This is a genomic window from Enterococcus florum, from assembly GCF_004309355.1.
Classification (GTDB): Bacteria; Bacillota; Bacilli; order Lactobacillales; family Enterococcaceae; genus Enterococcus_A; species Enterococcus_A florum.
Genome location: NZ_BJCC01000028.1, coordinates 1 through 57,671, shown reverse-complemented (window position 1 = coordinate 57,671; position 57,671 = coordinate 1). Strand labels below are relative to the sequence as shown.

At 44.6% G+C, this 57,671-nt stretch carries 58 protein-coding genes and 2 riboswitches (1 of these 60 running past the window's edge); of the genes, 14 read left to right on the top strand and 44 right to left on the bottom strand.

Features of this window, described 5'->3' with window-relative positions; translation table 11 throughout:
* From NRIC_RS15460 to nikB, 27 genes are all read right to left on the bottom strand, one after another.
* A protein-coding gene (locus tag NRIC_RS15460; protein WP_146623610.1) for a hypothetical protein crosses the window boundary here: on the bottom strand, positions 1-571 show its 5' portion. 167 nt of this gene lie to the left of the window's left edge; only the first 571 of its 738 coding nucleotides appear in the window; its start codon is at positions 569-571; its stop codon lies off the left edge, out of view.
* Positions 568-1,272 (bottom strand): uroporphyrinogen-III synthase, encoded by a 705-nt coding sequence (locus NRIC_RS15455; protein ID WP_146623609.1) that lies wholly within the window; start codon positions 1,270-1,272, stop codon positions 568-570. Before NRIC_RS15455 ends, NRIC_RS15460 begins: the two co-directional genes overlap by 4 nt.
* A 10-nt stretch (positions 1,273-1,282) precedes the next feature.
* The gene (hemC, locus tag NRIC_RS15450; protein WP_146623608.1) at positions 1,283-2,230 is read right to left on the bottom strand and encodes a hydroxymethylbilane synthase; all 948 of its coding nucleotides are present in this window, start codon (positions 2,228-2,230) and stop codon (positions 1,283-1,285) included.
* 39 nt (positions 2,231-2,269) lie between these two features.
* Positions 2,270-2,842, bottom strand: a complete 573-nt coding sequence (locus NRIC_RS15445; protein ID WP_146623607.1) for a cob(I)yrinic acid a,c-diamide adenosyltransferase — start codon at positions 2,840-2,842, stop codon at positions 2,270-2,272.
* On the bottom strand, positions 2,839-4,341 hold the full coding sequence (locus tag NRIC_RS15440; RefSeq protein WP_146623606.1) for a cobyric acid synthase: 1,503 nt from the start codon (positions 4,339-4,341) through the stop codon (positions 2,839-2,841). Before NRIC_RS15440 ends, NRIC_RS15445 begins: the two co-directional genes overlap by 4 nt.
* 52 nt (positions 4,342-4,393) lie before the next feature.
* Entirely contained in the window at positions 4,394-5,125 is a 732-nt protein-coding gene (locus NRIC_RS15435) for a cobalt-factor II C(20)-methyltransferase (RefSeq protein ID WP_146623605.1), read from the bottom strand.
* Between the two features lies 1 nt (position 5,126).
* Positions 5,127-5,900, bottom strand: a complete 774-nt coding sequence (locus NRIC_RS15430; protein ID WP_146623604.1) for a sirohydrochlorin cobaltochelatase — start codon at positions 5,898-5,900, stop codon at positions 5,127-5,129.
* Entirely contained in the window at positions 5,897-7,321 is a 1,425-nt protein-coding gene (gene cobA / locus NRIC_RS15425) for a uroporphyrinogen-III C-methyltransferase (RefSeq protein ID WP_146623603.1), read from the bottom strand. Before cobA ends, NRIC_RS15430 begins: the two co-directional genes overlap by 4 nt.
* Positions 7,318-8,076 carry a precorrin-6A reductase gene (cobK, locus tag NRIC_RS15420; RefSeq protein WP_146623602.1) on the bottom strand — a complete coding sequence of 253 codons (759 nt, stop codon included), beginning with the start codon at positions 8,074-8,076 and terminating at the stop codon, positions 7,318-7,320. The genes cobA and cobK overlap by 4 nt, the downstream gene beginning before the upstream one ends.
* Positions 8,073-8,798, bottom strand: coding sequence for a precorrin-3B C(17)-methyltransferase (gene cobJ / locus NRIC_RS15415; protein WP_146623601.1), 726 nt, complete (start codon positions 8,796-8,798; stop codon positions 8,073-8,075). Before cobJ ends, cobK begins: the two co-directional genes overlap by 4 nt.
* On the bottom strand, positions 8,783-9,829 hold the full coding sequence (locus NRIC_RS15410) for a cobalt-precorrin 5A hydrolase (protein ID WP_146623600.1): 1,047 nt from the start codon (positions 9,827-9,829) through the stop codon (positions 8,783-8,785). The genes cobJ and NRIC_RS15410 overlap by 16 nt, the downstream gene beginning before the upstream one ends.
* Positions 9,822-10,589: a cobalt-precorrin-4 methyltransferase gene (locus NRIC_RS15405; RefSeq protein ID WP_146623599.1), complete on the bottom strand. Its 768-nt coding sequence runs from the start codon at positions 10,587-10,589 to the stop codon at positions 9,822-9,824. The genes NRIC_RS15410 and NRIC_RS15405 overlap by 8 nt, the downstream gene beginning before the upstream one ends.
* 4 nt (positions 10,590-10,593) lie before the next feature.
* Positions 10,594-11,148: a decarboxylating cobalt-precorrin-6B (C(15))-methyltransferase gene (locus NRIC_RS15400; protein WP_146623598.1), complete on the bottom strand. Its 555-nt coding sequence runs from the start codon at positions 11,146-11,148 to the stop codon at positions 10,594-10,596.
* Positions 11,141-11,749: a cobalt-precorrin-7 (C(5))-methyltransferase gene (locus tag NRIC_RS15395; RefSeq protein ID WP_146623597.1), complete on the bottom strand. Its 609-nt coding sequence runs from the start codon at positions 11,747-11,749 to the stop codon at positions 11,141-11,143. The genes NRIC_RS15400 and NRIC_RS15395 overlap by 8 nt, the downstream gene beginning before the upstream one ends.
* Positions 11,746-12,870, bottom strand: coding sequence for a cobalt-precorrin-5B (C(1))-methyltransferase CbiD (cbiD, locus tag NRIC_RS15390; protein ID WP_227873826.1), 1,125 nt, complete (start codon positions 12,868-12,870; stop codon positions 11,746-11,748). The genes NRIC_RS15395 and cbiD overlap by 4 nt, the downstream gene beginning before the upstream one ends.
* Entirely contained in the window at positions 12,867-13,517 is a 651-nt protein-coding gene (locus tag NRIC_RS15385; protein WP_146623595.1) for a cobalt-precorrin-8 methylmutase, read from the bottom strand. Before NRIC_RS15385 ends, cbiD begins: the two co-directional genes overlap by 4 nt.
* Before the next feature lie 14 nt (positions 13,518-13,531).
* The gene (gene cbiB / locus NRIC_RS15380; RefSeq protein ID WP_146623594.1) at positions 13,532-14,488 is read right to left on the bottom strand and encodes an adenosylcobinamide-phosphate synthase CbiB; all 957 of its coding nucleotides are present in this window, start codon (positions 14,486-14,488) and stop codon (positions 13,532-13,534) included.
* Positions 14,485-15,840: a cobyrinic acid a,c-diamide synthase CobB gene (locus NRIC_RS15375; protein WP_146623593.1), complete on the bottom strand. Its 1,356-nt coding sequence runs from the start codon at positions 15,838-15,840 to the stop codon at positions 14,485-14,487. Before NRIC_RS15375 ends, cbiB begins: the two co-directional genes overlap by 4 nt.
* A gap of 15 nt (positions 15,841-15,855) precedes the next feature.
* Positions 15,856-16,725 (bottom strand): GHMP family kinase ATP-binding protein, encoded by an 870-nt coding sequence (locus NRIC_RS15370; RefSeq protein WP_227873825.1) that lies wholly within the window; start codon positions 16,723-16,725, stop codon positions 15,856-15,858.
* Positions 16,713-17,789 (bottom strand): threonine-phosphate decarboxylase CobD, encoded by a 1,077-nt coding sequence (gene cobD / locus NRIC_RS15365; RefSeq protein ID WP_146623592.1) that lies wholly within the window; start codon positions 17,787-17,789, stop codon positions 16,713-16,715. Before cobD ends, NRIC_RS15370 begins: the two co-directional genes overlap by 13 nt.
* The gene (locus NRIC_RS15360; RefSeq protein WP_146623591.1) at positions 17,734-18,318 is read right to left on the bottom strand and encodes an ECF transporter S component; all 585 of its coding nucleotides are present in this window, start codon (positions 18,316-18,318) and stop codon (positions 17,734-17,736) included. Before NRIC_RS15360 ends, cobD begins: the two co-directional genes overlap by 56 nt.
* 129 nt (positions 18,319-18,447) lie before the next feature.
* Positions 18,448-18,562: riboswitch (cobalamin riboswitch) on the bottom strand.
* Positions 18,563-18,705: 143 nt separating this feature from the next.
* Positions 18,706-19,641 carry a M14 family metallopeptidase gene (locus NRIC_RS15355; RefSeq protein ID WP_175580126.1) on the bottom strand — a complete coding sequence of 312 codons (936 nt, stop codon included), beginning with the start codon at positions 19,639-19,641 and terminating at the stop codon, positions 18,706-18,708.
* Positions 19,642-19,652: 11 nt separating this feature from the next.
* Positions 19,653-20,459: an ABC transporter ATP-binding protein gene (locus NRIC_RS15350; RefSeq protein ID WP_146623589.1), complete on the bottom strand. Its 807-nt coding sequence runs from the start codon at positions 20,457-20,459 to the stop codon at positions 19,653-19,655.
* Complete coding sequence (locus NRIC_RS15345) at positions 20,452-21,237, bottom strand: ABC transporter ATP-binding protein (RefSeq protein ID WP_146623588.1); 786 nt, start codon at positions 21,235-21,237, stop codon at positions 20,452-20,454. The genes NRIC_RS15350 and NRIC_RS15345 overlap by 8 nt, the downstream gene beginning before the upstream one ends.
* Positions 21,238-21,250: 13 nt before the next feature.
* Entirely contained in the window at positions 21,251-22,810 is a 1,560-nt protein-coding gene (locus NRIC_RS15340; RefSeq protein ID WP_175580125.1) for an ABC transporter substrate-binding protein, read from the bottom strand.
* 66 nt (positions 22,811-22,876) lie between these two features.
* Positions 22,877-23,701, bottom strand: coding sequence for a nickel transporter permease (gene nikC / locus NRIC_RS15335; protein WP_146623587.1), 825 nt, complete (start codon positions 23,699-23,701; stop codon positions 22,877-22,879).
* A 2-nt stretch (positions 23,702-23,703) separates the two neighbouring features.
* Positions 23,704-24,639, bottom strand: a complete 936-nt coding sequence (nikB, locus tag NRIC_RS15330) for a nickel ABC transporter permease (RefSeq protein ID WP_146623586.1) — start codon at positions 24,637-24,639, stop codon at positions 23,704-23,706.
* Between the two features lie 149 nt (positions 24,640-24,788).
* Positions 24,789-24,962, bottom strand: a riboswitch (cobalamin riboswitch).
* 235 nt (positions 24,963-25,197) lie between these two features.
* Between nikB and NRIC_RS15325 the strand changes: the two genes are divergently transcribed.
* A complete protein-coding gene (locus NRIC_RS15325; RefSeq protein WP_227873824.1) occupies positions 25,198-26,688 on the top strand; it encodes an amino acid permease in 1,491 nt (496 codons plus the stop codon).
* 31 nt (positions 26,689-26,719) lie between these two features.
* On the opposite strand, the gene NRIC_RS15320 is transcribed toward NRIC_RS15325, so the two are convergent.
* From NRIC_RS15320 to NRIC_RS15310, 3 genes are all read right to left on the bottom strand, one after another.
* Positions 26,720-27,169 (bottom strand): precorrin-2 dehydrogenase/sirohydrochlorin ferrochelatase family protein, encoded by a 450-nt coding sequence (locus NRIC_RS15320; RefSeq protein ID WP_146623585.1) that lies wholly within the window; start codon positions 27,167-27,169, stop codon positions 26,720-26,722.
* A 103-nt stretch (positions 27,170-27,272) separates the two neighbouring features.
* Entirely contained in the window at positions 27,273-29,705 is a 2,433-nt protein-coding gene (locus NRIC_RS15315; RefSeq protein ID WP_146623584.1) for a glycyl radical protein, read from the bottom strand.
* 131 nt (positions 29,706-29,836) lie between these two features.
* Complete coding sequence (locus tag NRIC_RS15310) at positions 29,837-30,580, bottom strand: DeoR/GlpR family DNA-binding transcription regulator (protein ID WP_146623583.1); 744 nt, start codon at positions 30,578-30,580, stop codon at positions 29,837-29,839.
* A gap of 145 nt (positions 30,581-30,725) precedes the next feature.
* Here NRIC_RS15310 and NRIC_RS15305 point away from each other — a divergent pair, with 145 nt between their 5' ends.
* Positions 30,726-31,502, top strand: coding sequence for a glycyl-radical enzyme activating protein (locus tag NRIC_RS15305; protein WP_146623582.1), 777 nt, complete (start codon positions 30,726-30,728; stop codon positions 31,500-31,502).
* A gap of 61 nt (positions 31,503-31,563) precedes the next feature.
* Here NRIC_RS15305 and NRIC_RS15300 read toward each other — a convergent pair whose 3' ends face one another.
* Positions 31,564-32,169 (bottom strand): ECF transporter S component, encoded by a 606-nt coding sequence (locus NRIC_RS15300; protein WP_146623581.1) that lies wholly within the window; start codon positions 32,167-32,169, stop codon positions 31,564-31,566.
* Positions 32,170-32,290: 121 nt separating this feature from the next.
* Between NRIC_RS15300 and NRIC_RS15295 the strand changes: the two genes are divergently transcribed.
* The 6 genes from NRIC_RS15295 (at position 32,291) to NRIC_RS15270 (ending at position 38,526) form a co-directional block, all read left to right on the top strand.
* Positions 32,291-32,890 (top strand): TetR/AcrR family transcriptional regulator, encoded by a 600-nt coding sequence (locus tag NRIC_RS15295; RefSeq protein ID WP_146623580.1) that lies wholly within the window; start codon positions 32,291-32,293, stop codon positions 32,888-32,890.
* 338 nt (positions 32,891-33,228) lie between these two features.
* A complete protein-coding gene (locus NRIC_RS15290) occupies positions 33,229-34,746 on the top strand; it encodes a 2-isopropylmalate synthase (protein ID WP_146623579.1) in 1,518 nt (505 codons plus the stop codon).
* Between the two features lie 3 nt (positions 34,747-34,749).
* Positions 34,750-35,802: a 3-isopropylmalate dehydrogenase gene (gene leuB / locus NRIC_RS15285; RefSeq protein ID WP_146623578.1), complete on the top strand. Its 1,053-nt coding sequence runs from the start codon at positions 34,750-34,752 to the stop codon at positions 35,800-35,802.
* Positions 35,803-37,176, top strand: coding sequence for a 3-isopropylmalate dehydratase large subunit (leuC, locus tag NRIC_RS15280; RefSeq protein ID WP_146623577.1), 1,374 nt, complete (start codon positions 35,803-35,805; stop codon positions 37,174-37,176).
* Positions 37,176-37,757 carry a 3-isopropylmalate dehydratase small subunit gene (leuD, locus tag NRIC_RS15275; RefSeq protein WP_146623576.1) on the top strand — a complete coding sequence of 194 codons (582 nt, stop codon included), beginning with the start codon at positions 37,176-37,178 and terminating at the stop codon, positions 37,755-37,757. The genes leuC and leuD overlap by 1 nt, the downstream gene beginning before the upstream one ends.
* Positions 37,758-37,761: 4 nt before the next feature.
* Positions 37,762-38,526 (top strand): class I SAM-dependent methyltransferase, encoded by a 765-nt coding sequence (locus NRIC_RS15270; protein ID WP_146623575.1) that lies wholly within the window; start codon positions 37,762-37,764, stop codon positions 38,524-38,526.
* 47 nt (positions 38,527-38,573) lie between these two features.
* Here the strand turns inward: NRIC_RS15270 and lepB are convergent, their stop codons facing one another.
* Positions 38,574-39,101 carry a signal peptidase I gene (lepB, locus tag NRIC_RS15265; protein ID WP_146623574.1) on the bottom strand — a complete coding sequence of 176 codons (528 nt, stop codon included), beginning with the start codon at positions 39,099-39,101 and terminating at the stop codon, positions 38,574-38,576.
* Positions 39,102-39,285: 184 nt separating this feature from the next.
* On the opposite strand from lepB, the gene NRIC_RS15260 reads away from it, so the two are divergent.
* Positions 39,286-40,068 (top strand): MerR family transcriptional regulator, encoded by a 783-nt coding sequence (locus NRIC_RS15260; RefSeq protein WP_146623573.1) that lies wholly within the window; start codon positions 39,286-39,288, stop codon positions 40,066-40,068.
* Positions 40,069-40,085: 17 nt separating this feature from the next.
* Positions 40,086-41,051, top strand: a complete 966-nt coding sequence (locus tag NRIC_RS15255; RefSeq protein WP_146623572.1) for a serine hydrolase domain-containing protein — start codon at positions 40,086-40,088, stop codon at positions 41,049-41,051.
* Between the two features lie 37 nt (positions 41,052-41,088).
* On the opposite strand, the gene NRIC_RS15250 is transcribed toward NRIC_RS15255, so the two are convergent.
* From NRIC_RS15250 to NRIC_RS15235, 4 genes are all read right to left on the bottom strand, one after another.
* Positions 41,089-41,337 carry a hypothetical protein gene (locus tag NRIC_RS15250; protein WP_146623571.1) on the bottom strand — a complete coding sequence of 83 codons (249 nt, stop codon included), beginning with the start codon at positions 41,335-41,337 and terminating at the stop codon, positions 41,089-41,091.
* Between the two features lie 73 nt (positions 41,338-41,410).
* Positions 41,411-41,542: a FeoB-associated Cys-rich membrane protein gene (locus tag NRIC_RS15245; protein ID WP_146623570.1), complete on the bottom strand. Its 132-nt coding sequence runs from the start codon at positions 41,540-41,542 to the stop codon at positions 41,411-41,413.
* The gene (gene feoB, locus NRIC_RS15240) at positions 41,530-43,689 is read right to left on the bottom strand and encodes a ferrous iron transport protein B (RefSeq protein ID WP_146623569.1); all 2,160 of its coding nucleotides are present in this window, start codon (positions 43,687-43,689) and stop codon (positions 41,530-41,532) included. The genes NRIC_RS15245 and feoB overlap by 13 nt, the downstream gene beginning before the upstream one ends.
* Complete coding sequence (locus NRIC_RS15235) at positions 43,690-44,160, bottom strand: FeoA family protein (RefSeq protein ID WP_146623568.1); 471 nt, start codon at positions 44,158-44,160, stop codon at positions 43,690-43,692.
* Positions 44,161-44,523: 363 nt separating this feature from the next.
* Between NRIC_RS15235 and nrdH the strand changes: the two genes are divergently transcribed.
* The 3 genes from nrdH (at position 44,524) to nrdF (ending at position 48,072) form a co-directional block, all read left to right on the top strand.
* Positions 44,524-44,742, top strand: a complete 219-nt coding sequence (gene nrdH, locus NRIC_RS15230; protein ID WP_146623567.1) for a glutaredoxin-like protein NrdH — start codon at positions 44,524-44,526, stop codon at positions 44,740-44,742.
* A gap of 81 nt (positions 44,743-44,823) precedes the next feature.
* Entirely contained in the window at positions 44,824-46,983 is a 2,160-nt protein-coding gene (gene nrdE / locus NRIC_RS15225; protein WP_146623566.1) for a class 1b ribonucleoside-diphosphate reductase subunit alpha, read from the top strand.
* 123 nt (positions 46,984-47,106) lie between these two features.
* Positions 47,107-48,072: a class 1b ribonucleoside-diphosphate reductase subunit beta gene (nrdF, locus tag NRIC_RS15220; protein ID WP_146623565.1), complete on the top strand. Its 966-nt coding sequence runs from the start codon at positions 47,107-47,109 to the stop codon at positions 48,070-48,072.
* 38 nt (positions 48,073-48,110) lie between these two features.
* Here nrdF and NRIC_RS15215 read toward each other — a convergent pair whose 3' ends face one another.
* Positions 48,111-49,004, bottom strand: a complete 894-nt coding sequence (locus tag NRIC_RS15215; protein WP_146623564.1) for an aldo/keto reductase — start codon at positions 49,002-49,004, stop codon at positions 48,111-48,113.
* Positions 49,005-49,158: 154 nt separating this feature from the next.
* Between NRIC_RS15215 and NRIC_RS15210 the strand changes: the two genes are divergently transcribed.
* A complete protein-coding gene (locus tag NRIC_RS15210; RefSeq protein ID WP_227873823.1) occupies positions 49,159-49,461 on the top strand; it encodes a winged helix-turn-helix transcriptional regulator in 303 nt (100 codons plus the stop codon).
* Positions 49,462-49,510: 49 nt separating this feature from the next.
* On the opposite strand, the gene NRIC_RS15205 is transcribed toward NRIC_RS15210, so the two are convergent.
* The 7 genes from NRIC_RS15205 to nagB all read right to left on the bottom strand — a co-directional run bounded on the left by NRIC_RS15205 (position 49,511) and on the right by nagB (position 57,481).
* Positions 49,511-50,218 carry an MgtC/SapB family protein gene (locus NRIC_RS15205; protein WP_175580130.1) on the bottom strand — a complete coding sequence of 236 codons (708 nt, stop codon included), beginning with the start codon at positions 50,216-50,218 and terminating at the stop codon, positions 49,511-49,513.
* A 49-nt stretch (positions 50,219-50,267) separates the two neighbouring features.
* Positions 50,268-50,975 (bottom strand): pseudouridine synthase, encoded by a 708-nt coding sequence (locus NRIC_RS15200; RefSeq protein ID WP_146623562.1) that lies wholly within the window; start codon positions 50,973-50,975, stop codon positions 50,268-50,270.
* A 73-nt stretch (positions 50,976-51,048) separates the two neighbouring features.
* Positions 51,049-53,526, bottom strand: coding sequence for an ABC transporter permease (locus NRIC_RS15195; protein WP_146623561.1), 2,478 nt, complete (start codon positions 53,524-53,526; stop codon positions 51,049-51,051).
* The gene (locus NRIC_RS15190; RefSeq protein ID WP_146623560.1) at positions 53,527-54,186 is read right to left on the bottom strand and encodes an ABC transporter ATP-binding protein; all 660 of its coding nucleotides are present in this window, start codon (positions 54,184-54,186) and stop codon (positions 53,527-53,529) included.
* A gap of 101 nt (positions 54,187-54,287) precedes the next feature.
* Positions 54,288-55,418 (bottom strand): sensor histidine kinase, encoded by a 1,131-nt coding sequence (locus NRIC_RS15185; protein WP_146623559.1) that lies wholly within the window; start codon positions 55,416-55,418, stop codon positions 54,288-54,290.
* The gene (locus tag NRIC_RS15180) at positions 55,391-56,065 is read right to left on the bottom strand and encodes a response regulator transcription factor (RefSeq protein WP_146623558.1); all 675 of its coding nucleotides are present in this window, start codon (positions 56,063-56,065) and stop codon (positions 55,391-55,393) included. Before NRIC_RS15180 ends, NRIC_RS15185 begins: the two co-directional genes overlap by 28 nt.
* Positions 56,066-56,773: 708 nt before the next feature.
* The gene (gene nagB / locus NRIC_RS15175) at positions 56,774-57,481 is read right to left on the bottom strand and encodes a glucosamine-6-phosphate deaminase (protein WP_146623557.1); all 708 of its coding nucleotides are present in this window, start codon (positions 57,479-57,481) and stop codon (positions 56,774-56,776) included.
* Positions 57,482-57,671: the final 190 nt, after the last annotated feature.

The window sequence follows — 57,671 nt, the reverse complement described above, 5'->3', positions numbered from 1 at the left end:
TTAAGTTTGCTTCATAGCGGATTCCTTTTGATCCTACGGGCAGCAGGTCAACTACCCCTTTTTCTTTTCTCAAACTCCTGATGATCGAATAAGAAAAAATCTGTTCCAATTTTTCTACAACAGCTTCTCCAACATAAGGTTTTCCTAATTGAAAAAGGATTGATTCCTCTTCAAGCTTGGCAATCCTTTGTGCGGCACCCTTTTGACCGATTACGGTTATGCCGATACTGGTCGTTTTAGTTGGCATATTTTCTTCCGTGCTTCCATTGATGGGAAGATGCTCCAACTCAGCTTTGATTAATTCTTTCTTGATTCCCTTCAGCATGTGGTCGCCTGTGGGCTGATATTCATTCCCAACCAAATCGATGACACAGATCGGTTCCGCCCCAAAGCAAAGCAACTCCATCAGAGGAACACGCAAGCAAAATGCAGCGGTGATCGCAGGATCGACTGCAACAAAATCCAATGGCTTCTCTCCGATTCCGGCACTGGAATCACAAGCGATGACTAGATTTTTTTCCATTGAAATAGGTAAAATACTCAAATCTCGATAAGTTTGCACAAGCTTCATTTCTCCTTCTGCTTGATCGGTTCCTTAATATGCTGCAATAAACATGCATAAAGATGAGGCATATCGTATATCTCAGGCTGGATAGCGACAAGATAGCCCGCTTGTCGAATCACATTAGCAGTCACAGGACCGATCGCGGCAATAGTCAAGTTTTCCCAAAAGTCATTCGGCAGTTGGCATTGCTTAGCTGTTTGATAAAAAGATTCCCATGCGGATGGGCTCGCAAAAAGAACGTAATCTAAATCACCTTGCCTAAACAGCTCGGTTAATTGGCTGCGATGTTCGTCCGAAAATTCATTTTTGTAAATAACCTGTTCCAACACCATGTGGCCGCGTTCGTTGAGTTGATCATAAATCACTCTGCGGGCATGCAGCGAGTGCGGCCACAGGATTCGCTGCGGGTCCGGATTGATCGCCAGCCATTCGTGAATCAGCCCCTCCGAATACCCCTCTTTTGGTTGAAAGGTCACTTGATAGCCCTTGTCGATCAATACCTTGGTCGTCTGATTCCCAATAGCGACAGTCTTCACCTCTTGATTAAATTGACTGAAATCAAAATAGTTCACTGCATTTACGCTGGTAAAAAAGATCCAATCGTAGTCAGCTTTTTGTGGTGGAGCTTGGAGTTTTACAGTTTGATTCATCGGAATCATGAGGATGTCCACAGTTTGTGACAACTCTTGAAAAATCGCCTCTGGCATCGGGACTTCTCTAGTGTATAATAATTTTTTCCTGGTCTCTCTTACATTTTTCAATCAGATCAAACGCTCCTTGATCAATCAATTTTCCTGCCACACCTCTGCCCAAAGCGACAGGATCATTTCCAGCAGCTTTTTCCTTTAGCAGGATTTGTCCATTTTCACAGCCAATCATTCCCTCCAGCTCATACGTTTCACCGACTTTTTGGGCGTAGGCGCCAACAGGAAATGTACAGCTTCCATCCATACTGTTCAGAAAAGCCCTTTCTGCTTTTACACAAAAAGCGGTCTCAGGATCTTCCAATCGTTTTAACCATTCTACCAAATCTGCGTTTTCTTTGCGGCATTCTAATGCCAATGCGCCTTGACCAATTGCTGGAAGCATGATCTCTGGTGTCAGTTCTTGGAAATTGATCGTGTCCGTCAATCCTAAACGCTCAACTCCTGCTAGAGCAAGGACGATCGCATCATATTGTCCTTCCTTCATTTTTCGGATTCGTGTGTCGATATTCCCCCGAATTGGTTGAATGTCAAAATCTGGACGAACATGCAATAGCTGTGCTTTTCTGCGCAAGCTGCTGGTTCCAACGATCGCACTTTTTGGCAAATTAGTTAAGGTGTCCGCTTGATTTTTTACGATCAGGCAATCAGTCGCTGATTTTCTTTTAACGATACTTGCCAAGGTCAATTCCTCATGTATGACTGTTGGAATGTCCTTCAGACTGTGGACTGCAAAATCGATTTTCCCTTCCCGCAGCTGCCACTCTAGTTCACGAACGAAGGCACCTTGTCCGCTAATCGCCTGCAAGTTATGGCTTGCTAAATGATCCCCTTTTGTTTTGATTTTAACGATTTCGAATTCGATCCCAGGACACATTTGCTTTAACGCTTCTACTGTTTGTTTCGTTTGAGTCATGGCTAGCTTGCTGCCCCTCGTTCCAACCTTTAATACGTTGTCCATCCCTATCCTTCTTTCATCCATCGCTGTTATGCATGGCATTTATTGATCGTTCTTTCGACTGAAGATTTTTCTGCTGTTCTCATACAGAATCTCTGCTTCTCCAGCTTGATGGTTGACCCAGCGGGCTAGAGCGAAGAAATAGTCTGATAAGCGGTTTAAGAATGTCAATGCTGCCAAGTTGATACTTTCTTCTTGCTCCATTAGATCAACAGCATTTCTTTCGGCTTCACGAGTCAAACAACGACACAGATGCAGGCTTGCTGCTGCAGGTGTCCCACCAGGCAGGATAAATTGCCGCAATTCCGGGATTGCCGCCCAATAGTCATCAATTTTTTGTTCCAGCCATTCAGTGTTTGACGATTCGATCTTGTAGGGTCGTTTTTCATCTGGTGTTGCAAAATCACCCCCACAATCAAAGACCCATTGTTGAACCTGAATCAACTCTTGCCTTAACGGATCTCCCTTTGCCACTTGTGAAATCGCAAAACCAATTTGAGAAGTTAGAGTATCGATCGATCCGTAGGTGCAGACTCTTGGAGCATTTTTTTTTGCCTGTCCACCACCCACTAAACGTGTAAAACCCTGATCGCCATAACGTGTATAAATGCTCATCTTTCACTCTCCTCTTGATTGATGATTCGATAGATTCGTTCGATGTCGAGGTTTTCTCGCAGCAGATCTGCTAGCTTGTCGTACTGTTGGCTCTTGTATTCATGATAGGGGATCGTGACCTCTTGAATTTCGGACAGTCCTCTAGCTGAGCGCGCCTGATTCAAGAGCTTGCGACGCCAATGGCTGTTGTCAAAAATTCCGTGAAGATAGGTACCAATCACCCGTCGATCCTGACTAATCGCCCCATCTAGTCTTTCCGTAGTAATTCCATTGGCTGCAGTGATCTTGGCAAAAGCTCGAGCTTCATGGTTGATCGTTTTGCCCATGTGAATCTCGTAGCCAGATACTTGATCATCGCCGATTTGTGCAGTCACTCGAGTTGTTACTTTTTCCGTTTCAAAAAACGTTTCTACATTAAGCAGCCCCAATCCCTCAAGGCTGCCGTGCACCGATTCGACCTGCGCTGGATCATGCAACATGTTTCCTAGTAATTGAAAGCCGCCGCAAATACCAAAAATCATTTTCCCCTCATGATGAACCCTCCGAATCTCATGATCCAGCCCCGCCTTCTTCAAATAAAGAATGTCCTCCAAGGTGTTCTTGCTGCCTGGTAAAATCAAAATATCCGGGCTGCCGAGCTGGTCCCCTGGAAAAACATAACGCACAGAGACGTCAGGTTCCATATGCAGACTGTTGAAATCAGTGAAATTGGAGATTTTCGATAGAGCAACTACCGCGATATCCAACGCTTTTTGAGGATTGTACAACCGATTGACCTTTGACAAGGCAACGCTGTCTTCATCTTCAATATTCAACTGTGCATAGGGGATTACGCCAACGACTGGAACACCAGTCAGATCCTCGATCATCTTCAAACCAGGATCAAGCAGTGCAATGTCGCCGCGAAACTTATTGATGATGATTCCTTTGATTCGTGCCCGTTCTTCCGGCTTCAGCAAATGGATCGTCCCATAAATTGAAGCAAAAACACCGCCTTTGTCAATATCCGCCACAAGCAAAACCGGGGCATCTGCAATTTTTGCCATTCCCATATTTGCAATATCGCGACTGTTCAAATTGATTTCAGCTGGACTTCCTGCTCCTTCAAGAATGATCACATCATTTTCCTGCAGCAGCTCCTGATACAGTTCCGAAATTTTTTCAACCAGTTGAGGCTTAAACTCATGGTATTCAACGGCATCCATGTCGCACAGCACTTTTCCGTTGAAAATGACTTGTGATTTTCGATCAGAGGTTGGCTTGAGCAAAACCGGATTCATCCGCACATCGGGTTCGATTCCCGCTGCTTCTGCCTGGAAAACTTGTGCTCGGCCCATCTCATCTCCCTTCAGCGTAATAAAGGAATTAAGGGCCATGTTCTGAGACTTAAAAGGCATGACCTTGAGTCCATCTTGATGAAGCACTCGGCATAAGCCTGCAACAAGAATACTTTTCCCCGAGTCTGACGCGGTTCCTTGAATCATTAAACTTTTGCCCATCGCTGTTTCCTCCTCGTTTCAAGCCTTGCTTTCTAAAAGACCATACATCTACCTATAGGCTGGTCTCGCTTTTTCTTGCTGTCAGGTTCCGATTTTTGTATACGATCATGGTCGTAAAATAAGAAAGCTTGGTATCCTCTTCAACTTCCAGGACATCCCACTGAATCCTTGAGCCTTCCATTGAGGCATCACTGACCATGACTGTTTTTTCCGTCAGGTCGTGTTCTCTAAGCAATCCTAAAATCTTCGGCAAAGCAATAGACACCTTCATCAAAACAACTGTCGAAAAGTGTGTCAGTGCTTGTCGAATAATTAGTTCATCAGCAGTTGCCGGCAATACCGCATAACTTTCCTCATCAATAACTAAAGGCACCTGTAGGCTGTTAGATATTTGACAAAACGACGAAATTCCAGGAACTGTTTCTGTTTCGATAGTTCCCATGATTCGTTCAAGCAAATAGCTGTACGTGCTGTAGACCATAGGATCCCCTAAAGTGATAAATGCAACATTCAGCCCCTCTTTTACGTCATTAATAATTTCTTCTGCAATTTGATCCCAGGCGATTCGTTTTTGCTTCCAGTCGTTGACCATCGGGAAATGCCGTTGCTTGATCACTAAGTCCGCTCGAAGATACGGACTGACGATTTGAAGTGCCAAACTTTTACCGCCCTTTTTTGGTTCAGGCGTATACAAACAATCCACTGTTTCCAGTACTCTCTTTCCACGGACCGTCAACAAATCAGAAGCTCCTGGTCCCGTTCCAATTCCGTAAAATTTTGCCATACTAGCTTTCCTCCAGCATCGTTGCTGCATGGTCGATGAATCGTTCCTGAATTTGCGGCACCTCACCCATTCCCTGCAAGAAGGCTTCAACACGAAATCCAGCATTTTCCAGCCGCGATTTCCAGGAATCTTCCTCATCAGAAGCCATGTCATTGGTTGCATGATCCCCCGCCACAAGCATTAAAGGATAAAGCTTGATTTTACGATAGTTTTCTTCTTTTAGGCGGTCGATGACCAAATCAATTTCTGGATAACTTTCAACGGCACAAATGAAAATTGGTTTTTGATAAACCATATGGTCTAAACAAGCATAGACAGGAAAGGCTGCATGCTGACTGCCATGTCCCATTAAAACAATGGCCTCATCTGCTTGTAGATGTGCAGCCAAGCTGTCCAGCCAAGCAACGATCTTTTGATAATCTTCAAAGCTGCTGAGCAGCGGCTTGCCAACCTTGACTTTTTTTAGCCTGTCTTTGTATTTCATCGCTTGATGCAATGCTTTAGAGTATTCGCTGCCGGAAATCACATGCAACGGCTGAACGTATACCTCCTCATATCCGGCTTCTACCATTTTTTGCATTTGCTGATCAACCGTTAAAATGGTAAGTCCTTCTTGTTCTTTGATTTTCCTGATCACTTTATTAGAAGTAAATGCTCGGTAAACATCGCATTCTGGAAAAGCTTCGGAAAGCCTGCTTTCCACTGCTTCAATCGTCTTCTTGCGTGTTTCTGGATAACTGGTCCCGAAACTCACGGCTAGCAATGCCTTTTTCATGGATTCATCTCCTCTTTGATCTGATGAAGTACACTTTCATAATCTGGTTTTTTGGTTTGGATAACCGCTATCTCTTCTTGATCGAAAACGGCTTTTGTCATTCGCCCCATCACAATAATTTTTTTCTTCTTCAGCATTGCTTTTTCTTCAAAAGTCAATGCACGTAAGAACAGTCGTGCTGCTTTTGAATGAGGAAAGTATAAAAGATCCGTGGTTTGCCACAGTTCGGTCAGCGGTGTTTCGAGAAACTCTGTGTGACTAACAAATTTTGTTCCCGGTGTATCATGCTCGTTCAACTCTCGGATCACCTGTTGTTCACCCAAGATCAGCGTATCAGCAGATAATATCTCTAAGCATTCCACCATGGTTGACAGTTGAATATCTGGCTGAATCCCTACTTGCTTCAAGGCTTCACCTGTATGGTGTCCGACAGTGATCAGTTTTAGCTGTCCTAATTGGCGCCAGTCACCGCTGTTTCGTCCCATTGACTGAACAAACATCTCAACACTCGCTTTATCGGTAAAAACCACCTGTAGATATGCTTGAACATTTATTTTTTGAGTACTCAATTGCTGAACCGCCGGCGGTAATTCAACCACCTCCGCTCCCAGATCAGTCAACTGGCTGGTGATCCTTTTCTTTTCTGTATGAGGAACTGTAATACTGATTCCAAATAATGGCCGCTCTTCAAAAAAATTCAGCTCGGATCTGCGTTCTACTACTTCTCCAAAAACGATCAGGCTTGGTGGCTGCAACTGTTTTTCCAACGCCTTCTGATAAATCGTTTCTAAAGTGCCTGTGACGGTTTTTTGTTTTTTTCTGCTGGCCCATTGAATCACTGCAGCTGGTGTTTCTTTTGATTTGCCATGCTTCAAAAGCTGTTGAGTAATCTCTTCTAATCCTGCCATGCCCATCAGAAAGACCAAGGTTCCTTCTGATTTAGCTGCCGTTGCCCAATCGATCGCGGCTTCTGAATTATTCAAATGTCCTGTATAGATGTGAAAACTCGCTGCCAAATCACGATGCGTGATTGGAATCCCAGCATAGGCTAAACCGCCGATCGAGGACGTGATCCCGGGAATGACTTCAAATGAAATGCCCGCTTGTTTTAAAGAGGCTCCTTCTTCTCCCCCACGACCGAAAACGTAAGGATCACCACTTTTCAGCCGCACCACTGTTTTCCCTTGCTGGGCTTTTTCGATCATAATCTCTTCGATCTGCTCTTGGGGTACTGGATGGTACTGTGGTTTTTTTCCTACATAAATTTTTTCACAGCCTGGTTTGCAGCTGTTTAAGATAGCCGGATTGATTAGTCGATCATAGACCACCACATCTGCTTTTTGGATCTTTCTCAATCCCTTTACAGTCAAAAGCTCCGGGTCACCTAACCCTGCTCCTACTAAAGCAATCACTCCTGTCATTCTGTCAGCTCCTTGTTCTGCTTCACGTATGCAACCAGTTGCTCAATGGATGAATAGGCGAGCGGGTAATCTAATTTTTCGCGTTCAATCACGATGCAAGGAATATTTAGCTCTTGGCAGGCTTCCACTTTTTCTAAAAAGCCGCCTGCTTTTCCACTTTCCTTTGTAATCAATACAGCTGCTTGGTTATGGATCAGCAATTCTTGATTGAGCGCTTTTGAAAAGGGGCCCTTCATTCCCTCAATCTGATCGGCAGACAGTCCCAATTCTTCCGTCATCTGTAAAACTTCAGAGGTTGGTAAAAGCCGCACGATCAGTCGTTCTTTTGGTAAATATTTGATAAATGCAGGCAATGTTTTGCTTCCGGTCGTCAAATAGATTCTGCCAGTATAGTCTTTGGCCAGCTCACAAGCTTCCTTCACCGAAGAAGCCAAAAGCACGCCTTCTGGAATCACCGTAGGACGTTCGAAACGCAGATAATTGATGTGACTAGCTTGACTAGCAGCCATAGCCGTTTTAGAGACCTCCACTGCAAATGGATGTGTCACATCAATGATAAGCTTGATCTGTCGCTGCTCAATTACTTGCGACATCGCCTCTTTGGAGAGCCTGCCTTGAAGCACTCGCGGTGTCACTTTGGAAGCAAGCTTTTGACCATAGTCAGAAACAACGGATATATAAAAAGGCTTACTTGCATCTCTCAAAGCTTCAGCAATTTTTATGCTGTCCGAAGTCCCGCCGAGAATTAAAATCATAACGGATACCCTCGTGGTGTGATCATGTTGCTTCCTGCAACAAACGTCTCCTTGTTGCCAATTAGGACCACTGTAGTCATATCCACCTGTGTTTCGTCCAGCTGCTCGATCGTTGTTAAAATAGCTTGCTCCTCTTGGCGCCCCACATCTTTTGCCAAACCAATGATCGTTTCTTTTGACTTGTATTGCTGAATGATTTCTAAAGCCCTTGCCAGATGCTTGGGCCGTCCTTTACTGCGAGGATTATACAAACAAATCACAAAATCCGCACTGGCTGCTGCATGCAATCGCTTTTCGATCACCTCCCAAGGGGTCATCAAATCACTTAGGCTGATATGACAAAAGTCATTCATTAAAGGAGCGCCGAGTAAAGCAGCGCCGGCAATGCTGGCAGTGATCCCTGGAATAACCTTGACCTCCAGCTGCTCCTTTCTTTTGCTGAGCAACTCTAAAACCAGTCCGGCCATACCGTAGACACCAGAATCTCCGCTGGAAATGACGGCAACGTCCTGACCAGATAGAGCTAAATCAATCGCTTTCTCACAGCGATCAATCTCTTGCTTCATTCCTGTACTGACAATTTGCTGGTCTTTGACAAATTCCTTGATCAAACGTACATAAGTAGAATAACCCACGATAACGTCTGCTCGTTTCAAAACCTCGATCGCCTCAAGCGACATTTTTTCCTTTTCTCCGGGACCTAAGCCTACGACATATAACATTTCGCTTTCATCCTTCCTAATGCAAAAGTAACCCCTTGGTTGGCATAACGTTTTGTTACGACCTGACCACCACTAGCCAAATCTGCAGCAGCAAGGCTCACGCTGCCCACACCAGTCGTTTGCTTTACGAAAGAGGACTGTGGATGCTTTTCTGCTGTCTCTGCCAATTCTTGAGAGGTATAAGTTTCAAACGGAACCTCTAACCATTCAGCAAGTTGGCAGATTCCTTGTTCTTCCTTCTTTAAATCAATGCTGACAATTTTTTTTATGCTTCGAGGATGACGCTGCTCCAAGCGGCAAAAGCCTAAAAACTCTTGCCTGATGACCGAAAAAGGGACTCCCCTTTTAGCGCCAATTCCAAGAACATACCGTCTGGGTACGATCTGAACGATCTTGTCTAACTGCTGCTGTTCTAACCGATCCGAAATCAGTAAAACCGCCGCGAACGACTCCAACGATTCCGTACTCTGAATCGCAACCAACCCACGCAGATCAGCGATCGGTTCATCTGAGATCAGTCCCACTTTTTGGTGATCCGCCAGCAAACCATTGATATATTTAGTCGTATCCTTAAAGTTGTCGTACCATCCATCAATCTCCTTGGCTAACAAATCGATTGCAGTGACCTCTTGAGTATCTGTCGCAGTAGTAATAACTGGATCACTTCCCAATACATCAGCTAATTCTTTTGCTAAACGATTGCCGCCGCCGATATGCCCAGACAGCAAACTGATCACATGTTTTCCCTTTTCGTCGAGAACAAGGATCGCAGGGTCCTGCCGTTTGTCCGTTAAAACTGCTGCAATACTGCGAACCACGATTCCAGTTGCCATCACACAGATCAGGGCATCATATTGCTGAAACAGCTGCTGGATTCCAGCTTTGAAACTTCCTCCGGGAAATGCAGATAAATCCGCTTCTGCTTTGCTTTCAGGGACGAAGATCGATAAATTCTTTTCCCATAGCATATGAATTTTTTTAGCCAGCTCGATTCCGGCTGGTGTCAGTGCCAGCACTGCATATTTAGTCATTGGACTTCACATCACGGTACTCATGAGGAAAGCTGGCATCATACAATTTTGAATAGTAGAATTCATCGCCTAAGAAATCACCTACCATGATCAGCGCAGTTTTTGTAATACCTGCCGTATTTATCTCCTCCGCAATCTGATCCAATGTGCTGACAATCTTCTTTTCTTCTGGCCAAGTCGCTTTATAGATCACTGCGACTGGTGTAGATGGCCGATACCCGCCTGCCAGTAATTCTTCGACTACCTGTTCGATTCCCTGAACCGAAAGGAAAATCACCATCGATGTTTGGTGCTGTGCAAAAGAACGCAAGCTTTCCTTGGAGGGGACCGGTGTTCTGCCAGCCATCCTAGTGATGATCACACTTTGCGAGACCTCAGGGACGGTATATTCGACACCTAAACTAGAGGCGGCGCCTAAAAACGAACTAACTCCCGGCGTACAAGTAAAGGAAATCTCTCTTTTTTTCAATTCCTCTACCTGTTCTCGAATCGAACCGTAGATCGAGAAATCACCCGTTTGCAGTCGAACAACGTCCTTATTGGCTGTTACACCACGCTCCATTTCATCAATGATTTCTGTTAGATTCATCGAAGCACTATTAAAAATCTCACAATCATTCGAACAATAGGATAATAATTCCGGATTTACTAATGAACCTGCATAGATGACGACACCTGCTTTTTGAAGCAGCTGATAGCCTTTTAGGGTGATCAGTTCTGGATCTCCTGGCCCAGCACCTACAAAATGAACCTTTGCCATATTGTTATTCCTCTTTTCTCGTTTCGATGATGATCACCGGATTTTGTGGTTTGTAGTAATGCCCCTTGCCTAATTTTGTGTACTGCCCGACCTGTACCTGCACAGCTTGAAAAGCGCAATCGCGGTCCTCAAGCCACTGGATCGCCTGTAAGGCATTTTCCAGTAATATAAACGTCAAAACCAGACGTCCCTCTGCCTTCAAAAGTCCGAAGCTCCATTCCAGAATCTCGGCCATTCTTCCACCAGTTCCACCAATGAAAATGGCATCAAATGATTGCCTTAGCGGCACTGGAGCTTTGCCCAAAATGTGCTTGATTGTGGACAGCCGAAATTTTTGCTGGTTTTGCGCCAGCAGCTCCAACGCTTTAGGATTGCTATCGATCGCTGTAACCTCTAATGAAGGATAGGTAAGAGCTGCTTCGATTGCCATACTGCCAGTGCCGGTTCCCACGTCTAAAAAATGCCTGGCCCGATTTAAGTTCAGCTTGGCTAAACAAATGGTTCGCACTTCCTCCTTGGTCATCGGAACCTCGCCGCGGATAAAACACTTGTCATTCATTGATCATCACCACCACATTCATTGCGTACTCTTCATCCGGCACCTCATTTGAAGTGAAGCAGCGAATCTGTTCATCAGGATAGCTCAACTGCTCACCGATATAGAAGGTTGTGTTCATCCCTCTTTTGATCGCTTCTTGTGCCAGCTGATAAGGACCGATTTGCTGGTCTGTAACCATCCCTACTTTAGACATTTGAAAAAGCAATTCATAATCGGGTGTTCTTCCATGACTGCTGGTAATATAACAATCCTCCATAGGAATCCGTAATCGATTAAAAAAATAATGGACTGAACTAATGCCGGGTAAAATCGTTAGCTGATCGCCGGAAAAACGGTTCATCAGCCAATTGCCGATGCCATAAGTCAATGGATCACCTGAAGCCAGCACGACAATCATATCTGTTGAATGATCATACAAATAGTCTTCCAGCTCCGTCAGTTTACGCGGCAAGCGATGACAAACCATTTGTTTATGCTCTGGCACCAATTCCAACTGACGTTCACTGCCGATAATGACCGAAGCGGCTTCAATGCTGTCCAGTGCTTGCCCAAAAAGAAAATCCGTAGTACCTCCTGGACCAATTCCAACGACTGTGATCATTCCCATTCCTCCATCACGGTTTCAAGTGGACTTGTTGACGCTAGATACCCTCGCTTTGAAGAAAAGAGAACCACCTCAATTGTCGGCTCTGGTTTGCGATATTTCAACAAGTTTTGACTACGTTGTTTGATTTTTTCCACGATCATTTGATAGACTTCTTCGTACCCCTCTTGGGCAATGATTTCTCCGGCTGCCTCCGTGGTCACACAGCTTTGGATCTGTTGCAGTGTTTCTCTCGGCATCCCCAATAGCGCAAGATTGGCAATTAATATTTCAGTCCGTGCATCGGCATCCTTGCTGTGGGTCGAAAAAATGCCAGCGGACACTTTGATCAATTTGCCCAAATGTCCAACCATTAATACCTGTTCAAAGCCGATTCGCTGAACCTCCTTCAAAACATAGCCGACAAAATTGCTCATGGACACGATTTTTTCTTTGTCCAAACATAAAACATGAACCGCAAAATCCTCGCCATAATTTCCAGGACACAAAATGATTTTTCGATGTCCCTGTTGCCACTTCATTTCCAGCTCCAAGGAAATGGATTGCTTCCACCCTTCCTCAGACATAGGGGTCACAATGCCAGAAGTTCCCAAAATAGAAATCCCGCCAATGATCCCTAGCCGTCGATTCATCGTTTGTTTGGCGATTTCTTCGCCAGCAGGTGCAAACACGACTACCTTGGCCCCCTGCTTCTCTCCAATAATCTTTCGAACCGAATCAACAATCATTCGGCGGGGAACAGGATTGATCGCTGCTTCGCCAACTTGATTTGATAACCCGGGTTCAGTCACACGCCCTATTCCGATCCCGCCATCGATCTCAACCCCTGTGTTTTCACTGTGCGTGATTTCGACACCGATCAACATGCCGTCAGTGGCATCAACATCATCGCCACCATCTTTTATGACGTACGCACGTGACAAATCCGCTTCCCTTTCGATTGCATGAATCGGAATCTTTAACCATTCCTGACTAGGCAGCTGAATGTGGACCTCCTCGTGGTGCTGATCCTTGAACAAACAAAGTGCTGCTGCTGTGGCAGCAGCAGCTGCACAGGATCCGGTCGTATAGCCTTTTCGTAATTTTTTTCCGTTATAGAAAACATATTCCTCCATCAACTTTCCCTTTCCACCAATTGGTACAGCAGAGCATTGACGATCGCTGCAGCGACATTGCTGCCACCTTTACGTCCTCGGGCAACGATCGCTGGCAGTTGACTTTCATAGAGGACTTCCTTCGACTCAGCCGCCCCCACAAAACCGACCGGCGCTCCAATGACAGCAACCGTATCTAATGAATCGGCTTCAATCATCTCGAGTATTTTGAAGATCGCTGTTGGTGCATTTCCAATCACGAAGACCTTCGGACCATTGATTTTTGCTGCTTGTTCAATTCCGGCCATCGAACGCGTGATGCCTTTTTCTTTAGCAATGCGAGCTACTTCTGAATCAGCAATATAGCAGCGATAATCGATTCCCAATCGATCCAAAAATCGCTTGTTGATACCGCTGAGAGCCATCGTTGTATCTGTAAAAATCGTACCCTTTCCGCCTAAGAAAAACGTTTCCAATTCATTGATGGCATGATTGATGAAAACCAAATTGTTCAAGTAATCAAAATCGGCACTCGTATGAATGACCCGCTTGATGATCAGTTCTTCCTGCCGAGAGTAAAACCGATATGCTGGATAATCTTGATCAATAATCGATTGAATGATCTCAAAGCTTTCTTTTTCGATCAATTGGGGATTTTTTATGTATTCCACAGACCTACCTCTTCTCAAAAAATGAAATGGGTGATACCTAATGCTCCGATACTAAAACACACTAAACTTAAAACAGCAGTCACATATAATAATGCATTTGCTTTTAAAATGTCTTCTTGTTCAGCCGCTCGCAATGCTTGACCAATCGTCGGCTTGACGATTTCTACTCCATGGTAGTTGTGCGTACCGCCTAATTGAATACCTAAAGCTCCAGCTACCACGGCTTCTGGAAACCCGCTGTTTGGACTTTTATGATTGCGGCAATCCGCTTTCCCGATCCGCCAAGCATTGACCGTGTCCATACGCAAAAGCTTCGAGGCCGCTAATAAAAATAACCATGTTAATCGAGCCGGAATAACATTCCACCAATCATCCATTTTGGCAGAAAACCAACCGATCGCTTTGTATTTAGGCGTCAAATACCCGACCATTGAATCCAGTGTATTAACAGCCTTGTACATCATCGCTAAAACAGGCCCTCCAATAAATAGGCAAAGCAACGGCGCTACTACGCCATCACTGGTATTTTCAGCAATTGTTTCAACCGTGGCTTTGGTGATTTCTTCCTCGGACAACTCTTTTGTGTCTCGTCCAACGATCATCGCTACCTGTTTGCGTGCATTGTCTAAGGTATCCGATCGTAATTTTCGATAGACCTTTTCGCCTTCGAGAGCCAAACTTTTCGTAGCCAAGGTAGTATAAGCCAAGTAGACATAGCAAAGGTTGCCGATCATTGGATGGATCTCTTTGGTTAATGCCAACAAACTGTAAACGATCCCACCTGTGCCCAAAACCGTCACGAACCAAAGGAGGATTCCCAGCTGGTACTTTTCACGTTTCGTCTTGCCTGTCGTAAAGGTTTGCTGAAACCAGGAGATAAAGTGTCCAATTGCTTTCGTAGGGTGCGGCCAGTGGTAAGGATCGCCGATCAAAAGATCCCATATAAAGGCAGCAATTATCCATCGAATCATTTTTGTTCCCTCACTCGTTTCAATAGATTTGTTAAAAATGCGGGGTCCTGGTAAAAGTGCAAATGCAGATAGCTGGCAAAGGTTTGGCGCTTTTGGTACCCTCCACTCCAGCGGTCCACGATTTCTCCGTCTCTTTTTTTGAACATCTCCATCACAGGCTTCTCTTTAGAGGTAAAGATCGAATGATGAAATTCATGGCCGACGATCTGCGTTTTCTTATTTCCCAACAGTGTATCTTGACGCATCTTACCACAGCAATAACCAAATCGACGAAGCCGCCCAGTCATTTCGCTAATTCCTTCAAATATTCCCACCATCGGATAGGTCTGATCTGGCGTTTTTAATGCTGTGCCCAAGTACATGAGTCCGCCACATTCGGCCAAAATTGCAGCCTCAGTTTCAGAAGCCCTTTTAATAGCTTGGCGCATCGCCTGATTTTCTGCCAACTCCCTGGCAAATTCTTCTGGATAGCCACCGCCAAAATAATAGAGGTCAGCATTTGGCAGTTCCTGATCTTTGATCGGACTGAAGGTTTTTAACTGAACACCGTATGACTGCAGCAATTCCAAATTGTCTTGATAGTAAAAATGAAAAGCTTCGTCCAGTGCATACGCTACCGTCAAATCCGAAAAGTCAGGGCACGTCGGTTCGTGAAAAACAATCTCCTCTTCTGGCAGCAGCTGCAACAGTCTTTGCCAATCAACTGTTTGGTTCAGCGATGCTGCAACCTGTGTGATTTTGCTGGTTACATCGGCGATCTCACGATCTGGAACGAGCCCTAGTTGCCGTGAAGGGAGCGTGATTCCGTGTTCACGTATCAGATAGCCAAGAACAGGTACTGCTGTGTATGTCTCTACGGCCTTTTTGATCAGAAGATAGTGATTCTCAGAAGCAACTTTATTGATGACCACTCCGCAAATCGTCAGTTCAGGATCAAATTCAGCAAAACCTTTGACTAATGCAGCGATCGAGGTGGACGCGGATTGACCATTGACGACCAGCAATACCGGACAGTCCAACTGCTTGGCAACACCGGCACTAGAGCAATAATCTTTGTCCACGCCGAGACCATCAAACAACCCCATCACGCCCTCAATCACAGCAATATCTGCTTTGTGTGCTTCTTTCTCAAAAAGATAGTTCAAACGCTCACTCTCGTTGACTAGAAACATATCGAGATTTCGTGATTTTTTGCCAGTGATCCGTGTATGATACTCCGTATCCACATAGTCTGGACCAACTTTATAGGGCTGAACGTTCAGCCCCTGTTCCTGCAATAGCTTTAACAGCCCTAGTGTAACTGTCGTTTTTCCCGATCCGCTGGAAGCAGCGGCAATCATCACCTGTTTCATCCATTTCCCTCATTCTTAAGCGAGTTGTACGCCTTGATAACAGCTCTGATGTACGTTTACTTTTGTGTACCATTTTCTTAAAGGAGCTGTCTGAACCGCCTTTAGCACCTCTGGTATTTGTTCTTGCTGGTCGATCATTAAACCAATCACTGATCCGCTGTGGGCGACGTTCACACCTAACAATCGATAGGTTCGGGAGAGCTCCACTACCTCTGAAAAAAAAGGTTTTGGCAAAATCTCCTGATTCAATAATGCACTTTGCAATGCTGCTGTTCCCAATTTTTGAATATTCCTTTCTTGAATGGCTTCTGTATAAAGCCGATAAACTTCGCAGAAGCGCTCTCGTTGCTGAAAAAATAAAGCCTCTGTTTTCTGAGAATGAAAGGCTTCCGTCTCAAGCGTCTCCTCCGGCTCCAAAACAACCACATAGAAATCGGGGCACCAGCCGCTGATCTCTTGTAGTGAGCCAGCCTTTTGCTCGAACAACGTCAACGATGGAAATAAAATACTATCTGTCCGCTCGATCGCCAAGCAAATCGCCAAAATCTCATCTCTTGATAACTGTTTGCCGAAGTAGGCAGCTACGGCTTGACAAGCAGCAGCGATATCTGCGGTACTGCTGGCCATACCTTTGGCAATCGGCAGATCTGACTGAACAAAAATTGTCATATGCTTCAACTGTTCCTCGGAAATGCCCAAATACTGCACGGTCTTTTTGACTGCCTCGCTCACTTTTGGATTCGGTTTTTCTGAAGGTTCTCCAGTCCGCACGGAAACACGAGAAAAGCGGTCAATGCCATAACTAACCAGTTTTTGAGAATCGCCCACCCAGCCCTGCAGCAGTTCGCCGCAAGAGCCTGGACATACCGCGGTCACTTCCCGCATAAAACCTCCTCCAATGCGTTCACTAATGCCTGATTTTGATTCCTCTTTTTTACTGCTATGCGATAATAGTTTTGACTAAGGCCTTTAAAGCTAGTACAATTGCGGATCAGAATACCTTTATAGATCAATTTTTCCTGCAAACAGTCTTCACCAAGATAACGGAAAAACAAAAAATTGGTTTGACTCGGATAAACTATGATGTTGTCTGAAAACCGTGCAAGCTCTCCGATTAAAAATGAGCGTTCTTTTTCGATATAGTGCTGACTTTCCTCAATGAACGACTGCTCCTTCAATGCTTGTTGTCCAGCCAGGTCAGCAAACGTATTGATATGCCAAGGGACAGTAACCTGCTCGATTTGATCGAGTATCTCCACATTGCTTGTCAACAGATAGCCTAATCGCAGGCCAGGGATCGCAAACATTTTGGTTAAGGAGCGCAAGACAAACAGATTGGCATACTTCGTCACTTTGGGAATCAGAGAATCCTCTTTTCCGCTAAAATCCGCAAATGCTTCATCGACGATCAAGACGAGTCCGCGGTCTTGACAGAAAGTCAATAATTCGTCCAGCTCTGTTTGATTCAGCATCTGTCCCGTTGGATTATTGGGATTGCATAAACAAATGCCGGTCGCTTCTTCCGCAATAGCAAAAGAAATGAATTCGGAGACCCGCCATTGAAAGTTTCGTGTCTCCAAATCGAAGTAGCAGAATTCCGTTGCCTGTTGTTGAAAGGCGGCCTCGTATTCCATAAAGGTCGGTGCCAGCAGCAACAGCTTTTTGACTTTCAGCACTCTTCCCAGCATGAAAATCGCTTCAGCTGCCCCGTTTGAAGCATACACACACTCAGGAGTGAGTTGATGAAAGTCGGCAATTGCTTGCTTCAATAATCGGTACCGACTATCCGGGTAATGAATCAAGCCTTCTAGTCCTTGATTGATTGCTTGCTTAATCCTTTCGGGAATGCCCAATGGATTGATGTTCGCACTAAAGTCAATTAGATCCTGTTTTTCAATCTGATAGATTTCGCTGATCTCCTGTAGATTTCCGCCGTGTTTCACTGCCATAATGACTGCTCCGCTTCTTTTTATTTTGCTGAGACGATTTGCTTGTATTTTCGGGAATTCCTAAAATCACCACTTCAGATAAACCTAAATTAACGATCGTGGCGATCGATAGTGGTGCAAACAGCATGAAGACAACCGGTCCCATGATAGGATACAGTAACAGCAGATCCAATGGAACGTTGATCACGTAGCCGACCAGCATGGACACAGCTGCCGCCGCCATTCGATGCTTCGCTAATTTTTTTCTGGTCCAGCTATAGCAAAACATACATAAGCCCATCAAAGCAGCGATGATCAAATGGATCGGCAATGAATTCGGAAAACCCGCCAGCAAAGCAGAGATCATGTGCCCAAAGAAACCAAGAAATGCACCAGCCAGCGGGCCTAATACGATGGACCCAATAAAGGCTGGAAAAGAATCCAATGCGATCGAGCCCAAGATCTTGATGTTGGCTCCAATCACACACAACGCTAACAGAATCGCCAAGGATGCTATTTTTTTTGTCGAAAATCTTGCTGCATCTTTCATTCTATCCCTCCTAAATAATAAACACGGCGAAGCCTTGAAGAAGGTCTCGCCGTGTCGTTTAATCCACTTGTCCTATAAACAGTCAGCAAAATAATCTTCCCAATCCAATTATTTCTAATAAGTCGATTAGGGTATCCTGACTTTGCTTCACTTTACTATCTCGCCTTCCCATGAAGTGGCTGTTTGAGAGTTCATCCGCATATACAGTAGAAAGGGGCTGTTGAGGAGTCTCACCTCATTCCCCTGATCGATTATTATGTATTTGATTACCCTTATTATAACGAAAGCGGCTGACCTGCAGACAGATTATCTACAAGTCAGCCACATTCTGCTAATTTTTTTAATAGATTGGACAATATTTTACTATTTACAAAACCGCTGAATGCGCTAATACCCGTAAGTAATCAGGTGTTCTCCTGCAGTGATCGGTAATCCTACCATCTGGTACAAAATCTGTCCTGCTTGTTCTGCTCGGTACTCCCACAATTTTTTTCCAAAGAAATTCTCGATCTTTCCCAGCAGCTGTCCCTCTTTCACCTGATCCCCTATCTCACAGGCAGGAGTCCATAATCCAGTCATTGGACTTTCAAAAAAACACAGGTCCTTGAACAGCTTCAGCTTCTTATCTTGGTAAATCGGTCGTTCACTCATTCCTAAGTGACGCATCATTCGACCAGCGTCTTCAATGAAGCCAGCAATCGCTTGCTGATTGCGTTCACCAAAGGACCCTCGCTCGATCAACAGGGAGGGAAGTCCAAGAAGACAGGCATGATTGTAGGCACCATTGCGACTTTTTGAGAGCACTCCAAACGGCAAGTCCAACACGGCAGCAGCTCGATGGGATTCCTCTACCACAGCAGAAGGACCGAAATTGGGGACAAACACAAACTTATCCAGCTTTTCCGGTAAATCGCCGCTATGGAAATCCAAATAAAAATCAGCCATTGGAAAAAAGACCGTCTCTAACGCGTAGGCAAGTCTTTCCGACTCTGTTCCCTGGCGTTTGCCGGGAAAACAGCGGTTTAGATTTTTGCCATCTGTTGGGTTGATAAAAGAAGCGCGCTCAAAAAAAGCTTGTGGATTGACGCAAGGAACGATTACGACATTCCCACTAATTTTTTGAGGATCCAATTCACAGATCAACTGCTTCGCGGCCTCAATTCCTGGATACTCGGAGCCATGTATTCCGGCAGTAATCAGTAACGTAGCTCCGTCCTTTTGTCCTTTGATGAGACTGACCGGCAGCTTTAGGTTCGTTCCTTCAATCTCAAAAAAATCATTCCTCTTACTGCCGGCAGCCTGTTTTTTTATCCAATCGTGCAAAAAATCCCTCCTCAGTGTCCATCTGCTAAACGCTGCTTCCTGACCTTCGTTAAGGAATAAACCGAGTTCAGCAAGGTTTTTGTATAGGCAACTTTTGAAGTATCCAGTGATTGTTCCTCCTCCAAGCAATCGACGATTTTGCCACGTTGCATGACCAATAGTTTATGAGCAAAGGATTGAACCAGCGCCAAATCATGGCTGATAAATAAAATGGTCATACGGGTTTGCTTTTGCAGTTTGATCAGCAAATCGACAATGTTCTTTTGGACAGATACATCTAACGCAGAGGTTGCTTCGTCGCAGATCAAAATCTCAGGCTGCAACGCTAGTGCGCGAGCAATACTTACTCGTTGACACTGCCCACCGCTTAACTGATGAGCATAACGATCTGCGTACTCTTCAGAGAGCTCGACCATCTCCAAGAGCTCTCTGGCTTTGGCTTTTTTGTCTTTTGATTGAAGCCTTTTGTAATTAAACAATGGTTCTGTAATGACATCAATCACCTTCATCCGTGGATTGATCGAAGCCATCGGAGACTGAAAGACCATTTGGATCGCTGGTCGAAGCTTCCATATCGCTTTGTGCTCAAGCTGCAAAATATTTTTCCCCCTATACAGAATCTTTCCGCTTGTTGGAGGCTCCATCAGCATCAGCATGTTGACCAAGGTCGATTTTCCTGAACCGCTTTCTCCAACGATGCCGACTGTTTCTCCCTTGTTGACAGAAAAGGAAAGCTGATCACAAGCTGTAAGCTGCTCTTTGTTTGCCAAAACAAATGTCTTAGACAAGTCATGGATTTCTAAAATCGGCTCACCCATAAAACTCTCCTTTCAACTCAGGGACGGAGGCCAGCAACGTTTCCGTATAGGGGCTTTGCGGATGATCAATGACTTCTAAAACAAATCCTTGATCGACGATTCGCCCTTTTTCCATCACGATCAGCTGGTCAGCCATGTAAGCAGCCATCGCTAGATGATGTGTGACCAGTAAAATCGAAGTATTGAAAACGTTTCTGACCCGTAGCAATTCTTCTACGATTTGCTCTTGTGTCACAACGTCTAAGGCACTCGTTGGTTCGTCAGCTAAAAGAAGTTCAGGCTGAAACGTCATCGCCATCGCAATCCCTACCCGCTGACACATTCCGCCGCTTAATTGATGCGGATAACTGTCCATGATTCCTTTAGCATCCTTTAACTGCATTTTTATCAGAGTCTCTTCTGCAAGTTGTCGGGCCTCTGTAAGAGTAAGCTGTTTATGCTGCAGGATATACTCTTCATATTGCTTGCCGATCTTTCGAATCGGATTCAACGAGGCATTGCTATCTTGGAAAATCATGGAAAAGGTCGTCCCTCGCATGTTCAGCCATTCTGCCGGCGTCTGCTGCAGCAAAGATCGACCATTAAAATCAACTTGGCCCATGATCGAGGTCTTTTCTGGCAATGCCCCCAAAACAGCTTTTAACACGGTAGATTTCCCACTGCCGCTTTCTCCTACGATGCAGCCGATTTCTCCATCGTTAAGCCTCAGCTGGAACTGATCGACACTCAGCGCTGCATTGCCAGCGTACCGTACAGATAAATCTTGAATAGTCAACATAGTTTCTCACTCTCTAGTTGTAGGCAACATCTTTGGTCAGCCAATAATAATCCATCGGAAATAACTCTAAGCCCTTCACCTTGTCCGAATGGAACAAGTACGTTGTTTCATAGCCAAAGAAAACGGTGGCTGCATCATCCATGATCAACTGTTGAATCTCGATATCCAATTCTTTGCGTTTTTCCTCGTCAAAGGTCACAGTCAATTCATCGATCAATTGATCTACCTTTTCGTTTTTATACCCCGCCTGATTTGATGGAGACGTGCTGTACCAGTTTTCTCGCAAGTAATTTTCCGGGTCACCCGTGTTAGCGATCAACACATTCCAGATCAGCATATCAAAACTTCCAGAATCTCGCATATCTAGTAAGGTTTCGTAGCTTACGGTATTTAACGTAACCTTGATTCCAATGTCCTTCAGGTTGGCTTGGGCTGCTTGAGCATAAATATTCAATTCCTCGCGGCTGGTATAGATGACAAATTCCAAATCTAACGCTTCCCCATTTGGCATTTCTACAAAACCATCGCCATCTTTGTCCTCGTATCCAGCTTCTTTCAGCAAGGCTTTTGCTGATTCTGGATCAAACGGATTCTCATCCTTTAACTCATCAAAACCAAAATCCAATGTCGGAGGGATCGGCGCTTTTCCTGGAGTGGCGCCACCTTTTAACAATTTTTTCGCATAGGATTCACGATCCAACCCACGAATCAAGGCTTGTCGTAGTTTGATGTCCTTTAGTGGACCATGTTGATTCATAAAGGAGTAGGTAGAACGCAAGGAGTTAAGCTCCATGACTTTGATCTCCTCTTTGTTTTTGAATTCTTCAATATTTTCTGTTTTCAAATTATAGGCAACTTGAATCTCACCGTTTTGCAGTGCCATTGAACGGGTCGCCTGGTCATCGATGCATTTCATGGTTACTTTTTCCAGCGGCACTTCTCCATCCCAGTAATGCTCATTCTTAACCAATTCACAATCCTCAGTCGGATTGAAGCTCTCTACTGCATACGGTCCCGTACAAATCGGACCATCTTTTGCAAACGTATCTGTATCAGCAGTCGTATCGACGATTAAGAACAATGGGTCAGCTAAACTTCCTGGAACCACTGCAGATGGGTTTTCAGTCCTAATCAGTAAGCTGTCTCCCTCTACTTCAATCGATTCCGGTTTAAAGAACGTTTCTCCCCGCGGATTCATTTTAAAGGAACGCTCCAATGAGTCCTTGACGATCTCTGGTGTCAGTTCATTGCCATTCGAAAATTTTACTCCTTTACGGATAGTAAAGGTCCACGTCAGGTTGTCTTCGCTAACGGACCAGCCCTCTGACAAGCAGGGCTCGATTTTCCCTTCCTTATCAAACCGAACAAGATTCTCCCCTACACCGTAGCGAGAGACCACCCATCCGAAATACTGTTCCGTAGGTTCCAGCGTATCCGCAAAACTTGTCACCCCAATCGTCAGCGTTTTCTTATCACTCTCAGCAGCTTTTTTTTCGTTTCCGCAGCCTGCCATCCCACTGATCAGCAACAATAATCCCATTCCTGCGATCCCGCGTCTCATCCATTTCTTCATTTGTTTCCCTCCTGATTCTTATTGCCATCGTTCGTTTTCATAAGTTCTCTTCAACTAAAAAAGCAGTTAGTGATGGGTGTCCATCAAATCACTCACACTATCCCCCAAAAGGTTAAACGTTACTACGACGATCACCATAGCTAATCCTGGGTAAATCATTAGCCAAGGTGCGGTCGTTAAATAAGTCCTCCCTTCATTTAGCATCAGGCCCCATTCAGGTGTAGGCGCCTGTGCACCAAATCCTAAGAAGGATAAAGCTGCAATTTCCAGCATCAAGGTCCCCATATCGGTCATCGCTGTCACCAGCATGGGTGGGAAAATGTTTGGCAGAATATAATGCGACATCAACCGACGATTGCTGGTTCCTGTCACCACGGCGGCTTCCATAAATAAACTTTTATTGATTCGCAAGACCAAGCTTCGCGACAGCCTCGCATATTTTGTCCAGCTGACTGCGGTGATCGCGATCACTGCATTTACAAGATTAGGGCCTAAAACCCCGGCAATTGCAATGGCAAGAACCAACCCGGGAAAAGAGATCATCATGTCGGCCAGCCGCATAATGATCGTGTCGATCCATCCTCCGAAAAAGCCCGCCAATATCCCCAAAAAGGTACCGAACAGGAAAATGATCCCTACCATCACGATGGTAGAGCCTAAAGAAGCACGAGTTCCAAAGATTACCCGCGACAACAGATCTCTGCCTAGCTTATCTGTGCCAAATCTGTTGATGCTGTTAGGGGCTTCCAGTGATTTATTCATATCCGCATCCAAAGGATCAAAAGGAGCAAGCTGTTCAGCAAATACTGCTGCTAAAACGATAATTGCTAGCAGAAACAGTGAAAGAGCCAGCTGCCTATTTTTTTTTAACTTGTCAACAATCGTTTCCATAGCTACTTCTCCTTCAATCTTGGATCAATCAACGGGTAAGACAGGTCCACCAGAATATTAATCAGCATGTAAAACAAGGAAATCATTAGGACATAGCCCTGAATCAACGGAAAATCCCGGCAAGCGATCGCACGTACGGCCATATTTCCTAGGCCTGGCCAATTGTAAATAATTTCAACAACGGCGGTTCCGCCAAGCAGACTTCCAAAAGACAAGCCCAAGATTGTAACCAATGGTAGAAGAACATTCGGCAGCACATGCCGCAGCAGAATTTTCTTCTCGGGAATCCCTCGCATCCTTGCTCCAGTCACGTACTCTTTCTTTAGTTCTTCCAAAACTGTGATTCGGACCTGGCGTGTATATTTTGCAGACATTGCTAAAGCCAAGGTGACCGCCGGCAAAACGATCGATCTCAGGTCTGCCGTTCCCCCTGAAACAGAGATCCATCCAAGATTAACACCAAAGATCCGCAACAGAACTAATCCGATCCAGAAACTTGGCACGGAGATACCGATAAAGGAAAACCCACGAATCAGATAATCGATAGCTTGATTATGAAACACTGCAGAAAGGATACCGAATGGAACAGATACGATGATCATCAGTACCAGCGACAGCAATGCTAAAGCAATCGTCGGGATCAAGCAGTCGATCAGCTTTTGAAAAACGGGTATTTTGAAGGAGTAACTCATGCCCATATCTCCAGTGACTACTCCTTTTAACCAACTGCCGTACTGCACCAAAAATGGACGATCCAATCCGAGATCTTTTCGAGCTTGTGCCAAGAGTTCTGGGGTGGGGATATTGCCGCATTCTGTCAGCATAATCTCTGCTGGGTCTCCTGGGGACAGATAGACTAGGGAAAACGTTAAAAAACTAATGCCGAACAGCACGATCACCAACTGAATCAGGCGATGATTGCTTTTTTGAATCGTCATTTCTTCCTCCTGTTCTATGGGTTGTCTGCCTTCTCATTGCAGAGCATAAAAAGACCCTAATCCAATGAATTAGGGTCTATACAACAAAAAAGACAGTTTTTGTCTGGTCCTCTGCTTAATTGCGGTATAAAAGAATTTCCCAATCCATTCTCTTATTTGCGTTCAACAAAGGTATCCTGACTTTGCTTCATCCTACTCTCATGCCTTCCCGTAAAGTGGCATTTTTGATTTCGTCTGCGTATACAGTAGAAAGGGGCTGTTGAGGATTCTCACCTCATTCCCTTTATTGAATGCGTTTGCTTGAATTGTAAGGTAAGAAATTCTAAAAGCCTACGATTCTAGAAGAGGTTAGCCAAAATTTCATAAATCTTAAAAAAACTAAGCAAAATTTTGCTATTCCTATTTTTAGAGGTCCTCAAAGGATTGATCTATCGGGCTTTATTCCGCGCGTTCTTTTATAAGTCCCTTTATCGCTTTGTCTTCTCCTTCAACAGATCATCTTGTTTTTTATCTCAAAAGAAAATAAGATGATAAAAAAAGACAATGAGGTAGATGCGTGTGCTGACCAAAAATACATCTGTGGCTAATCTTATTTTGATCATTACAACGACCGTTTTTTCCTTCTCGAGTATGCTGACGGCCTTCTTTATGCTGGGAAGCCAATCCCTGGTCTGGTTTTTGATCAGTGCACTCGGCTATTTTATTCCTTATGCGCTGATCGTCGCCCAATATACGAAAAAATATGCACATCGGCCGGGCTCTATCTACGACTGGCTCAAGGATTCCCTTTCGCCAAAAGCCGCCTTTGTCACTGTTTTTTTGTGGTATTGCAGCTATTTTATTTGGATGATCAGTCTTTTTATGAAGGTAATGATTCCATTGTCGATCTTGCTTTGCGGCAAAGACACCACTGCTCAATTTCACTGGTTTGAGCTTCCAGCCCAATTTTGGCTCTCGTTCTTTGCAATCGTTCTGACAGTAGTGATGACGACCATCATCACCCGCGGGATCCACACGATTTTTTCTTTTTTGAAACTAGGCGGCTACACGATGGTAGGTTTGGTATTGTTGACGCTGATCAGCAATGTTTTGCTAATCATACAGGATACAGACCTCTCTGTCGCAAATCTGCGCAGCAGTATTGCTGTCACCAGCTTTTTCTCAGGAACGGGAAACAGTTTGCTTTCACAGCTGCCTTTTTTTATTTTTTCGATCACTGCGTTTGGCGGCTTGGATACGATCGCCAGTCTGGCAGATAAAACCAAGAAGGGAAAAAAACGCTTTCCGAAAGCCGTGATTATCAGCTCTTGCTTGATCCTGCTGCTCTATTTTAGTGGTATTCTCTTGTGGAGCAGCGCTCACGACATCGAACAATTGCGCCAAGCGAAACAGCTGCATTTGGGAAATTTGATGTATGGGTTGATGGCCTTTTTAGGAGAATCTTTGGGACGCTCTTTTGGATTATCCGCAAGTACGACTGAGCTGCTGATCCAAATTTTTGTTCGTTATACAGCCTTTACGATGCTGGTGGCTTATTTGAGCCTGCTTTCTTCGATCAGTTACGGTCCATTGAAAAGTCTAATCCAAGGAACTCCGCAAATCTTCCGTTCACGTTGGGCCCACTTGAATGACCATCAAATGCCGGCTAAAGCTTTGTGGATACAAGCAGCCGCATTGTCGCTGTTCATCGGCGGCTTGGCTCTCAACAATCATTTTTTAGCCGATCTTTTTAACCAATTGACCTATATGACCAATGTTTCTCGAGCGATTCCATATTTTATCGTAGCAGCTAGTTTTCCCTTTTTTATCAAAAAGAAAATTATTCAAAAAGAGTCTCTGTTGATTCCAGATTATACGCTGAATTATTTCTTCTCCTTCAGCGTCTGTCTCTGTATTTCTGTAGCGATTCTTTTCCAAATGTATGAGCCGTTGAAAATCGGCAACTACCAAAACTTCTTTACTCTATTGATCGGTCCACTATCCTTTGGCCTTCTGGCCTCACTAATTTACAAACGTATTGAAGAAAAATCCTCCTTGCCAGATGTCTAAGATGACAAAAACGAGGAAGCCTGGTGATGTGCTAGGCTTCCTCGTTTTCTATTAGTTTTTCGATCTTCTGTTTGAGCTGCTTCGTCTTGGTCGGAGAACTGCCTTGGCTGGATATAGCGATCTTAAAACCTTTTTTCTCGACTATTGCTAGATTGAAAAAGTTGCTGCGCTCTTGTTTCGTTGTGTCATTTACAAATTGTTCTGCTGTCGTTTCTTCAAGGATCTGTTGATTGACTGCCGAATCATTGGTACAAATAAAAACAAAGGTGTAACTCGTGGTATCCCCTGCTTTGAAGGGTCTTTTTTGTGCAGTGATTTTGTCATGCCGCAGTAAATCTTCTAATTCCTCAGTTAAATCCGGTGCGATCACCATCGGTCGGGCTGCTTCTTTTACCAGCTGCCGTACCTTTCGTGTCGCGATTTTCCCGCCGCCAAACACGATTACCGGAAACTGTTTGATGTCGATCATAATAGGATACATAAAATCCTCCTGACTCTTTTGGTATCTTAAGGATAGTATACCTTATGACAACTATTTTTGAGAAAAAAGCTGAAAATCCTGTACTAGAATTTTCAGCAGTTTTTTATAATACGTGTTCGGTTCGTTCGATGATATCGTCCTGAGTTGCTTTCGACAATACATTGAAGAAGGCGGAGTAACCAGCGACACGTACGATCAAATCACGATGTTTTTCCGGATGCTTCTGAGCATCGATCAAGGTCTCTCTAGAAACCACATTGTACTGGATATGGTAGCCATGCAACTGATTAAAGAACGCCCGCAGCAGCAGAATCAATTTTTGCTTGTCTTCTTCTTTAGACAACATCTGCGGATTCACCTTTTGATTCAGTAATACCCCGCCTATGATTTCGTCTGTTCGTAATTTCGACACAGATTTTAAAACAGCCGTCGGTCCGTTTTTATCCATGTTGTGCGAAGGTGAGCAGCCTTCCGCTAATGGGACCCAGGCATTTCGGCCATCAGGCGTAGCTGTCGTTTTTTTCCCTTGGCCCACGTTGGCAGAGATCGAAGAAGTGCCGGAATAGCGCTTGCCGCCAATTGGACCGCGTCCAAAGCGTGTATTGGGATATTTTTTGATTTCTTCAATGTAGCTGTCGTAGGCTTCTGTGACCAAACAATCAACGGCATCGACGTCATTGCCATATTTAGGTACCTCATGAAGGATCATCTGCTGGATCTCCTGTCCACGCTCGCCTGCATAATCCGTCATCAAAACTTCCCACAATTCTGACGCACTGACTTTTTCTTCCTCAAAGACCAGCTGTTTGATTGCTGCCAGCGAATCAGCCAGATTGGCAATCCCAACCTGTAAACCAGAGATAAAATCATAGACAGCACCACCTTCTTTTAAGGTTTTGCCGCGACCAATACAATCATCCGTCAATGCCGAACATAAGATATCTGGCACCTCACGTTCCAACCCAAGATCGATCGCATTTTCAACGATTACGCTCATTCTAGTCAGCTCACGAACCGTTTTATCCCAAGCGGCTATCAACTCTTCATAGGAAGTCATCTCTTTGAAATGACCGCAGCCTTTGACGAAGCGTTTGCCGGAGACGGGATCGACGCCGTCATTCATGGCGATGATCAGAATCTTCGGGAAGTTCATGTAGCTCATGCCAGTACAGCGATAGCCCCATTTTCCCGGCACTGCAGTTTCAACACAGCCAATCGCACTGTAATCGTAGGCATCCTCTTCTGTCACACCAATTTTTTTGAAGGACGGAATAATGATTTCATCATTGTTGAATGCCGGCATGCCAAATCCTAGTTTCATGACTTCAATGCATTCATTCATAAAACGATTGTCCAATCCAGAATGATAACGTACGGTCAAATTCGGTTGCGGCAGCTTGGTTTGAGCCACACTGCGCAGCACCAGATACGACATTTGATTGACAGCATCTTTTTTATCACGTGTCTGTCCGCCGATCGTGACATTTTGGTACAGCGGACTCCCTGCACTGCTGAAAGTGTGTGCTTGACTGCGGACTTTATTGACTGTCAATGTTTTGATCCACAGATTGGTCAACAGCTCCACGACTTCCTCCTCAGTGATCGTTCCTTTTGCTAAGTCAGCCTCTAAATAAGGCTGCATGTATTGATCAAAACGACCGTAAGACAAGGAATGTCCATTCGATTCAATCTGCAGGATCAATTGGATGAACCAGACTGCTTGAATCGCCTCTTTGAATGTTTCGGCAGGCCGATAAGGAACTTTGCCGCAGATTCGGCTGATTTCCAATAATTCTGCTTTTCTTTTTGGTTCAGCCTGCTCCGACATTTCTTCAGCTAATGTGGAAAAACGCTCAGCGAAGGTTTTTACTGCCTCCAATACGATCAGCACCGCATTATAAAAATGATACTTATCAATACTTTCCGGCTGTGTCAAATCTAGATCGGCTTTCGCTTTTTGAGTTCGTTCCTCATATCCCTTCAGTCCGATCTGCAGCATTTGCTGATAGTTGACCGCTAAATGGGCATCGCCAGAATTCATTTTGCCTTCCATTCCAAAAAAGCCGGTTTCCATGAACACTTGTACTTCATCTGGCAACAGCACACCAGCCTTCGCCCGTAAATTATTGTTCTCCCAAAAAGGAGCAATCGAGCGCAGCTCTTCTTTGGTTTCTTCCGTGATGTAAAATACATCACCATCACGTTTTTCAAATAAATCCAGTTCGTTGATCACAAATTCCAAAGTGTATTCGGGAAAGATAGGAGCATCTCGATTAGATGCTGCTTGATTTCCGACAATCAATGTCTCCTCTTCAATATAGATCGACATCTTCTCCAAAATATTTTTCAGCATCAATGCGCGTTTCATGACACTTGGCTGATTTTGATACTGTCGATACGTTTCAGTAGCCAGCAAAGCACGTTCAGCACAAATATACGGTTTCTTCGTTAGAACCGCTTCACGAAAAGCGTTCATTCGAGGGGACAATGAGCCAAAATAAGTGTCGGTCTCCGTTGATTTTGTCTGAGTATTCATAAACAGTCTCCTTTTTCGTTCGAAATAATTATATATTTCTTTCGTAACTATCATACCATGCTCAATTCTTCACGGTCAATCGGATTTTGATGATTTTTAGAGACAAAAAAATACCGCACATCTGTGCAGTATTAAATCGTTGTGACCTGAATGCCTTTTTCGTTTAAAAAACTTGAACTTGCTTGATCGATGCCCGGGTCAGTAAAGACTTGGCTGATTTCATCAAACCCAAATTCTGTGATCACACCATTTTGCGAAAACTTGCTGGAATCAGTCAAGATAATCGTTTGATCGGCTGCGGTTGCCAAGGTTCGAGTAGTATCACAGCGTGTCAAATCACTCCCTGTGAACCCGCGTTTTTGATCAAAGCCATCGATTCCTACAAACAGCTTATTGACATGAAATTCATTGATCACCAATTTGACTAGTGGACCGACATTGACCTGCGATCCTTTTTGGTATTCCCCCCCAACCAAGATCACTTTAACTGACTCTGCTTTTCGAATGTAAGAAGCGATAAAACAAGAATTTGTGATGATTGTGATCTCGTTTCGATTGAAGGCCAATTCTTCTGCCAACAGAGCGCAGGTGGAGCCTGATTCAATCATGACTACTTCCCCGTCACGAACGATTTTGCTGGCTTCCAGCGCAATTTTTCTTTTCAGGTCGTAATTATGGGCCAACCGGTAATTGATATCGTCCAAATTATTCAACAAAGCAAATCCATGCTGACGATGGAGCAGTCCTCTGGCTTCCAGCTTGTCCAAATCTTTACGGATCGTGACTTTCGACACATTCAATAGCTTTGACAATTCATTGACTTCGATTTTTTTCTTTTGACTGACGATAGAAATAATTTCTTCTTCTCTTGACATGTATTCTTCTCCTCGCTTCCTTTTCAGAGTATCATACTTTGCAGAAAGCAACAATCGCTAGTTTGTTTTCGTACGTAACATTTTATATTTACGTATGATAATAATTCTGTTACACTTTTAGTGACAATACGAGAGGAGTTTTCTTATGGAAAAGGAAGCTTGCATTTTTAATATCCAAAAGTTCAGTCTGCATGACGGCCCAGGCATTCGAACCGTCGTTTTCTTCAAGGGATGCCCGATGCATTGTTATTGGTGTGCCAATCCTGAATCACAAAACAGCAAACCAGAAACAATGTGGGATGACCAAAAAAAAATGCCGACAACCGTCGGGGAATATCGATCGATCGAAAGCATCATCGAAGAAGTCATGAAGGACGAAGCTTTTTATCTTGAGTCTGGCGGTGGAGTGACTTTGTCTGGCGGTGAGGTCCTTTTCCAAGCGGAGGCAGCTATCGAATTACTTTCACGGTTGAAAGAAAAAGGGATCCATACTGCTAGTGAAACAACCGGCTTTGCAAAAGAAAGTGTATTTAAGCAATACATTGAACAAGTTGATCTTCTTTATTTTGACGTGAAGCATTATGAAGAGAAGCAACACAAAAAAGGCACGGGGGTCTCCTTGCAACCGATCCTGAACAATCTCACCCTTGCGCTGCAGCAGAATCAACAAATGATTGTGCGAATCCCTGTAATTCCAAATTACAACGATGGGCTCGTCAATGCAGAGGGGTTTGCTCTCTTGTTTAATCAGCTGGGAATCAAGACAGTCGAGCTGCTGCCCTTCCATCAATTTGGCGAAAAAAAATATACCTATCTTGATCGTCCCTACGAAATGGCAAATATTCCTCAACTGCATACAGAGGATCTAGCGTATTTCAAAAATCATCTAGAAGAACACGGTATCGCCTGCCGTATCCATTGATTTGCTTATCATAAAACACTTTCTTTTCCTATGGTTTTATCAAGAAAAGAAAGTGTTTGTTTTAGTTTCGATTGTCGGGTTTTAAATGGGTCGCACTGAACAATGCCTTCACAATTAGCGGCGTAATGATTGCAGCCCCAATCACCTCAGTAACGCCATTCGTAGCAACTATAGTACCCAAAACGCCCAGCAAAGCGGAAGGATCGACCCCATAGGCAGCAGCCACCGGCTTGGTGTATAATATTCCCATGAGTGATAATACTAAAATGGTGTTGGTCAAAGTTCCAGCAACAGCTGAGAGGATGACAGAGAGCGTCAGGTTCTTTTTATGCTTGTAAATCCACCCGAAGATCAGTCCGGCAACCAATCCAACTAATATCCGAGGAACAACAGAAATAATCGGATTGGTGAAGACCAGCGTATCCAGCGGCGAAGTTGGGGAAGTAAAGGCTCTTATGACAGTAAAGATCCCCCAAACAAGACCGATAAACATCCCGTCCTTTGTTCCCAGCGTGATCGCTGCGATAATGACTGTGATATGGATGATCGTTAGATCCGTGATGCCTAAAGGAATATAGCCTAGAAAAGGAACCATGACCTGCAGGATGATCAAAGCAGTCAGTATTCCCCGAATAGTCAAACGGAACGCTTTATTTTTCGTATTCATTTTTTCTCTCCTTATCTTTCATAACTATACCAATAAGTGCTTTTTTAATGACACGCGTGTCATTAAGGTGATTATACATAATAATGACACGTGTGTCATTATATTTTTCTCGAGGTGACCCATGAAACCAGTATCCAATGATGAACGAAAACGCTTGAAACGTGAAGCAATCCTAGAAAGCGCTCGGGAAGTCTTTTCGAAAAAGGGCTTTATCGATGTCACGATGAAGGATATCATCGAGGCATGCGGCATCAGCCGCGGCGGTATTTATCTGTATTTTGATTCAGTAGATGCGATTTTTATTGAAACCGTCAAACGACGCAATAGTCGAAAATTCGATTCGATTCGGGCAGCGATCAAAGAAAATCCACCCTTTGACGAACTGCTGGACGATTATTTTGAAAGCCACAAAGAGCGTCTTTTGAATACGATCAACGATAGCATGGTGCGTGCCATGTACGAATACTATTTCACCCATAAATCAGAGGCAGATCAGGAATTTCAACAGGCTCAGATGGATGCAACAAAAAAGACCATCCAAGAAATTTTAAGTCTTGGTGTTCGTCAGAATGTCTTGTTCGATCAACAGTTAGATAAGATCGCGGAGAATTTCATGTTTGTGATTGAAGGTCTAAGCGTGCTGGCCTTGATCGGTGAGATCTCCGGCAAACAAATCGACGGTCAATTTGAATTGATCCGTTCGTTGTTGCCTAGAACCTGAGTCCAACAACCAATCCCTTCCTCCACATGACACAGTGCTTCGAAGGGATTTGTTTATAGTCCAATCATCTATTTTTAATCTTTTTTTCATAATATTCTTGACATCCTCATCTATTTTCTATATGCTTTTTACAATGATTCAAAAAAATTCTGACATCAATAGGTGATGACGATGAAACCAACGGCATATAGCAGCACATTGTTATTATTATAGACGGGACTCTTTCGCTACACGAAAAAAGAGAGTCCCTATTCGCATTGCATCGAGAAGGAAAATGGTTCTTCTTAGATGGGATGCTTTTTTTATACCTATTTTTGTCATAAAGGAGCGTATCAATCATGAGAAAGATTCAGTTTTTCGACACCACTCTTCGTGATGGCGAACAGACCCCAGGCGTCAATTTCAATACAAAGGAAAAAGTTCAAATTGCCCTGCAGCTGGAAAAATGGGGCATCGATGTGATCGAAGCGGGGTTCCCGATTGCTTCTCAAGGAGACTTTGAAGCGGTCAAAGCGATCGCGGAAAGCGCTAAGAGCATGACAGTGGCTGGGCTGGCCCGCTGTCAGAAAAAAGACATCGACCGTGCGTATGAGGCCTTGAAAAATGCGGTCGATCCTCAAATCCACACCTTCTTGGCGACCAGCGATGTTCATATGAAATACAAGCTGAAGATGACCAAAGAAGAAGTAATTGCTTCTATAAAAAAGCATGTCAGCTATGCACGAACGCTTTTCGAAAAAGTCCAATTTTCTCCAGAGGATGCCTCTAGAACGGAAAAGACTTTTCTGCTGGAGGCGGTTCAAACAGCGATCGATGCTGGAGCATCGATCATTAATATTCCCGATACTGTCGGATACTCCAACCCTACCGAATATGGCGGACTATTCAGCTACTTGATTCAAAACATTCAGAGTGAGCAAGAGATCATCTTCTCTTCTCATTGTCACGACGATTTGGGCATGGCGACTGCTAATGCACTGGCTGCGATCGAAAATGGAGCAAACCGAGTAGAAGGTGCGGTGAATGGGATCGGTGAGCGAGCTGGCAACACCGCGCTGGAGGAAGTCGCTTTGGCCCTTTACATTCGCAAAGATTTCTATCAATGTGAAGCCAACATCGTCTTGAATGAAACGAAAAAGACCAGTGATCTGGTATCGCGCCTATCGGGGATTCCTGTACCGAGAAACAAAGCGATCATCGGAGAGAATGCCTATGCGCATGAATCTGGGATCCATCAGGATGGTGTGCTGAAAAATCCAGAAACGTATGAGATCATTACCCCTACGTTGGTCGGTGTGAGTCAAAACTCGCTACCGCTAGGCAAATTGTCTGGACGTCATGCCTTTGTCACCAAGCTGAACGAGCTGGGGTACCAGCTTTCCGAAGACGAAACCAAAGAAGCCTTCATTCGCTTCAAGGATCTGGCAGATAAGAAGAAGCAAATTACTGATCGTGACATAGTGGCTTTGCTGACGGACCAATCACGAGTGGAAGAGGAACGCTGCAAGCTGGGGGATGTCCAAGTACAATACAGCTCTTCAGGCTATCAAGGAGCGATTGTTTCGATCGTGGATGAGGAAGGCCGGACCAAGGTTGCTTCCACCATCGGTTCTGGGAGTATTCAAGCTATTTACAATGCTCTAGATGAATTATTCCAGCAAAAACCCGAATTATCAGAATACGAAATCCAAGCAATCACTGGCGGAGAAGATGCACAAGCAGAGGTGCGGATCACCCTGCACGATCCCGAGACGAAGCAGGATGTTCGTGGAATCGGGATCGATTTTGATGTCCTGCAGGCATCTGCAAAAGCTTATGTGCAAGCTAGCAATCAATTGAAAGAACAGGAGAACTAAGGAATGACAAAACGAATCGTAGCTTTAGCCGGAGACGGCATCGGACCAGAAATCATGGCAAGCGGCCTTGATATCCTCGCAGCAGCACAAGAGCTGACGAAAGAAATATTTGAGGTTGTTGAGCACCCTTTTGGTGGGGCTGCCATTGACTTGACTGGGAAACCTTTGCCTGAAACGACCTTAGCGGCTTGTGAAGAGGCGGATGCTATTTTACTAGGCGCTATCGGCGGACCAAAATGGGAGAAAGGACCGGAAACACCTGAACGAGGGTTGTTAGATTTACGCAAATCCTTGAACCTGTTCGCCAACATTCGACCAGTCAGTGTTTCCGAAGCACTGCGCCATCTCTCCCCATTAAAGCCGGAAATCATCGAAGGCACCGACCTGGTTATTGTTCGCGAACTGACTAGCGGGATTTATTTTGGGGAACCTCGGGAATTAGGTCTAGAGGAAGCGTTCGACACGAATCGTTACCGCAAACCAGAAATCGTGCGAATTGTAAAAAAAGCCTTTGAGATCGCTCAAAGCCGGGACAAAAGGGTAACCTCCGTCGATAAAGCCAATGTGCTGGCTACCAGCAAATTGTGGCGGGCCACTGCAGAAGAAGTTGCGAAAGACTATCCTGATTGTACGTTAGAGCATCAGTATGTAGACTCAGCGGCGATGAAGCTGATCCAAGCTCCTGCCTCATTTGATGTAATCGTGACTGAAAATCTGTTTGGCGATATTTTAAGTGATGAGGCTTCTGTGTTGCCGGGTTCTTTGGGTGTATTACCTAGTGCTAGTCACAGCTCAGGAGGTCCTTCGCTGTACGAACCGATTCACGGCTCTGCACCAGATATTGCCGGCAAAGGAATCGCCAACCCCATTTCAATGATTCTTTCGGTTGCTCTGATGCTGCGTCAATCGTTCCAAGAAAATGCAGCAGCTCAAGCGATCGAAACAGCCTGCGATACTGTCTTGAAAAAAGGAATCATGACTGGCGATCTGGGAGGAACGGCCAGCACTGCTGACTTCACCCAGGCCGTTTTGAGTGAAATGAAAGGAGCCAACTAAATGGCACAAACACTATTTGACAAACTATGGAACCGACATGTTGTTTACGGAGAAGAAGGTGCTCCTCAGCTGCTTTACATTGATTTGCACCTGATTCATGAGGTGACCTCTCCGCAGGCCTTTGCAGGTATTCGCGAAGCTGGGCGAAAGCTGCGTCACCCGGAACGCACCTTTGCGACAATGGATCACAACACACCGACTGTTGATATTTTCAATTTCACCGACTTGGTCGCAAAAAAACAAATCGATACCTTGCGAGACAATTGTCAAGAGTTCGGTGTCACACTTTGCGACAACGGCAGTGAGCGCCAAGGAATCGTCCACATGGTCGGACCAGAAACCGGATTGACACAACCAGGCAAAACCATCGTTTGCGGCGATTCTCATACCGCAACTCACGGTGCTTTCGGTGCATTGGCTTTTGGGATCGGCACCAGCGAGGTAGAGCACGTGTTTGCCACCCAATGCTTGTGGCAAAATAAACCGAAAAACATGGGAATCAAGGTAACAGGCGAGCTGCCAAAAGGTGTTTATGCCAAAGACATCATCTTGGCTTTGATTGCCAAATATGGGACCGACTTCGGAGTTGGCTATGCGGCGGAATTCTGCGGCGAAACCATTCGCTCCCTTTCAATGGAAGAACGAATGACAATCTGCAACATGTCGATCGAAGGCGGCGCAAAAATCGGCTTGATCGCACCGGACGAAAAAACCTTTGAATACGTTGCAGGTCGCGAGTATGCACCGAAAAATATGGAAGCAGCGATTAACGACTGGAAAGAATTGTATACGGATGAGGATGCCAAATACGATACGGTGCTAACTCTGGATGCTAGTGAATTGGTACCTTTTGTGACTTGGGGAACCAATCCTGAAATGGGTGTGCCGGTGGACGGTACCTTCCCAGAACCAACCACGGAAGAATACAAAAAAGCTTACGAATACATGGATTTAAAGCCAGGTCAAAAACCAACCGATATTAACATCGGCTATGTCTTTATCGGTTCTTGTACCAACGGCCGCTTATCTGATCTACAGGAAGCTGCCCGCATGGTGGAAGGAAAAAAAGTGCATAAAAATGTAACGGCGATTGTGGTTCCCGGCTCACGTCCAGTCCGCAAAGCGGCCGAAGAAATCGGCTTGGACAAAATCTTTAAAGAAGCTGGCTTTGAATGGCGTGAACCAGGCTGCTCCATGTGCCTAGGTATGAACCCTGACCGGGTACCGCCAGGCGTTCACTGTGCATCAACCTCAAATCGTAATTTCAAAGGACGCCAAGGAAAGGACGCACGAACTCATCTGTGCAGTCCAGCAATGGCGGCATTTGCGGCTTTAAACGGTACCTTTGTTGACATTCGCAAGGAGGCAATCTAATGGAAAAATTTACGGTTTATACCGGGACGACCGTTCCCTTTATGCAGGATAATATTGATACCGATCAAATTATTCCAAAAAACTTTTTGAAGCAAGTAGATAAAAAAGGCTTCGGCAAGCACTTATTTGACGAGTGGCGGTATTTGGAGGATCGTTCGCCGAATCCCGATTTTATTTTGAATGCGCCAGAACGCAAAACAGCAACGATCTTAGTTTCAGGGGAAAACTTTGGTTCTGGTTCTTCTCGTGAACATGCGGCTTGGGCGTTGCAGGATTACGGCTTTCACGCAGTGATCGCTGGCAGCTACAGTGACATCTTCTATATGAATGCACTGAAAAATGGCCTGTTGCCGATTCGAATGCCTGAAGAAGTTCGTGTGGAATTGAGTCAGCTTCCGGCAGATGCAGAAATCACGATCGACCTGCCAAATCAGACGATCGTGACACCAAACGCCAGCTATGACTTTCCAATCGATTCTACCTGGAAAGACAAACTCGTCAATGGATTAGACGACATAGCAATCACGCTGCAGCATGAAGAAGCGATCACGGCTTACGAAAAAACCATACCGAAGTACTGATCTGATGACAGTGAAATGGAATGGCCAAGAATACACGAAAAGCTACTCCTTCGTTCATCAGTATGGAGAAGATGTGCTGCGTCTAATCACGTTAAAAGAGGGACAGCGTGTTTTGGATTTAGGGTGTGGGAATGGTGCGTTAACTCAGAAGCTCGCAGAAATGGGCTTAGTTGCAGAAGGATTGGACAGTGCAGAAGAATTGTTGGCGATTGCGAGAAAAAACTATCCGACGATCCCCTTTCATCTTGGGAATGCTATTGATTTCCAGCTGGATCATTCTGTTGATGTCGTATTTTCCAATGCGGTCCTGCACTGGATCAAAGTCGAAAAACAGCCGCAGCTGTTGACAACGATCTACCAGCACCTTGCTGACAGTGGCCAATTTGTTGCGGAGTTTGGCGGGTATGGCAACAATGCTTTGATTCATCAGGCATTGGCAGAAGCCTTTCAGCAAAGAAATCTGCCTTACAGCACCCCCTTTTATTTTCCTTCGATCGGTGAGTATACGCCGTTGCTGGAAAACGCTGGCTTTACAGTTACCTACGCGGTTTTGTTTGATCGCCTGACCAAATTAAATGGACCTCACGGCTTGAAAGACTGGATCACCATGTTTGTTCAAGAACCGTTCCACTCCATCGAAGCGCAAGAAAAAGCAGCGATCATCCAACAAGCAGTAGAGGCGCTGCGTCCTGTGCTATATCGGGAAAACGATTGGTACGCTGACTACGTTCGTATTCGGATCAAAGCTGAAAAAAGAAAGACAGACTAAAAAAATAGAAGTTGAGACAAAAGAATTCCTGTCTCAACTTCTATTTTTTATTTGACCATACCTATTTTATTCAGAGGCCAAAAGATCACTTTGGCATTTGCTACGATCCGTTCTTTTTTAATGGGACCGATGGTTCGGCTGTCCTTGGAGTTTTGTCGGTTGTCCCCCATCACAAAGTAAGAACCTTCAGGGACCGTATAAGTAAAATCTTCGGTCAGCTGCTGTCCTTCCGCTAATTCGGCTTTGTGTTCATCCAAATAAGGTTCGGCAATCTCTTCTCCGTTAACATACAATACATCACCCTTGTATTCGACGGTATCTCCTGGAAGTCCGATCACGCGTTTGATGTAGTCCAATTCCGGCTCATCCGGTGCATCGAAGGAAACTACGTCCAATCGCTTGATCTGCCCGATCTTTAATCCAAAGACACGCTCCTTGTCTACTAAATTTGGATTCATGGATGCTCCCAATACTTCTACTGGTGTAAAGATAAATGTACGAGCCAACAATACAAACAGCATCGCCACGATAAAAAACACGATATCCGATCGATTGATCCATTTCTTTTCTTTCAAACCTACTCCTCCTCAGTGTTCTCTTCATTATACCAAGATTTCTAAATGAAAGGCACCCGTTTTTTTAATCTTTCTTTTTTCTGAATTTTTCCTCATGATACAATAAATGAGAGATTTCTGCTTGACCTTCCAGCAACTGGAAGCTTTATAGTAAAGGTAATCAATCATGAAATGAGGAGCTGCTATGCTGACGATCAGCCAATTTTCTAAATTAAGTCAAATCCCGACCAAAACGCTGCGTTATTATGATGAGATTAGTTTATTAAAACCCGCCTCCATCGATCCGGTGAACGGGTATCGTTATTACAACAGCCAGCAGCTGGCAACTGTTTTTTTAATAAAAAAATTAAAGAACTACGACTGCTCACTGGAAGAAATCAAACAGGTATTGAATGACCGACATCAGTTGGGGCCTTTGTTAGAAAAAAGGAAAAATTGCATCGCTGAAAAAATCCAGCACTACTCCTCCTTAGAACGATTGATTGAAGCAGATATTCGCGATACGAAGCAGGGAGAACATGAGGAGATCGATCAGGAAAAATTGGAAATTGTGGACAGTCCAAGGCTAAACCTCTTTTCACTTCGCCAAACGATCGATGTCCGACAGTTTGACGAGCTGATGGCCGAGGTTTTTCAACAATTGGTTGAAAAGCAGTTAACGCCGATGGGCTCACCTTTGTCGATCTACCACAGTTCGGAATATACCCCGGAAAATTACGACGTCGAATTTGGTATCCCTGTCTTGGAGGAAACGTCGGACACACGTATCCTGCCCAGTATGAAGGCGGCCAGCTTTCATTTTACCGGGGTCTATGAGCAGATGACCAAGGCTTATTCGGACTTGAGCCAATTCGTTGAAGAAAAGCAGCTGGAGATCATCGGTCCGGCTTTCGAGATTTACCTGACTGATCCCAATACGACCTCTCCTGAAAAGAATGAAGTCGCTATCTATCTGCCTGTAAACTAGTTTAAGGGGCTGTATGTATGAATCAAACTGAGTTAGACCAGGTCATCCAAGAGCACTATGGCAACACGGCTGGACTGATTATCCAACAAAACGGAGATATGCTCTATGAAGCGTATTTCAACAACTGTGACAAAGAGAGCACGATTCACCTGTACTCTGTGACTAAGAGTATTGTCTCACTATTGATCGGAATCGCCATCGATAAGGGCTATATCAAAAGTGAACAACAGAAAATTTTGGACTTTTTCCCAGAGTATATTGTCGACAGCTCTAGGTCGGAATTGAACGAGCTGACTATCAAACATCTCTTGACGATGAAGACGGCGTATCAGTTCGCAGAAGAACCTTATGAAGCTTTTTTTACCAGTGAGGATTGGGTGCGGTTCGTGTTGGATCAGCTAAAAGCACCATTATCAGAGGGCTTTCGCTACACGCCGATCATTGGTCCAGATTTGCTGACGGGCATTCTCGAACGAGCAACAGAAAAAACAGTGTTGGACTTTGCTGAGGAAGTTCTATTTGGTCCGTTAGGCCTTCGCGTGGAAAAGAAGATCGTCTTTCGATCATTTGAAGAACAGATGGCCTTTTACGTCTCAACGACGACAAGCGGCTGGGTAGCTGACCCAACAGGTACAAATGCCGCTGGCTGGGGACTAACCATGACCACCAGCGACCTGCTTCGGATCGGTCAGTGCATAATGAATCAAGGCGTTTGGGAAGAAGACCAGCTGGTTTCAGAAGAATGGCTTAAAAAAATGACTCAAGAACACAATCGGTGGGAAGAGATGGACTTGCCTTATGGGTATCTATGGTGGTTGTTAGGAGATGAGGAGTATGCTGCTTTGGGAGACGGCGGCAATATGCTTTACATCAATGCGCCATTGAAGTTAGTCGTTGCAATGACAGGATTATTTGCAGAGGGAGCAGCGGACAGAGTCACTTTTATCAAAGAACGGCTGCTGCCGATAATGGTAGAAAAATAAGGCTCAAAAGGCAAGGAGCAGCGGCTTCTTGCCTTTTTTAGTTAACGTACAAAACTACAAGGAGCAGCAGGACCAGAACCAAAAGATTGAACAGCAAATTGTGTTTGCGGGTCTTGAATATTCCCGGATTATCTACTGATCGGTAGTCGATCAGGATATATGCCGTCCAGTAAACAACGGCCAGCCAGTCAGAAAGCGGACTGAATCCGCGAAAGCACGACAAAATCACTAAAATGAACGCCAGCATGGTGAAATGAATCATTTGACGGTTCTTTTTTGAAATCATAGAGTTGCTCCTTTTCTTTTTAGTTTAGCATGAAAATGCTGCAACGTCTGAGACGCTACAGCATTTTTTGATTTTATTTTTCCTGCTCATGCTTCACTGGACAGCTGGAGCCGCAGTCTTCGCAAGAGGATCCGTGCTTGAGTTTGCGGTAAACGATCACTCCAGCACTGCCAAATATCAAGACCGACAAAATTATAGTTGCCATTCTTTCACCTCTTTGATGTGCTCGATCGTCACTGTCGGTGTTTGCTTCACTGGTTTTCTTAGTAAGAAATACAACATCGCAGCTGCTGCGATCACAGCAAGGATCAAGCCGAAGCCGATTGCTCCGCCTTCAAACAGGACATGTCCGAATTGGTAGATCACAAAGCTGACCGCATAAGCCAACCCGCACTGATAAGCAATGGCGCGTACTGTCCATTTTGTATCTGCCATTTCGCGATGGATCGCACCAATGGCTGCAAAACATGGCGCACACAGCAGATTGAATACCAAGAAGGAATAACCGGCAACTGGAGTGTAGGCTGCACGCAGCGCATGCCAAATTTCCACACCGTCTTCTGCTACTTCTGCGTGGCGATACAAAATACCAAACGTCCCGATCACATTTTCTTTTGCTACCAATCCGGTGATCGCCGCAACAGCGCCGCGCCAATCGCCCCACCCCAGCGGAGCGAAGATCGGTGCGATCAAGCCGCCTAAAGCTGCTAAGATACTGTCGTTTTCATCGACAGACTGCAGACTGAAATTGTAGCTGGAAATGAACCAGATCACGATACTTGAAACAAAGATAATCGTACCAGCTCGTTTTACGAACGCTTTGCTGTGGTCATACGTATAGCGAATCGTATTGCCGATTCTTGGCATGTGGTACAGCGGCAGTTCCATGATGAACGGTGACGGGTCTCCAGCAAACAGCTTGGTTTTTTTCAACGCAATGCCAGATAAAACAATAGTGCCCATGCCAATAAAATAAGCGGATGGTGCTACCCAGCTGCTATTTGGGAAAAAGGCCCCGGCAACTAAGGCAATGATCGGCAGCTTCGCCGAACAAGGCATAAAGGTAGTTAGCATCGCTGTCATTCGGCGGTCTTTTTCATTTTCAATCGTCCGACTTGCCATGACCCCCGGCACACCGCAGCCCGTCGCGATCAACATCGGGATAAAGGATTTGCCCGATAAGCCAAACTTGCGGAAAATGCGGTCCATGACAAAAGCGATCCGCGCCATATAGCCGCAGTCCTCTAAAAGCGCCAAACAGAAGAATAAGACCATCAACTGCGGCAGGAAGCCCAATACCGCTCCGACACCGGCAATAATCCCATCTAGGATCAGACTTTGCATCCAATCTGCAACATTCCAAGAAGCCAATGTAGTACTTACAAAGGTCGGCACTGCTTCACCAAAAAGAACGTCATTCACCCAATCGGTCCCCATCACTCCGATAGTTTGGATCGAGATGTAGTAGACCAACCACATCACAAAAGCGAAAATCGGCAGAGCCAAAATCCGATTAGTGACGATCCGGTCAATTTTATCAGAAACGGATAAACTAAATTCTTCTTTGTCTACGATACACAGTGCCCGCAGATCCGTAATAAAATTGTATCGCTCATTGATAATGATCGTTTCAGCCTCATCAGTAAAGAGCTGTTCAGTAATCTTGATGGTCTCTTCAATATCCTTTTGTTGGACGGAACTCAAATCCAACTGCTTTGTGGCATGTTCGTCCCTTTCGAACAATTTGACACTATACCAGCGGCTGTATTTTTCTAACACCGTGTTGCCCAGAATACGACTGATTTCACTCAAAGCTGCCTCGACCCGCTTTTCATACACAGGATAAAGGGTTTCTGGCTTTTTATTGGCTTGCTCGATTGCCTGCTCGATTGCTTTATCGATGCCCCAATTTTTCAAAGCACTGATGCCTAGAACCGGGATGCCCAGCACGTAAGACAGCTTTTCCAGATTGATCTGCTTGCCTTCTTTTTTTACCAAGTCCATCATATTGACAGCCGCCACAACTGGAATGCCTGTTTCGATCAGTTGAGTGGTTAAATACAAATTGCGTTCCAGATTGGTGCCGTCAATGATATTCAAAATCACATCTGGAACATCCGACAGCAAATAATCCCGTGCAACGACTTCCTCTGGCGAATAAGGCGACAAGGAATAGATCCCTGGCAAGTCATCAATGATAATCTCCCGTTTTTTCTTGTATTTGCCTTCTTTGCGTTCAACAGTCACCCCCGGCCAATTGCCGACAAACTGATTGGTTCCGGTCAACACATTAAAAGTGCTGGTTTTCCCGCTGTTGGGATTCCCCGCTAATGCAATATGCAGTTCCTTCATCTATTCTGCCTCCTTAGCGACGATGATCAATTCTGACTCACTCTTGCGCAAGCTTAGTTCATACCCGCGAATAGCGATCTCCATTGGATCTCCTAATGGCGCCAGCTTCACGACTTTGATCGCTGTGCCTTTGGTCAAGCCCATATCCATCAAACGACGCTTAACTGCGCCTGTACCATGGACACTCACAACCTTAGCTGTCTCACCTACGCCTAACTGGTCAAGTGAGATCCAAGTACTCTGGTCTTCTGTTACTTCCTTCACGAGTATTTGCTCTAATAAGGATTGATCGAGTGCGACGCGTGCATTGTGCAGCAAAACAATGCTGTTGTCTCCCGAATGATTCACTACCGCGATTTTGCTGCCTACGATCATTCCTAAATCCTGCATACGACGTTTCAGCTCGCTGCTCAACTGGATTCCTTCAATTTGTACAACTTTATTTAAGGTTACTTCTGCTAACGTTGTCATCGTTCCTATCAACCCTCTTCAACCATTGATTAATAATGATAATCTTTCTCATTTAGATTACAATTTTTCACGAATAAAGTCAATAAAATCTTGAGCATTTAAGTTGACAAATCATCCGTTTTAAGCTTCAAACTTCTCGTGATTTGGTTATCCTATTTTTCTTTTTTTAGCGAAAAAAAGATTGACTAACATTGTTCTTTCTTTAAAATGAGTATAAAGTCTTATTTTATCTGCTTTCATCTTTTTTCCAAAAACACAAACTGTGGTATTATCCGATCCCATCAACACAATATATAGTATTTTATGATTGACTTTTCGACTACATCTTTTATACTGAATAGTGTAGAAAAAGGAGGCCTTCTTATGGTAAAAGTATATTCAAAAAACAACTGTATGCAATGTAAAATGGCAAAACGTTATTTAACTGACAATAGTATTCCCTTTGAAGAAGTAAACATCGACAACGAACCTGAAGCATTAGAGTTCTTGCAGACCCAAGGCTTTCAGAGCGTTCCTGTTATTTTCGGGGGACAGCAAGCCATCATTGGTTTCAGACCTGACCAATTAAAAGCACTCGCTTAGGACTTTGCAATCTGCGGATTGCAAAGTTTCTTCATTCTTAGGCACCCCAAAACGAAATCTAGAGAGAAAAGATGTGACAGTATGAGTTTAAAAGACCTTGGAGAGGTAAGCTACTTCAAACTGAATAATGAAATCAACCGTCCAGTCAACGGTCAAATCCCGCTAAACAAAGACAAAGATGCTTTGGCGGCTTTTTTTAAGGAGAATGTTGAACCAAACACTCGGAAATTTGCTTCTATAAAAGAAAAGATCGACTATCTTTTGAAACACGACTATTTAGAAGAAGCCTTTATTGCAAACTATTCCGATGCATTTATTGAAAAACTCTACCGGTACTTAGACGACCAGCATTTTACTTTCAAATCCTTCATGGCAGCCTACAAGTTCTATTCTCAATACGCCTTGAAGAACAACGAAGGAACAGAATATCTGGAAAGCTATGAAGATCGGGTCGCCTTCAATGCCTTGTATTTTGCCAACGGAGATGAAGAAATTGCGCTGCGTTTAGCTGATGAGATGATCCATCAACGGTATCAACCAGCGACACCTTCCTTTTTGAATGCCGGACGCAAGCGCCGTGGAGAGCTGGTCTCTTGTTTCTTGATCCAAGTGACTGATGACATGAACAGCATCGGCCGCTCGGTCAATTCCGCCCTTCAATTGTCGCGTATCGGCGGCGGTGTTGGAATCAACTTATCAAACCTGCGAGAAGCAGGCGCACCGATCAAAGGCTACGATGGTGCCGCTAGCGGCGTGGTCCCGGTCATGAAATTATTTGAAGACAGTTTCTCTTATTCGAACCAACTGGGCCAACGCCAAGGTGCTGGTGTCGTTTATCTAGATGTTTTCCACCCAGATATCGAAGTTTTCTTATCTGCTAAAAAAGAAAACGCCGATGAAAAAATTCGGGTCAAAACCTTGTCACTCGGTGTGACTGTACCAGATAAATTTTATGAACTAGCACGCAAGAATGAGGATATGTACTTGTTCAGTCCTTACGGCATTGAACGGGAGTACGGTGTGCCTTACTCCTACGTAGACATCACTGAGGAATACGACAATTTAGTGGCAAATCCAAATATCCGCAAGAAAAAGATTCGTGCCCGCGATCTGGAAACCGAATTATCCAAGCTTCAACAGGAATCCGGCTATCCTTATATCATCAACATCGATACAGCCAACAAGGCTAATCCGATCGATGGAAAAATCGTCATGAGTAATCTGTGTTCAGAGATTCTGCAGGTTCAAACCCCTTCAGCGATCAATGATCGACAAGAATATGACGAATTAGGAACCGATATTTCCTGTAACTTAGGATCAACCAACATCGTCAATTTGATGGACAGCCCTGACTTTGGTCAATCGGTTCGAACGATGGTGCGCGGACTGACGTATATCACCGATGCTTCCAATATTGAAGTGGTCCCTTCCATTCAAAACGGCAACAGCTTGAATCATACGATCGGCTTAGGTGCCATGGGACTGCACAGCTTTTTTGCCAAGCAATTGATGGTTTATGGCTCCGAGGAATCGATCGATTTCACCAATATCTACTTTATGCTGTTGAATTATTGGACATTAATAGAAAGCAATCAGATTGCCAAGGAACGGAAACAAGTTTTCCATAACTTCGAAAAATCAAAATATGCGGATGGGACATACTTTGACAAGTATGTAACGGGTGATTTCCAACCGAAAACAGCGAAGGTTAAAGAAATCTTCAAAGAGATCTTTATTCCGACTGCAGAAGATTGGGAAGCGCTCAGAGAGGCGGTCAAAGAAGATGGCCTATACCATCAAAACCGTCTGGCAGTCGCACCAAATGGCTCGATTTCCTACATCAATGATACCAGTGCCAGCCTTCATCCAATCACTCGTTTGATCGAGGAACGCCAAGAAAAGAAAATCGGTAAGATCTATTACCCAGCGCCTTATTTGAACAATGAAACTTTGCCTTATTATACCTCCGCTTACGATATGGACATGCGCAAAGTCATCGATGTATATGCAACGGCACAGCAACACATCGACCAAGGAATGAGCTTGACCTTGTTTATGCGTTCAGAAATTCCTCGCGGTTTGTACGAATGGAAAAATGAAACAAAGCAAACGACACGCGATCTGAACATCCTGCGCAACTATGCCTTCTATAAAGGTTGCAAATCAATTTATTACGTTCGGACCTTCACTGAGGATGCTGAAGAGATCGGCTCAAACCAATGTGAAAGCTGTGTCATCTAATACCAGCTGCCAGTCCTGTTTTTCTCAGTTTTCTTAACTAGGCAGGAAGGCACCCAACCATCACGAATCAAGCGCTTGATTCGTGATGGTTCAGTATAAATGCAAGATTGAGGAGGAAGCAACATGGCAGAAACTTATTACAAGGCCATTAACTGGAATGAAATCGAAGACGTGATCGATAAATCCACTTGGGAAAAATTGACCGAGCAGTTTTGGCTGGATACACGAATTCCCTTGTCCAATGATTTAGATGATTGGCGCAAATTATCCGATTTAGAAAAACAGGTCGTCGGCTATGTCTTTGGCGGATTGACACTGTTGGACACCGTTCAATCAGAAAGCGGCATGGAACAATTACGGGCAGATGTTCGGACTCCCCATGAAGAAGCAGTATTAAACAACATTCAGTTTATGGAATCAGTTCATGCCAAAAGCTATTCATCGATTTTCAGCACCTTGAACACAAAGGCCGAGATCGATGAAATCTTTGAATGGACCAATACCAATGTCTATTTGCAAAAGAAAGCCGAACGTATCAACGAAATCTACAAAACTGGCTCTCCGCTGGAGAAAAAAATCGCCAGCGTCTTTCTGGAGACGTTCCTGTTTTATTCAGGTTTTTACACACCTTTGTACTACCTTGGCAACAATAAGTTGGCCAACGTGGCGGAAATCATCAAGCTGATCATCCGTGATGAGTCTGTCCACGGTACTTATATTGGGTATAAATTCCAACGCGGCTTCAATGAACAGCCGCAAGAGGAACAAGAACGTTTGAAGGAATGGATGTACGATTTATTGTACGAATTGTATGAAAATGAAGAGCGGTACACCGAAGAGCTGTACGATGAAATCGGCTGGACCGAGGAAGTCAAAACATTCTTGCGTTACAATGCCAACAAAGCGCTGATGAATCTAGGAATGGACCCACTGTTCCCAGACACCGCTGACGATGTGAATCCAATCGTCATGAACGGTATTTCCACTGGTACCAGCAACCACGACTTCTTTTCGCAAGTCGGAAACGGCTATTTGTTAGGCCAAGTAGAAGCGATGAAGGACGACGATTATTTGATCGGTTTAGACTAAAAAGTGATGAGAGGCATAACGTCCTCTCACCACTTTTTTTAGTTTAGTTCCGTCATGATTTCGCGTAAATGCTTGATCGAGGAGGTCGTGACCAATGCAGCGCTGCCGCCAAATTGCTGGGTCACATGATTCAAGACCCAACAATTAGGATTTTTTTTTATACTTCTGACCCAAGCCAAGCGTTCCCGATTTTCCAAGGAATCATAGGCTTTGTGCAGTATGTTATCGGTATTGTATTGCCCTTTCAGCAATGGGGAATAAGCGACCAGCTTCATACACGGAAAATGCTGAAGATAGCTTTCCATCTCCTTAGTCATAGCTACCTGAGGAAACAGGTCTGCAGATGCTGCTGGCGACAAGAAGCTGTACCGTTGCTGAACCGCACTGAAAAACGGCCAGCCTTTTTCCTGGCAAATCAGACGTGCTTGTTCGATCCGCCAGCTGTAAAAATTGCTGCAGCCGATTTCTTTAACCATTCCTTCTTTTACCAACTCTGCCAACGTTCCCATCACCTCTTCTTGAGAGACCGAAAAATCGTCCATGTGAAGATACAGCAAATCAATGCTGTTGATCTGCAGGCGCTTTAACGAGCGCTCTACCGCTCGCAAAAGCGCCTCACGGCTCAAGCCTTCAACCTGCCTAAATCCTTTTTGTTTGTTTGTCGTCAAAGCACCGATTTTGGTGGCGATTACTACCTCATCTCTGTATTTGGTTTGGCTGATCCATTCACCGATGGTCCGTTCGCTTTCTCCGCCATCACCGCCATTCCAAACTGCGTAATTATTAGCAGTATCGATAAAGTTGCCACCTCTTGTGACATATTCTGTCAACAATCCATGAGCAGTTTTCCGATTTATTTTTGTACCGAAATTGATCGTCCCCAACCCAATTTTACTGATCTGCAGGTTAGTCCCTAGTTTCATTTTTTCCATCTGACTCACCCCTTCTGTCTTAAGTATAAGGAGTGCGTAACAAGCGGACAAGAAGGCACTTTATTGTGGTATACTTACTAAAAAGTAACCCTACAACCCCACTGCGAAAGAGGTGCTCACCATAAAAAAAGAGGACTGGGAAACCACCTGCCCCTTGGTCACGACGCAACGAATCATGGCCGGCAAATGGAAGCTGTCGATTATCTGGTTTTTAGCCGAACATGAGGTGATGCGTTTTAATGAATTGAAAGCCGCATTCGAGGACCCAACCCTGACTCAAAAAATGTTGACTCAGCATTTAAAGGATCTGCAGCAGGATCAGCTGATCACTCGAACCGCCTACAGTACTGTTCCGCCAAAGGTCGAATACCGATTGAGCGACTTAGGACAAAGCTTCATCCCTGTGATGCGCCAAATGGAAGCATGGGGCAAAACTTATCAACAAGCGATCGACTGATCAAAAAGAGGACTCGGCAAAGCAGAAATTGCTTTCCGAATCCTCTTTTTTAGACGTTGATTAAGCGAAGCTTCGTGATGTTTTTGTACAGCGACAGATCCTCAATCACCTCGGTGTACGATAAGCCCCGCGGCAAATCAATGGTATAGATATTAGTATAAATACGGTAATCATTGCGAAAATCAACGTTGAAATCCACATTCTCCACTTCGATCTGCTTGCTTTCAAAATAGTCTGAAATAAATTCCTTAGTCTCTTCCCGGTGGATAAAGCGTATCTCAAGCTTACGGACCGCTTTGACTCGAATGATTTTTTTCACGACGGTCAACGCCAGCATAATCCCGATAAAACTAGCGATGGCAATATCGTAATAGCCCATGCCGATCGCCAAACCTAATCCGGCGCCAGCCCAAATCGAAGCTGCCGTAGTCAATCCGGTAATCGAGCGATTGGTCACGATGATCGTCCCTGCCCCCAAGAACCCTACACCACTGACGACCTGCGCAATCAGTCTGGCTTCATCAGAACGCACAACACCAGCTAGTTCAGGATTGGCGATCGCATATCGCAAAGAGGCACTGGCGATCTCGGTTTGCACCAGGGCAATGATCGTTGCTCCCATACAAACCAAAATATGTGTACGAATCCCCGCTGGTCGGTTGCGGTATTCCCGCTCAATCCCAATCACGCCCCCCATGACCATTGATAAAAACAGACGAATCATGATTTCCACGACAGACAAATGTATTTCCATCAGCTGTCACCTCCACTTTAAGTATAGCATGCAGACTGCCATTTGTTCCCGATTATCCCTTCAAGAGTCGCAGCTCTTCTGGAGTTAGTTCGCGGTATCTGCCTTTTGACAGATCCTCTGGCAGCGACAAATCGCCCATGCGGATTCGCTTCAAATAAACGACCTTTTTCCCACAAGCAGCGACCATGCGTTTGACCTGATGGAATTTCCCCTCGTTCAAAATGATCCTCACTTCAGACCTTTCCTCTGCGATTTGATCGATCAACAGCTGTGCAGGCATCGTCAATTGTCCATCTAGTTCGATCCCTTTTTCAAAACGTTGCTGATCCGTTTCATCCATCACGCCCTCAATCAGAGCAAAATATTCTTTCTCCACATGCTTTTTCGGAGACAACAGCTCGTGCGCCAGCTGGCCATCATTGGTGATCAGCAACAAGCCTTCCGTATCCTTATCTAGCCGACCAACGGGAAATAGGTCCCGTCGATAATCCGCTTCATCGAACAGATTCAAGACCGTTGAATCCTTTTTGTCCTCTGTTGCACTGACCACGCCAGCAGGTTTATGCAGCAAATAATAGTAAAATTCTTGGTAATGCAGTGCCTCGCCTAAATAGGCAATCTGATCCTTTTCCGGATCGACCTGTGCTTTGTCCTTTTTTTCAATTTGCTGGTTGACCGTGATCTGTCCTTTTTTGATCAGCTGCTTGACTTCTTTGCGGCTGCCTAAGCCGGTTTCGGCTAAAAATTTATCTAAACGCATATCTATTCTCCAAGTTTTTTCTTTATTATGCCACAGAAAAGCCGACGATTGAACTTATTCGTCGGCAAATGGTCTATTCCGCAGTATGAATCCGGTTGATAATCGTTTCCCGGTTGACGATGCTAGTCGTCGCTCTGGTCAATATCAGTTGGACCAGAACAGCCACTGCAATGAGCAGCAACACCTGGATCAAGGGAAAATGATAGGTTTTTATCTGCATCAATTGATTGGCCTCGGCATATAGGAAGACAAGGTAACCAATGATGCTGCCCAACCCTACTGACAAGATGATGGTTCCGCCAGCGTATACTAAGCCTTCCATCTGCAGCATGCGTTTCATTTGACGATCCGACATCCCGATCGCCTGCATTATGCCGAGCTCCTTCTTACGGCTTAAAATACTGTCGATCGTTGTATTCACTAAGCTCATAACCCCTACGATCGCCAGCACCAGCATGATCGCATACCCGGCTCCAGTCATCATCCCTATAGCTGATTTCCACTGAGCCAAGATCTCTTCAAAACTTTCCAATTCAAATGCATCATGGCTTGCGACGAGGGTCTCAAGCTCTGATTGTACCTTGGCAAGCTGGTCTTTATCTACCTTGATATTCACATACTTGGTTAGATTATTTTGCGACATCCCACGAACTGCTTCATCGCTGCTGATAAAGGTGTTGGAATTATCGATCGCCTGAGGAACATCGCTAACAGCCGCAACCGTCATTTTTTTCTTATAAGACGTGTCCCCGTCAAAAAGCGTGATCTCCAACTGATCACCAAGCGAAACCTCCGGATTGTTTTTCAGAAAGTACTCGTTGGCAATCAATACATTCCCCTGCCGCAGCTCTTCCAACGTCACGTCTCCTTGTTTGATACTTTTTAGAACATCCTTCATTTGGCTTTCCCGAACACCGCCAATCGAAATAGGCAGATTTTGATTGGAATACGGATCCTTAAGGGTTGGAATCTCACCACTGATTGAGGCAAGAGCCTCTATCTCTTTCACTCCGTCAAGTGCTTTGATTTGATCTAGCATCTCCTGATCTATTGGATTGTTCTGCTGAAGGGCCGTCCATTCTCTTTCGGGTCTCATCTTATCATTACTGATGCTTTCAAGGCTCAACCGATAATCCTCTGCAATCGCATCTCTAGCAATTTGCTGCGGCTGCATGCAATTGAAGACCGTTGAAATGACCACAAACAAGATCCCGATCATACCTAGTGAGAAAATTGTCATCAGCGTACGTTTCTTGTTGCGGGAAAGGTTGGCTCCGGCCAGCTTCCCCAAGCCCAAATCAATAAAGCCCTTGCGTTGTTTTCGTTTAGTTTCCTTCTGTCCAGTGTAGCGCATCGCCTCGATCGGCATGATTTTTCCTGCTTGACGCATCGGTTTTAGCGAAGCGATAATCACAGTCATCAGAGAAACCACGATCGTCAACACAACGATCCACGGAACGATCAAGGATACTTCACCGCTCTCGATCACCTGTTTCATGATCTTTATAGAAATACCTCTATTATCGATACTTCCCAACAACTGTTCGAAAATCAGCTTAACACTCACGATCCCAATGATCAATCCCAAGGGAATCGCCAGTCCGGCCACAATCAGGTTTTCTCGTAAAACGATTTGCCGAATTTGCCGTTTGTTGGCGCCCAATGCTCTTAACTTGCCGAATTCCTGCACTTTATCGATCAGCGAGACATAGTAAATGCTGTAAATCGTTAAGGCTCCTGTAATCAAGATGACAAATGCGATGATCGTCATCCCTGCATAAAAGGCTGGATCCACGTAATTGGCAAACAGATAATCACTATTTTCGACGATATCATCCGCTAAAACCCCAAAGGAGGATCCAATCTCTTTCGCCTCTTTTTCAATATCATCTGTCGAACGAAACTGGTCGGACTGCAGGCGAGCCATTATACGGTACTTTCTTTGTGTTTTAGGGATGACCTCTTGCATAAAATCTTTGGAGAGCAGCATTGAAAAAAGTTGATTGCCCGCTTTTTCCGCTGGACTGGGCAGCAGGCCCACCAGTTTGAAGGCTGCTGTCTCCTCCAATCCGAGTCCGTCCTTTTCTTCGATTTGGAAAGGGATTGTCAGCACATCGCCAAGCTGGGCTTCGGGATAACCTAATCGCGTTAAGGCACTTTTTGAAAGGGCTGTTTCATTCCCTTTTTCAGGCGCTCTTCCCTGCTCCAGCTTCAATTTGTTCAGTTTCTGTCCTGTTTCATCAATCCAGCTCATGAGGACGTAGCCCTTTGATAAGGTGGACTGACCAATGTCCTGGCGAAGCCCGTAAGTTTCCAGTCCCTGATGCTGAGTCAGCTTTTCCATGTTTTCTTGAGAAACATTTCGATACATCACGTGCCACGTGGGATAAATTTTATTGACTGCGGCATTTTCTGTTCGAATGATTCCAAGCCCGATACTGATGATTAGAAAGACCAATACACTGGTCAAGACGATCGCCATACCGGAGAGCAGATTCTTTACCCGATGGTATTTTGTATTGGCTAACGCAACACAGTTGACCATACGCATTTAGATCACCCGCCCATCTTCGATATGAATGATCCGATCGGCCGTTTGCGCGATTGCTTCATCATGAGTGATCACAATCAGCGTTTGACCGAATTTCTCCACAGAATTTTTCAACAAAGACATGACCTCAAGCTCTGTTTTCGTATCCAGATTTCCTGTAGGCTCATCTGCCAAAATAATCGCTGGTTCTGAGGCAATGGCCCGAGCGATCGCTACACGCTGCTGCTGCCCGCCAGAAAGCATACTCGGCAAAGCCTTTTTTCGATCATTCAAGCCGATGGTCTTCAGCAGTTCTTCGATGAAGCGATAATTGACTTTTCGATTGTCCAAACCGATCGGCAGCACGACATTTTCCCAAACGTTTAGTGAAGGAATCAAATTGTAGTTTTGAAAGACGAAACCGATTTTTTGGCGCCGAAAAACAGCCAGCTGCTCGTCCTTCATTTGGAAAATATTCTTTCCTTCAACCTCAACCTCCCCGAAATCCGGACGATCCAGACCACCAATCAAATTCAGCAATGTGCTTTTTCCAGAACCCGATTTACCGACGATAGCAATGAATTCGCCTTTTTCTACCTCTAAATCAACGTAGTCTACTGCCTTCACCACCGCACTTCCATCATCATAATGCTTTACTAAATCAGTTGTTTTTAAAATCATCCGTGTCCCCTCTTTTCCTTTTTCTACTCCCAGTATAAAAAGGGAATCTTTCAGTTGCGTTTCAAAAAACATGACAGATTTGTAAGAAACCGCTGATTAAATTAAGCCAACGGTAAGGTCAATTGAAAATTCGAACCATGCGGCTTCAGGTTTTTGACCATGATCGCCCCGCCTTGTCCCTCGATGATCGAACGGGTCAAATACAAACCGACCCCCGAGCCTTCTACTGCCTCACTGTTGGCTCCGCGGTAAAACCGCTGGTAGATCTTTGTCTGCTCTTGGCTTGGAATTCCAGGGCCTTGATCCAGAATCTCCAGCAGTACGTAAGTCACTAATGTCGAGATACGCAGTTGGATTGTCGTGCCTGCCGGAGAATACTTCACCGCATTTTCCAAAACGTTGCTGATGGCCTCAAGGGTCCATTTTTGATCGATCAAAATCAATCGGTCTTCAAAGGTCTCTACCTCGATCTCGATTTCTTTCTCAATCGCCTTCATAATCAAACTGTTCACTGCATCCGTAATCACCGCTTTTAATGAGGTCGGCTGCGGCTGCAACCGAATCAAGTCCGTTTCCAGCTGAGACAACTTGATTAGGCCATCCAGCATTAAGTTCAGCTTGTGAATTTGGATTTCCGCCTGATGCCCAAACTCGCTGCGTTCTTGGTCAGAATACTTGTCTGAAAGAGCAATATCCATACTCATTTTTAACGAAGCCACGGGGGTTCTTAGCTGATGTGCGATGTCTGTTACACTCGATTTCAGCTCGTTGCCCTCGTTTCTTACTCGCTGCAGCAGCAACTCCGATGTCGCCTTTTCCGATTGCTTCTGCTCCATTTCAGCCACTATTTTTCGAACCTGCTTGCGATTTTCCGATTGATTCCAAATGAAAAAAGCAGAAAGCAAGATCGTCCCTCCGCCACCGATTACGAGATTCCAAATAAAGTACCTCTGTGTGATTTTTTGTTGTCTTTGCGTTCGAGTGGTCAGGCCATATCGCGCTTCTAATTCTGCTCCCTTTTGTGCATCCTGCTGGGTAATTTTCTGATTGGCAGCTGCCATCACTTGTGCTTCAGGCAGATCAGCTTGTTCCACCAGCATACCGAGAGTCCCTCGGCGCTCAGCCTTTAATGCCTTCTGCATGCTGACATGGCTAAAAAGAAAGCAGCCAAATCCGATGATGATCGTCAGCAAAAACAGGCCGTTTAGCCGTTTTGAACTTCGTTGACCCATAGATACCCCACCCCTCTCACTGTCTTGATCTTTTCTTTGCCGATTTTTTGTCTCAAACGACTGATGTTGACCGAAACTGTATTACTATCGATGTAATTCCCTTTGATATCCCAAATTTTATGGAGTAATTGATCCTGTGATAGGATCTGCTTCGGGTTCTCCATGAACAACACTAAGAGCTGCAGTTCTGTTTTGCTAAGCAGCAGCAGTTCTCCTTCGCGTTTAACAGTCATCTCTGACAAGGAAAGAACAAGGTCGTCTGAAGCCAGCGTTTGGCTCCCTAAATCAGGTATACGCTTCATTAAAGCTTGGATCTTAGAAACCAGCACCATCAAACTAAAGGGCTTCGTGACATAATCATCTGCCCCATGTTCATACCCGCTGACGATATCATATTCCTGATTGTAAGAAGTCAACATCAAAATCAGTACGTTCGACTGTCGACGAATCGAACGGCAAAAATCCAATCCGCTGCCATCTGGCAAGGAAAGATCGCTGATGATTAAATCGATCGAATCCTTTTGAAAAAGAGCTTTTGCTGTTTTGATATCAAAACAAGACAAGACCTCGTAGCCTTCTTTTGTCAAACAGAGGGTAACTCCTCGATTCAAATTTTGATCATCTTCTACCAATAATATTTTTCGCATTTGCTTCTCCTTTATTTCTTCTTCTTTCACTTTAACAATGAACGAATCTGCTGACAACATGATATGGCGGTTTTACAAAAATACTTGGTTAAAGAATTCAGTGAAAACGCTAACAAAAAGAAGATCAATATATGCTCGTAAAAGGCTTAGAACAACGACACCTTTTTCCATGAAGCGAGAAAGGTTAGAAACTCACTTTTCAGATTATTTCCAAGAGATTAGAGATGGAGTGTATGTGATTCAGTGTGCAATTGCGGTGATGGCCCGTAATTCCTTTTCTACATTAAGAGGGTCGTTAAAGCAGACTTCATCTTGACCCAAGCCAGCTTTGACACAAAAAATGAAGACGATTCGGTCACGGACCAAGGGCAGGAAATACCTTCGTAATCCAGCCAGTGGAGACTGCTCTTAAAAGGCTTCAAACTGTTAAAGCCCTTCTGTCAGATGCTTTCGATCCGTCCTCGCGGTCACCCGCAGACCTGACAAGAGTCTGTATCCCTGAAGGTGCCCTGCTAAAGAACTTCCATTTTGAGGACGGGTCACAACACTCGCAGGAAACAACTTGTCAGTCTTCCCGTCGGCGTCAAAGGATAAACTTAGTAAGAAAGAATGAAACGCCTCGGCCTAGATAGCAAAAAATAAATTGGCGGTTAGGAAGAGAGCCGAATACATAAAAAAGGACCCTTTTTCAGAGTCCTTCAAAAAAATCTATTTTTGCAATTTGCTGGCTGCTGCTTCGTCAATAATCACGGTCACATTCGAATGTTTTTGCAGAACACTTGCCGGCATTTCTTCAGTTACAGGTCCTTCGATCATTCCTTTTATGGCATCTGCTTTGTCTTCGCCAAAGGCCATCAGAATGATTTCTTTACTTGGCATGATCGAGCCGATCCCCATCGACATTGCGCGAGTTGGCACGTCTTCTACTTTATCGAAGTTGCGTTTATTGGCTTCGATCGTTGATTCTGTCAATTCAACTTCGTGAGTAGTTTCAGAAAATGAAGTTCCTGGTTCGTTAAACCCGATGTGTCCGTTGCGGCCGATTCCTAAGATTTGGATATCGATCGGATGTTCAGCGATGATTTGATCATAATGTTTGGCTTCTGCTGCCAAATCTTCCGCTTTTCCGTTTGGAACAAAGGTTTCTTTGAATGGCTTTTTGTTGAATAATCTATCGTTCATGAAGTAGCGGTAGCTTTGAACGTCATCTCCACCTAAGCCGACATATTCGTCTAAGTTAACTGAGGTCATGTCAGAAAAATCTAAATCACTTGCTGTCATTTCTTGATATAATGTTTCAGGTGTACTACCAGTTGCTAAGCCTAATACCTTCGCACCGTTAGCCATACCGTCTTTGATCAGTTCAAATGCTTTTTTTCCGCCTTCTTGGGCATCTTTTACGCGAATTACTTTCATAGGAAACGCTCCTTTGTCGTATTTGGTATACACCAATTTTACCATCATTCAACGAAATAAGCAATGAAAAAGTCTAGACCAAAAGGTAAGGAATTGCTAAACGCATTAAAGATGCTTCTCATTGAAAACAAAAAAAGCTGTGACATTGCTATGCTACCCCTATCTAGGACAAGGAAATAATTAAATCCTA

What these genes read in the sequence shown, in the direction of transcription:
- NRIC_RS15455 (WP_146623609.1), bottom strand. Translation starts at nt 1,272, where the DNA reads ATGCCAGAGGCGATTTTTCAAGAGTTGTCACAAACTGTGGACATCCTC.
- hemC (WP_146623608.1), bottom strand. Translation starts at nt 2,230, where the DNA reads ATGGACAACGTATTAAAGGTTGGAACGAGGGGCAGCAAGCTAGCCATG.
- NRIC_RS15445 (WP_146623607.1), bottom strand. Translation starts at nt 2,842, where the DNA reads ATGAGCATTTATACACGTTATGGCGATCAGGGTTTTACACGTTTAGTG.
- NRIC_RS15440 (WP_146623606.1), bottom strand. Translation starts at nt 4,341, where the DNA reads ATGGGCAAAAGTTTAATGATTCAAGGAACCGCGTCAGACTCGGGGAAA.
- NRIC_RS15435 (WP_146623605.1), bottom strand. Translation starts at nt 5,125, where the DNA reads ATGGCAAAATTTTACGGAATTGGAACGGGACCAGGAGCTTCTGATTTG.
- NRIC_RS15430 (WP_146623604.1), bottom strand. Translation starts at nt 5,900, where the DNA reads ATGAAAAAGGCATTGCTAGCCGTGAGTTTCGGGACCAGTTATCCAGAA.
- cobA (WP_146623603.1), bottom strand. Translation starts at nt 7,321, where the DNA reads ATGACAGGAGTGATTGCTTTAGTAGGAGCAGGGTTAGGTGACCCGGAG.
- cobK (WP_146623602.1), bottom strand. Translation starts at nt 8,076, where the DNA reads ATGATTTTAATTCTCGGCGGGACTTCGGACAGCATAAAAATTGCTGAA.
- cobJ (WP_146623601.1), bottom strand. Translation starts at nt 8,798, where the DNA reads ATGTTATATGTCGTAGGCTTAGGTCCCGGAGAAAAGGAAAAAATGTCG.
- NRIC_RS15410 (WP_146623600.1), bottom strand. Translation starts at nt 9,829, where the DNA reads ATGACTAAATATGCAGTGCTGGCACTGACACCAGCCGGAATCGAGCTG.
- NRIC_RS15405 (WP_146623599.1), bottom strand. Translation starts at nt 10,589, where the DNA reads ATGGCAAAGGTTCATTTTGTAGGTGCTGGGCCAGGAGATCCAGAACTG.
- NRIC_RS15400 (WP_146623598.1), bottom strand. Translation starts at nt 11,148, where the DNA reads ATGAATGACAAGTGTTTTATCCGCGGCGAGGTTCCGATGACCAAGGAG.
- NRIC_RS15395 (WP_146623597.1), bottom strand. Translation starts at nt 11,749, where the DNA reads ATGATCACAGTCGTTGGAATTGGTCCAGGAGGTACTACGGATTTTCTT.
- cbiB (WP_146623594.1), bottom strand. Translation starts at nt 14,488, where the DNA reads ATGATTCGATGGATAATTGCTGCCTTTATATGGGATCTTTTGATCGGC.
- NRIC_RS15375 (WP_146623593.1), bottom strand. Translation starts at nt 15,840, where the DNA reads ATGAAACAGGTGATGATTGCCGCTGCTTCCAGCGGATCGGGAAAAACG.
- NRIC_RS15370 (WP_227873825.1), bottom strand. Translation starts at nt 16,725, where the DNA reads ATGCGGGAAGTGACCGCGGTATGTCCAGGCTCTTGCGGCGAACTGCTG.
- cobD (WP_146623592.1), bottom strand. Translation starts at nt 17,789, where the DNA reads ATGGCAGTGAAACACGGCGGAAATCTACAGGAGATCAGCGAAATCTAT.
- NRIC_RS15360 (WP_146623591.1), bottom strand. Translation starts at nt 18,318, where the DNA reads ATGAAAGATGCAGCAAGATTTTCGACAAAAAAAATAGCATCCTTGGCG.
- NRIC_RS15350 (WP_146623589.1), bottom strand. Translation starts at nt 20,459, where the DNA reads ATGGGTGAGCCGATTTTAGAAATCCATGACTTGTCTAAGACATTTGTT.
- NRIC_RS15345 (WP_146623588.1), bottom strand. Translation starts at nt 21,237, where the DNA reads ATGTTGACTATTCAAGATTTATCTGTACGGTACGCTGGCAATGCAGCG.
- NRIC_RS15340 (WP_175580125.1), bottom strand. Translation starts at nt 22,810, where the DNA reads ATGAAGAAATGGATGAGACGCGGGATCGCAGGAATGGGATTATTGTTG.
- nikC (WP_146623587.1), bottom strand. Translation starts at nt 23,701, where the DNA reads ATGGAAACGATTGTTGACAAGTTAAAAAAAAATAGGCAGCTGGCTCTT.
- nikB (WP_146623586.1), bottom strand. Translation starts at nt 24,639, where the DNA reads ATGACGATTCAAAAAAGCAATCATCGCCTGATTCAGTTGGTGATCGTG.
- NRIC_RS15320 (WP_146623585.1), bottom strand. Translation starts at nt 27,169, where the DNA reads ATGTATCCTATTATGATCGACATCAAACAGTTTCCGGTAATCGTGTTT.
- NRIC_RS15315 (WP_146623584.1), bottom strand. Translation starts at nt 29,705, where the DNA reads ATGAATACTCAGACAAAATCAACGGAGACCGACACTTATTTTGGCTCA.
- NRIC_RS15310 (WP_146623583.1), bottom strand. Translation starts at nt 30,580, where the DNA reads ATGTCAAGAGAAGAAGAAATTATTTCTATCGTCAGTCAAAAGAAAAAA.
- NRIC_RS15305 (WP_146623582.1), top strand. Translation starts at nt 30,726, where the DNA reads ATGGAAAAGGAAGCTTGCATTTTTAATATCCAAAAGTTCAGTCTGCAT.
- NRIC_RS15300 (WP_146623581.1), bottom strand. Translation starts at nt 32,169, where the DNA reads ATGAATACGAAAAATAAAGCGTTCCGTTTGACTATTCGGGGAATACTG.
- NRIC_RS15295 (WP_146623580.1), top strand. Translation starts at nt 32,291, where the DNA reads ATGAAACCAGTATCCAATGATGAACGAAAACGCTTGAAACGTGAAGCA.
- NRIC_RS15290 (WP_146623579.1), top strand. Translation starts at nt 33,229, where the DNA reads ATGAGAAAGATTCAGTTTTTCGACACCACTCTTCGTGATGGCGAACAG.
- leuB (WP_146623578.1), top strand. Translation starts at nt 34,750, where the DNA reads ATGACAAAACGAATCGTAGCTTTAGCCGGAGACGGCATCGGACCAGAA.
- leuC (WP_146623577.1), top strand. Translation starts at nt 35,803, where the DNA reads ATGGCACAAACACTATTTGACAAACTATGGAACCGACATGTTGTTTAC.
- leuD (WP_146623576.1), top strand. Translation starts at nt 37,176, where the DNA reads ATGGAAAAATTTACGGTTTATACCGGGACGACCGTTCCCTTTATGCAG.
- NRIC_RS15270 (WP_146623575.1), top strand. Translation starts at nt 37,762, where the DNA reads ATGACAGTGAAATGGAATGGCCAAGAATACACGAAAAGCTACTCCTTC.
- NRIC_RS15260 (WP_146623573.1), top strand. Translation starts at nt 39,286, where the DNA reads ATGCTGACGATCAGCCAATTTTCTAAATTAAGTCAAATCCCGACCAAA.
- NRIC_RS15255 (WP_146623572.1), top strand. Translation starts at nt 40,086, where the DNA reads ATGAATCAAACTGAGTTAGACCAGGTCATCCAAGAGCACTATGGCAAC.
- NRIC_RS15250 (WP_146623571.1), bottom strand. Translation starts at nt 41,337, where the DNA reads ATGATTTCAAAAAAGAACCGTCAAATGATTCATTTCACCATGCTGGCG.
- NRIC_RS15245 (WP_146623570.1), bottom strand. Translation starts at nt 41,542, where the DNA reads ATGGCAACTATAATTTTGTCGGTCTTGATATTTGGCAGTGCTGGAGTG.
- feoB (WP_146623569.1), bottom strand. Translation starts at nt 43,689, where the DNA reads ATGAAGGAACTGCATATTGCATTAGCGGGGAATCCCAACAGCGGGAAA.
- NRIC_RS15235 (WP_146623568.1), bottom strand. Translation starts at nt 44,160, where the DNA reads ATGACAACGTTAGCAGAAGTAACCTTAAATAAAGTTGTACAAATTGAA.
- nrdH (WP_146623567.1), top strand. Translation starts at nt 44,524, where the DNA reads ATGGTAAAAGTATATTCAAAAAACAACTGTATGCAATGTAAAATGGCA.
- nrdE (WP_146623566.1), top strand. Translation starts at nt 44,824, where the DNA reads ATGAGTTTAAAAGACCTTGGAGAGGTAAGCTACTTCAAACTGAATAAT.
- nrdF (WP_146623565.1), top strand. Translation starts at nt 47,107, where the DNA reads ATGGCAGAAACTTATTACAAGGCCATTAACTGGAATGAAATCGAAGAC.
- NRIC_RS15215 (WP_146623564.1), bottom strand. Translation starts at nt 49,004, where the DNA reads ATGGAAAAAATGAAACTAGGGACTAACCTGCAGATCAGTAAAATTGGG.
- NRIC_RS15200 (WP_146623562.1), bottom strand. Translation starts at nt 50,975, where the DNA reads ATGCGTTTAGATAAATTTTTAGCCGAAACCGGCTTAGGCAGCCGCAAA.
- NRIC_RS15195 (WP_146623561.1), bottom strand. Translation starts at nt 53,526, where the DNA reads ATGCGTATGGTCAACTGTGTTGCGTTAGCCAATACAAAATACCATCGG.
- NRIC_RS15190 (WP_146623560.1), bottom strand. Translation starts at nt 54,186, where the DNA reads ATGATTTTAAAAACAACTGATTTAGTAAAGCATTATGATGATGGAAGT.
- NRIC_RS15185 (WP_146623559.1), bottom strand. Translation starts at nt 55,418, where the DNA reads ATGGGTCAACGAAGTTCAAAACGGCTAAACGGCCTGTTTTTGCTGACG.
- NRIC_RS15180 (WP_146623558.1), bottom strand. Translation starts at nt 56,065, where the DNA reads ATGCGAAAAATATTATTGGTAGAAGATGATCAAAATTTGAATCGAGGA.
- nagB (WP_146623557.1), bottom strand. Translation starts at nt 57,481, where the DNA reads ATGAAAGTAATTCGCGTAAAAGATGCCCAAGAAGGCGGAAAAAAAGCA.